This window comes from Moritella yayanosii (assembly GCF_900465055.1).
Taxonomy (GTDB): domain Bacteria; phylum Pseudomonadota; class Gammaproteobacteria; order Enterobacterales; family Moritellaceae; genus Moritella; species Moritella yayanosii.
This window is the reverse complement of the sequence record NZ_LS483250.1, coordinates 2,710,561-2,768,231: the sequence shown is the minus strand read 5'-3', so window position 1 is coordinate 2,768,231 and position 57,671 is coordinate 2,710,561. Positions and strand designations below refer to the sequence as shown.

The 57,671-nt window shown below is 42.0% G+C and carries 38 protein-coding genes and 7 rRNA genes (2 of these 45 only partly in view); 27 read left to right on the top strand and 18 right to left on the bottom strand.

Annotated features, from left to right (window positions below; translation table 11 throughout):
• The 4 genes from MORIYA_RS12820 to gorA all read right to left on the bottom strand — a co-directional run.
• Positions 1-1,330: the 5' portion of an aminopeptidase P family protein gene (locus MORIYA_RS12820; RefSeq protein ID WP_112715744.1), read on the bottom strand. Its footprint begins 461 nt before the window's first position; the window shows 1,330 of its 1,791 coding nt (coding positions 1-1,330); its start codon is at positions 1,328-1,330; the stop codon falls past the left edge of the window.
• A gap of 259 nt (positions 1,331-1,589) precedes the next feature.
• Positions 1,590-2,495 (bottom strand): DMT family transporter, encoded by a 906-nt coding sequence (locus tag MORIYA_RS12815; protein WP_112715742.1) that lies wholly within the window; start codon positions 2,493-2,495, stop codon positions 1,590-1,592.
• Between the two features lie 177 nt (positions 2,496-2,672).
• Positions 2,673-4,697 (bottom strand): methyl-accepting chemotaxis protein, encoded by a 2,025-nt coding sequence (locus MORIYA_RS12810; RefSeq protein ID WP_112715740.1) that lies wholly within the window; start codon positions 4,695-4,697, stop codon positions 2,673-2,675.
• A 242-nt stretch (positions 4,698-4,939) separates the two neighbouring features.
• Entirely contained in the window at positions 4,940-6,295 is a 1,356-nt protein-coding gene (gene gorA, locus MORIYA_RS12805; RefSeq protein ID WP_112715738.1) for a glutathione-disulfide reductase, read from the bottom strand.
• A gap of 259 nt (positions 6,296-6,554) precedes the next feature.
• Between gorA and prlC the strand changes: the two genes are divergently transcribed.
• From prlC to rrf (MORIYA_RS12770), 7 genes are all read left to right on the top strand, one after another.
• Positions 6,555-8,594, top strand: a complete 2,040-nt coding sequence (prlC, locus tag MORIYA_RS12800; protein WP_112715736.1) for an oligopeptidase A — start codon at positions 6,555-6,557, stop codon at positions 8,592-8,594.
• A gap of 214 nt (positions 8,595-8,808) precedes the next feature.
• Positions 8,809-11,793 carry a sensor domain-containing protein gene (locus MORIYA_RS12795; RefSeq protein WP_112715734.1) on the top strand — a complete coding sequence of 995 codons (2,985 nt, stop codon included), beginning with the start codon at positions 8,809-8,811 and terminating at the stop codon, positions 11,791-11,793.
• A 112-nt stretch (positions 11,794-11,905) separates the two neighbouring features.
• Positions 11,906-12,670, top strand: a complete 765-nt coding sequence (locus tag MORIYA_RS12790; RefSeq protein WP_112715732.1) for a class I SAM-dependent methyltransferase — start codon at positions 11,906-11,908, stop codon at positions 12,668-12,670.
• Between the two features lie 143 nt (positions 12,671-12,813).
• On the top strand, positions 12,814-13,524 hold the full coding sequence (locus MORIYA_RS12785; RefSeq protein ID WP_112715730.1) for a helix-turn-helix transcriptional regulator: 711 nt from the start codon (positions 12,814-12,816) through the stop codon (positions 13,522-13,524).
• A gap of 566 nt (positions 13,525-14,090) precedes the next feature.
• Positions 14,091-15,635, top strand: a 16S ribosomal RNA gene (locus MORIYA_RS12780).
• A 291-nt stretch (positions 15,636-15,926) separates the two neighbouring features.
• Positions 15,927-18,820 (top strand): 23S ribosomal RNA (locus MORIYA_RS12775).
• A gap of 135 nt (positions 18,821-18,955) precedes the next feature.
• A 5S ribosomal RNA gene (gene rrf, locus MORIYA_RS12770) occupies positions 18,956-19,071 on the top strand.
• The 16S, 23S and 5S rRNA genes sit together here, the layout of an rRNA operon.
• 233 nt (positions 19,072-19,304) lie before the next feature.
• Here rrf (MORIYA_RS12770) and pgi read toward each other — a convergent pair.
• On the bottom strand, positions 19,305-20,942 hold the full coding sequence (gene pgi / locus MORIYA_RS12765) for a glucose-6-phosphate isomerase (RefSeq protein ID WP_112715728.1): 1,638 nt from the start codon (positions 20,940-20,942) through the stop codon (positions 19,305-19,307).
• Between the two features lie 297 nt (positions 20,943-21,239).
• Here pgi and MORIYA_RS12760 point away from each other — a divergent pair, with 297 nt between their 5' ends.
• The 5 genes from MORIYA_RS12760 (at position 21,240) to leuA (ending at position 27,924) form a co-directional block, all read left to right on the top strand.
• On the top strand, positions 21,240-23,648 hold the full coding sequence (locus tag MORIYA_RS12760) for a heavy metal translocating P-type ATPase (RefSeq protein WP_112715726.1): 2,409 nt from the start codon (positions 21,240-21,242) through the stop codon (positions 23,646-23,648).
• A gap of 64 nt (positions 23,649-23,712) precedes the next feature.
• Positions 23,713-24,108 (top strand): Cu(I)-responsive transcriptional regulator, encoded by a 396-nt coding sequence (gene cueR / locus MORIYA_RS12755; protein ID WP_232011624.1) that lies wholly within the window; start codon positions 23,713-23,715, stop codon positions 24,106-24,108.
• Positions 24,109-24,184: 76 nt separating this feature from the next.
• On the top strand, positions 24,185-24,829 hold the full coding sequence (locus MORIYA_RS12750) for a UPF0149 family protein (protein ID WP_112715722.1): 645 nt from the start codon (positions 24,185-24,187) through the stop codon (positions 24,827-24,829).
• A 46-nt stretch (positions 24,830-24,875) separates the two neighbouring features.
• On the top strand, positions 24,876-25,910 hold the full coding sequence (locus MORIYA_RS12745) for a CobW family GTP-binding protein (RefSeq protein ID WP_112715720.1): 1,035 nt from the start codon (positions 24,876-24,878) through the stop codon (positions 25,908-25,910).
• A gap of 343 nt (positions 25,911-26,253) precedes the next feature.
• On the top strand, positions 26,254-27,924 hold the full coding sequence (leuA, locus tag MORIYA_RS12740) for a 2-isopropylmalate synthase (RefSeq protein WP_112715718.1): 1,671 nt from the start codon (positions 26,254-26,256) through the stop codon (positions 27,922-27,924).
• Positions 27,925-27,964: 40 nt separating this feature from the next.
• Here the strand turns inward: leuA and MORIYA_RS12735 are convergent, their stop codons facing one another.
• The 6 genes from MORIYA_RS12735 to MORIYA_RS12710 all read right to left on the bottom strand — a co-directional run bounded on the left by MORIYA_RS12735 (position 27,965) and on the right by MORIYA_RS12710 (position 35,186).
• On the bottom strand, positions 27,965-28,342 hold the full coding sequence (locus tag MORIYA_RS12735; protein WP_112715716.1) for a hypothetical protein: 378 nt from the start codon (positions 28,340-28,342) through the stop codon (positions 27,965-27,967).
• A gap of 85 nt (positions 28,343-28,427) precedes the next feature.
• Positions 28,428-31,577, bottom strand: coding sequence for an efflux RND transporter permease subunit (locus MORIYA_RS12730; protein WP_112715714.1), 3,150 nt, complete (start codon positions 31,575-31,577; stop codon positions 28,428-28,430).
• 3 nt (positions 31,578-31,580) lie between these two features.
• A complete protein-coding gene (locus MORIYA_RS12725; RefSeq protein ID WP_112715712.1) occupies positions 31,581-32,792 on the bottom strand; it encodes an efflux RND transporter periplasmic adaptor subunit in 1,212 nt (403 codons plus the stop codon).
• Entirely contained in the window at positions 32,779-34,179 is a 1,401-nt protein-coding gene (locus MORIYA_RS12720) for a TolC family protein (protein ID WP_112715710.1), read from the bottom strand. Before MORIYA_RS12720 ends, MORIYA_RS12725 begins: the two co-directional genes overlap by 14 nt.
• 58 nt (positions 34,180-34,237) lie before the next feature.
• Positions 34,238-34,726 (bottom strand): hypothetical protein, encoded by a 489-nt coding sequence (locus MORIYA_RS12715; RefSeq protein ID WP_112715708.1) that lies wholly within the window; start codon positions 34,724-34,726, stop codon positions 34,238-34,240.
• 61 nt (positions 34,727-34,787) lie between these two features.
• Positions 34,788-35,186 carry a hypothetical protein gene (locus tag MORIYA_RS12710; RefSeq protein WP_112715706.1) on the bottom strand — a complete coding sequence of 133 codons (399 nt, stop codon included), beginning with the start codon at positions 35,184-35,186 and terminating at the stop codon, positions 34,788-34,790.
• 560 nt (positions 35,187-35,746) lie between these two features.
• Here MORIYA_RS12710 and MORIYA_RS12705 point away from each other — a divergent pair.
• From MORIYA_RS12705 to MORIYA_RS12685, 5 genes are all read left to right on the top strand, one after another.
• A 16S ribosomal RNA gene (locus MORIYA_RS12705) occupies positions 35,747-37,291 on the top strand.
• A gap of 291 nt (positions 37,292-37,582) precedes the next feature.
• Positions 37,583-40,476: ribosomal RNA gene (locus MORIYA_RS12700) — 23S ribosomal RNA — on the top strand.
• A gap of 151 nt (positions 40,477-40,627) precedes the next feature.
• A 5S ribosomal RNA gene (gene rrf / locus MORIYA_RS12695) occupies positions 40,628-40,743 on the top strand.
• A gap of 65 nt (positions 40,744-40,808) precedes the next feature.
• A 5S ribosomal RNA gene (gene rrf / locus MORIYA_RS12690) occupies positions 40,809-40,924 on the top strand.
• A gap of 179 nt (positions 40,925-41,103) precedes the next feature.
• Entirely contained in the window at positions 41,104-41,670 is a 567-nt protein-coding gene (locus tag MORIYA_RS12685; protein ID WP_112715704.1) for a DUF1415 domain-containing protein, read from the top strand.
• Positions 41,671-41,721: 51 nt separating this feature from the next.
• Here MORIYA_RS12685 and pyrI read toward each other — a convergent pair whose 3' ends face one another.
• Both pyrI and pyrB read right to left on the bottom strand, forming a co-directional pair.
• Positions 41,722-42,183 (bottom strand): aspartate carbamoyltransferase regulatory subunit, encoded by a 462-nt coding sequence (gene pyrI, locus MORIYA_RS12680; RefSeq protein ID WP_112715702.1) that lies wholly within the window; start codon positions 42,181-42,183, stop codon positions 41,722-41,724.
• 4 nt (positions 42,184-42,187) lie between these two features.
• Positions 42,188-43,120, bottom strand: coding sequence for an aspartate carbamoyltransferase (gene pyrB, locus MORIYA_RS12675; RefSeq protein WP_112715700.1), 933 nt, complete (start codon positions 43,118-43,120; stop codon positions 42,188-42,190).
• 333 nt (positions 43,121-43,453) lie between these two features.
• Between pyrB and MORIYA_RS12670 the strand changes: the two genes are divergently transcribed.
• The 8 genes from MORIYA_RS12670 to tuf all read left to right on the top strand — a co-directional run bounded on the left by MORIYA_RS12670 (position 43,454) and on the right by tuf (position 49,505).
• The gene (locus MORIYA_RS12670; RefSeq protein WP_112715698.1) at positions 43,454-43,837 is read left to right on the top strand and encodes a RidA family protein; all 384 of its coding nucleotides are present in this window, start codon (positions 43,454-43,456) and stop codon (positions 43,835-43,837) included.
• A 12-nt stretch (positions 43,838-43,849) separates the two neighbouring features.
• A complete protein-coding gene (gene tusD, locus MORIYA_RS12665; protein ID WP_112715696.1) occupies positions 43,850-44,248 on the top strand; it encodes a sulfurtransferase complex subunit TusD in 399 nt (132 codons plus the stop codon).
• Positions 44,249-44,270: 22 nt separating this feature from the next.
• On the top strand, positions 44,271-44,627 hold the full coding sequence (gene tusC, locus MORIYA_RS12660) for a sulfurtransferase complex subunit TusC (protein ID WP_112715694.1): 357 nt from the start codon (positions 44,271-44,273) through the stop codon (positions 44,625-44,627).
• Positions 44,628-44,641: 14 nt separating this feature from the next.
• Complete coding sequence (gene tusB / locus MORIYA_RS12655) at positions 44,642-44,932, top strand: sulfurtransferase complex subunit TusB (protein WP_112715692.1); 291 nt, start codon at positions 44,642-44,644, stop codon at positions 44,930-44,932.
• 229 nt (positions 44,933-45,161) lie between these two features.
• The gene (gene rpsL / locus MORIYA_RS12650) at positions 45,162-45,536 is read left to right on the top strand and encodes a 30S ribosomal protein S12 (protein ID WP_112715690.1); all 375 of its coding nucleotides are present in this window, start codon (positions 45,162-45,164) and stop codon (positions 45,534-45,536) included.
• 84 nt (positions 45,537-45,620) lie between these two features.
• Positions 45,621-46,094, top strand: coding sequence for a 30S ribosomal protein S7 (rpsG, locus tag MORIYA_RS12645; RefSeq protein WP_006033661.1), 474 nt, complete (start codon positions 45,621-45,623; stop codon positions 46,092-46,094).
• Between the two features lie 68 nt (positions 46,095-46,162).
• Positions 46,163-48,256, top strand: coding sequence for an elongation factor G (gene fusA / locus MORIYA_RS12640; RefSeq protein ID WP_112715688.1), 2,094 nt, complete (start codon positions 46,163-46,165; stop codon positions 48,254-48,256).
• Positions 48,257-48,320: 64 nt separating this feature from the next.
• On the top strand, positions 48,321-49,505 hold the full coding sequence (gene tuf, locus MORIYA_RS12635; RefSeq protein ID WP_112715686.1) for an elongation factor Tu: 1,185 nt from the start codon (positions 48,321-48,323) through the stop codon (positions 49,503-49,505).
• A gap of 132 nt (positions 49,506-49,637) precedes the next feature.
• Here the strand turns inward: tuf and MORIYA_RS12630 are convergent, their stop codons facing one another.
• The 5 genes from MORIYA_RS12630 to hslR all read right to left on the bottom strand — a co-directional run bounded on the left by MORIYA_RS12630 (position 49,638) and on the right by hslR (position 55,782).
• Entirely contained in the window at positions 49,638-51,980 is a 2,343-nt protein-coding gene (locus tag MORIYA_RS12630; RefSeq protein ID WP_112715684.1) for a Tex family protein, read from the bottom strand.
• Between the two features lie 47 nt (positions 51,981-52,027).
• Complete coding sequence (greB, locus tag MORIYA_RS12625; RefSeq protein ID WP_112715682.1) at positions 52,028-52,513, bottom strand: transcription elongation factor GreB; 486 nt, start codon at positions 52,511-52,513, stop codon at positions 52,028-52,030.
• 161 nt (positions 52,514-52,674) lie between these two features.
• The gene (gene pckA, locus MORIYA_RS12620) at positions 52,675-54,306 is read right to left on the bottom strand and encodes a phosphoenolpyruvate carboxykinase (ATP) (protein ID WP_112715680.1); all 1,632 of its coding nucleotides are present in this window, start codon (positions 54,304-54,306) and stop codon (positions 52,675-52,677) included.
• Positions 54,307-54,482: 176 nt separating this feature from the next.
• Positions 54,483-55,364: an Hsp33 family molecular chaperone HslO gene (hslO, locus tag MORIYA_RS12615; protein ID WP_112715678.1), complete on the bottom strand. Its 882-nt coding sequence runs from the start codon at positions 55,362-55,364 to the stop codon at positions 54,483-54,485.
• A gap of 19 nt (positions 55,365-55,383) precedes the next feature.
• A complete protein-coding gene (gene hslR / locus MORIYA_RS12610) occupies positions 55,384-55,782 on the bottom strand; it encodes a ribosome-associated heat shock protein Hsp15 (RefSeq protein WP_456299075.1) in 399 nt (132 codons plus the stop codon).
• Positions 55,783-56,167: 385 nt separating this feature from the next.
• Here hslR and gspC point away from each other — a divergent pair, with 385 nt between their 5' ends.
• A complete protein-coding gene (gene gspC / locus MORIYA_RS12605; protein WP_112715674.1) occupies positions 56,168-57,037 on the top strand; it encodes a type II secretion system protein GspC in 870 nt (289 codons plus the stop codon).
• A gap of 40 nt (positions 57,038-57,077) precedes the next feature.
• Positions 57,078-57,671, top strand: partial view of a type II secretion system secretin GspD gene (gspD, locus tag MORIYA_RS12600; RefSeq protein WP_112715672.1) — the 5' portion only. 1,500 nt of this gene lie beyond the right edge of the window; only the first 594 of its 2,094 coding nucleotides appear in the window; it begins with the start codon at positions 57,078-57,080; its stop codon lies beyond the right edge, outside the window.

Here is a 57,671-nt window from a genome sequence, read left to right as displayed (position 1 = left end):
GAAATTTCATGTTAGCCAGGGCGATATGACCTTTTAATACCAGGGTGAACATTTTTTTGTGTTCAGCACTTGGTGACCCAATCGCAACAGTACGGGTGATATCGGTGGTGCCATCAAGATATTGGGCACCAGAGTCAACTAAGTAAATGCTGTCCATTGATAATTGCGCTGGTACACCATTGTTATGATTGTAGTGACACATTGCGGCGTTAGCACCGGCAGCCGAAATAGTGTCAAAACTTAATTCAACGAAGTTCTCGTTCGATGCTCGGAAGCCTGTGAGTTTGTCAGACAGATAGGCTTCATCATGCAAACGGCCTGCGGCTACTTCTGTTTCTAGCCAATGAAGGAAGCGTACTTCTGAAGCGCCGTCACGAATATGTGAAGCACGCATACCCGCAAGTTCAACGGCATTTTTACAGGCCTTTGGTAATGCCACCGGATCATTGCCAGCAATTAAGGTGGCGCCAGCTTGTTGTGTGGTTAACTGGCTAAACGCATTTGATGCTTCTGGATCGGCCAATACCTGCAGTTGTTGTTCACCTAGGGCTTGGTAAGTGGCCGTTGCTTGTGCTTCTTCAATAATCACAACACCTGCGCCTACGTGTTCATGGAATCCTGCTGGGATCTTCGCTGGATTGGTGAAGAATGTCATGGAACCATCTTTACGTAATACCGCACTGCCTAGGATCACACAGAAGCAATGAATGTCTTTACCACGGATATTCAATAACCAAGCAATAGAATCTAACGCACTGATAATAACTGCATCAGCGCCCTGTTTGGCGATATCAACGCCGATCTGTTGGCGTTTTTCTAAACTGGATTGACCTGTGTATTGCTCGTCGAGTAACAGGCCTACATTTTCTGTTGGTGTCGGTCTATCTGACCAGCTTAAATCAATTGGGTTGGCATTGACTGCCACTAAGTTGATTTGTTTATCTGCTAAGGTTTTTTTACTGGCGTTATGCCAATTTAAATTATGTACTTTGGCGTCATAACCGACATTAGCATTCGCGGACAGTTGTTCACTTAACCAAGCAACATGTGGTGTGTCGATAAGATGATAAAACTCAAAACACTCGCCATTAACTTGCTGCTTAACCTGAATGGTATAGCGACCATCGGTAAAAATGGCGGCGCGATCTTTTAAAATTATTACCGTGCCTGCAGATCCGGTAAAGTCACTGCACCATAATAGGCGTTCGTTATGTGCAGGCACATATTCGCCAAGGTATTCATCTGCGCGGGGAACGATAAATGCATCTAAGTTTGCGGCATCCATATGTGCACGTATTGTTGCTAATTTCTGTTCTATTGCTTGAGGCATCTTGCTGTCCGGTTTGTCATGTTACCTGACGCGATATTCTGCGTTTATAGGGGCATGTTCTGGTTATAAAAAGAGATAATACTGAAACATTAACCTGTTAGGCTTTAGATATGCAAGAGGAGCTAATGGGGATTGTGATATTTTCAGTAATTAAATTGCGATTAAGTCACTATTGACAGCTTCATTTAACGTTGCTGGTGGCTGACTTTAGTTTAGGTCTGTTATCAGCCACCGATTTAGAAGGTTAAGCGCGTCGCTATTATTTCGCTGTTACGCTGCGACGTTTTCTGCGCCAGTTAATTTGTTGGATCACGAGCCCGACGATAATAGTTACTAAGCCGATAAAGGTTGATGGGTGGATCTCTTCACCCACAAATTTACTGAGTAAGAAGAGTGATATAAACGGCGATATAAAAATAAGATTACTGACTTGCGCGGTATTGGTCGCTAACTTAATGGCCATTAACCACAATATAAATGAAATACCCATTTCAAATAAACCGATATAAATCGCACCAAGGATCCCCTCTACGGAGTCAAAATTAAAATCAGCGAGTAATGCGGTGGCGACGAAGGTAAACGGGAGACTTAATAAAAATCCAAGTAATAAACTAACGATAGGATCATTGTTATTCCTCGCATTAATGATCCAATAACTGGCCCAAATCAAGGTGCTTAATAATGCCAGTGCCACCCCAAGTGGACTTTCAAAATTCAGCCCTAACAGATCACCTTTAGTGGCAATGATTAGTGCTCCGGTATAGCTAAATAAGATAGCCACCCAGTCTTTTTTCCGGATCTTCTGCCCTAAGAAAGGCACTGACAATAATGTGAGGGTGATTGCCCAAGTGTAATTTAATGCTTGCGCTTGTGATGCGGGCAATAAGTCATAAGCCTTAAACAACACTAAATAATAGAGAAATGGATTAATCACCCCAAGCGTTAAATAGAACAACGGTTGTTTGATAAAGTATTGCTTGAGTAGGTGCAGCTTTTTTTGTTGGTAGGCAATTCCCAGTAATAAAACGATACTGGTCAATGAAGCAATTAAAACCATTTGAATTGGCGCAAAATGGCTAAGGGTAATTTTAAATGCAGAGGCCACCGTGGACCAGAGTAATACTGTTATCAAGCCGAACAGCATGGCCTTTTTTTGATTTTTCATGAGTACCAATTTCGAGGGGGAGGAAAATGCGTGTTAGCAGTGTAATCGGCAAGTTTATTCAGATCTAGTGTTTCATGCTGGAAAATTATATTCAAATAAATAAGTGGTGGCTTAAAGCAATAAAAACATGCTCAAGCCACCACTTTACTTAAATCCAAACGTGCTAATACGGTGATTTTAAAAAACGTACTCCTCGGCTACTTCCGATAATTTATCTGCCACGGTTAACAAGTTGTGTGCGGACTGGGTCGCTCCTGTCGCGACCGCGCGAGCAGAGTCTGCTCCCGCTGATACATTACTCACATTACGCTCTATTTCTGCTGCGGCGAGACTTTGTTCTTCAATCGCACTGGCTATTTGATTATTGAGTGACACAATCTTATCGACGGATAAGGTAATGGCTTCAAAAGTATTTGAGGCTTCTTTGGCTTGCATGACGCCCATGTTGGCTTGCTCTCTACCTATGGCCATCACTTTTACAGATTCTTTAGCGGCTATTTGTACACGCTCAATCATCACTTGGATCTCATTCGTTGATTGTTGTGTACGGCTTGCTAGCGTTCTCACTTCATCGGCTACCACGGCAAAACCTCGACCTTGCTCTCCGGCTCTGGCGGCTTCAATCGCAGCATTGAGTGCTAACAAATTAGTCTGGTCGGCAATACTCCTGATCACTTCAACCACACCACCAATATCGGTGCAATGCTTTTCCAGTTTCTGAATGGTATCACTTGATGTTTGTACTTCTGAAGCAATGGCATTAATCGCGATGATCGTTTGGTCAACAACTTGTTTACCTTCTAAAACCGCCCGCTCTGCATCACGCGTGGCACAGGTTGCATCATTGGCATTAATGGCCATCTCCGTTGATGTGGCAGCCATCAGTTTTATTGCCGCCGCTATTTGATGGGTTTCCGTTTGTTGTGCCGTGATGGTGGTTTCTGCTGAGTTGGTTTTATCTTTAATGTCTTGCACTGAACGATGCACATCGACTGCGCTGCTATTGAGCTGTTTTACCAACGTGCGCATGCCATCAATGGTGCTGTTGAAGTGTTGGGCAATAATGGCCAGTTCGTCATTGCTGACAATCTTCACATTTTGCGACAGGTCGCCATTGGATACATTTTGTGCGACTTGACTGATACTGCGAATCGTCTCTGTTAGTGAGATATAAATACTTAATAAGATCACCACACAAACCACGAATAAGGCGATTAGTATGGTGTAAAAAATATTTAGTTCGCTGTTTTGTTCACTGAGTCTAACGGTTATTTCATTACCGAGCGTGTGAAAGGCAACTTGATACAAATTATTGATTTTGATCCGTAACGCTTCACCCAAACGATAAAGGGTATTTGGATCAATTTTGATCTCGGCGGATACGGTATTGATTAACTGGCGATCGAGTAGGTCTTCGAGCGTTGCCATGGTGGTTTTTATTTGGTCGAGAGGGGTGATTAAGGTATTGCGATAATCAGGATTAATGGCCACTAATGCTTGCACATCATTGTCGGCTGCAGAAAAGATAATCTTAAGTTGATCAATCCGGCGACTTAAATCATCGAAGCTGTTGGCCGTAAATTCGGCGAAAGCGGCTGTTTCTGCGGCTTTGTCTGTCACTTGATAAGCGAAATCGGTTAATTTTGGCAACTGACTTTGGGTTAAATTAATCAGGTAGTAACTACTGAGGTGTGAATCAAACAATAATTTACTTTCGCTGTTGATCTCACGGGTACCGATACGTAGATTTTCTAACATCAAATCGATAGCGTAGAAAATTTCTTCGGGTAATAAAAAATCACTGTTTGCTTTGAGTTGTTGCCAATCGGTCGTGATCTTATCAAACGCCGATAATTGCAATCCAGTTGCCGCTGTATAGCTGCGGTAATATTGATTAAAGGTGTTTTCTGCGAGCACTTGTGCTTGTTGTATTTTGTCATCACCGGGTTCGAGCTCTGCGACTTCTAAGCTGAGTAAATGGCGATAATCAATCAGCTTGTTGGCAACCTCAGGTAAGGCTTGCAGTAGTTGGTAGCCTTGCAGTTCTGATTTTGCAAAGGCAATATCTTGTTGGGTTTGCGAGATAATTGTAGAGGAAAAAAATACAATCGGTGTTGCAAGTAGCAAGATAACTAATCCAAACTTTTTCTGAAATGATAATCGACTAATCAGGTAGGTGATTGGCTGTAATAATGTGCCCATAAAAATATCCTTATCAATATGGTGAGAGAATAATTAGCCTGCGAAGTATGGTTCAATGACTAATGCTAACGCATGAGTAATATATCTAGTTGTTGAAGGAATGTTAAGTATTTTGTGTGTGAATTTAACAATGACGCGTTGTTTCGTGATCTTGATAGCGAGAGTGGGGGATATAGTTGGATATTAAAGCGGGGGAATTGGTGTGCATAGCAATTATATGCACACCAGAATGCGAGTTAGATCTAGCGCATGGTGACGAATTCTTCTGAGCCAGTCGGGTGGATGGCAACTACGCTATCGAAATCTGCTTTGGTTGCGCCCATCTTCATCGCTACACCAAAACCTTGGATCATTTCGTCAGCAGCAAAGCCAATACCGTGTAGGCCCACAACAGTTTCTTCTTCACCCGCACACACCAATTTCATTTTACAAGGCTGGCGGTTTGAAGTAATTGCGGTATACATAGCAGTAAAACCAGATTGGTATACTTTTACGTTGTCTTCGCCGTACTGGGCAATTGCTTCTGCTTCTGTTAAACCAATAGTACCAATTGGAGGGTGACTAAATACCACGGTAGGGATCAGGTTGTAATCCATTTTCGCGGTAGTTTTACCGTTGAACAGGCGTTCAGATAATTGACGTCCTGCTTTTACCGCTACTGGTGTTAGCTCAACACCACCGGCCATGATGTCACCCACACAGTAGATACCATCAACATTGGTGTTTTGGTATTCATCTACTTTGATGTAACCACGGTCATCGGTTTCAACGCCCGTTACAGCAAGGTTGATCTTGTCTGTTGATGGATGGCGACCGATAGCCCAGATTAGAGTATCAACATTTTGTGACTCACCATTTTCAAGATGTAAGGTGATTGAACCATCGGCTTCTTTCACGACTTTTTTTGGTACTGAATTGGTATGTAATTTTAGACCTGAGGTGTTCATTACCTCAACCAACGTATCAATCAAAATGGGATCGAAACTACGCAATGGCGATTCTTTACGCACAAATAAATGTGTTTCGCTGCCGAGTCCGTGTAATACACCGGCGAGTTCAACCGCAATATAACCGGCACCGATAACCGCAACGCGTTTTGGTTGCTGGGTTAATTCAAAGAAACCATTAGAATCAATACCGTGCTCAGCGCCTGGTACATTAGGGATAGTGGGAGCGCCACCAGTTGCGATCAAGATATGGTCAGCGGTATAAAATTCGCCATTCACGCTTACTGTGTTTTTGTTTACGAAGGTCGCAAAACCTTTGATCACCGTGACTTTGTTATTGCCCAGTACGTTGTCATAAGAGGTGTGAATACGGCCAATATAAGCTTCACGAGCCGCAACTAATTTACCCCAATCAAGGCCTTTATTTTCAACATCAAAGCCATAATCTTTTGCATATAGGTGCATCGCTTCTGCGATTTGTGCGCCATGCCACATCACTTTTTTCGGTACGCAACCAACATTAACACAAGTTCCACCCAGTGCCTTGGCTTCGATGATGGCAACTTTTTTACCGTGCATTGCAGCTCTGTTTGCAGATGCAATACCGCCGCTACCACCACCAATGGCAATATAATCAAAATGCTGTGACATATTCTTATAGTCCTTAATTGAGAAGATGAACTTATTATATGACTAAGTTCATCACCTTGTTTTGTAATAAAGTTAATTACACAGTTTAAACTGAATTGACAGATATTATTAGTAGGTAAAGCCATTCACGGCCATTACTTTTACCTATCAATGCAAAATGTTACGCGTAAAGCGTTTCTCGATATTTACTCGCTATACTTGAAATTATCATTTTATAGCCGCATTAACTAATTAATATCATTATAAATAGGATGACTCTATGACTAACCCACTTTTGACTATGACAGGTTTACCCCCATTCGCGAGTATTAAACCCGAGCATATTGTGCCTGCAGTAACGCAGGCAATTGCCGATTGTGACGCGGTTATTGCTGACGTATTGGCCAATGACGATGCTGTCACTTGGGCGAGTTTGGTTGCGCCGTTAGAAGAAAGTGATGATCGGTTAGGACGTGTTTGGTCGCCTATTGGCCACTTGAATGCAGTGGTGAGCAGTGACGAGTTACGTGCAGCGCATGATGCTTGCTTACCATTACTGTCTGAATACCAAACTAAAGTCGGGCAGAACCAGCAATTATTCTTAGCGTATCAGTGTTTACATGACAGCAGTGAATTTGCCACGTTATCAACAGCGCAGCAAAAAGTGATCACCAATGCACTGCGTGATTTTAGATTATCTGGGATTGATTTAGTTGATAATGACAAACAGCGTTATGGTGAAATTACTAAACGTTTATCGCAGTTAACATCAACATTTAGTAATAATGTCATGGATGCAACGTTAGGTTGGCAGAAAGAGATCACTGATGAAGCTCTGCTTATCGGTTTACCTGAGTCTGCAAAAGCAGCCGCGAAAGCAACGGCAGAAAGTAAGTCATTAACAGGTTACTTATTTACCTTAGATTTCCCAAGCTACTTACCAGTAATGATGTATTCTGAAAATCGAGAATTGCGCCGTGAAGTATATGAAGCATTCTGTACTCGAGCCTCGGATGTTGGTCCAAATGCAGGTGAATGGGATAACTCGGCGATAATGGACGAGATTATTGCCCTGCGTCATGAACTTGCCGCGTTACTTGGCTTTGCTCATTTTGCCGAAAAATCATTAGCCACTAAAATGGCCGAAACACCAGCACAAGTGATTGAATTTTTATCTGACCTTGCCGATAAATCGTTTTCTCAAGCAGAAGTTGAATTAGCCGAAATTCAAGATTTTGCCAAAGATAACTTTATGGCGAAAACATTAGAAGCATGGGATCTGACATTTTATGCTGAAAAGTTAAAACAAGCTAAATATACAATATCAGATGAAGAACTACGTCCGTATTTTCCTGAAGATCGCGTTGTCAAAGGCATGTTCGAAGTGGTTAAGCGTTTATTTGGCCTAAATATTATTGAAGAACTTGGCGTAGAGTCTTGGCATAAAGATGTGCGTTTCTTCGAGATCTTTGATGACGAGGGCGAGTTACGTGGTCGTTTTTATCTGGATCTGTACGCGCGTGAACATAAGCGTGGCGGTGCCTGGATGAATGATTGCCTAACCCATCGTATTAAAGCCGATGGCGAGTTACAAAAACCGGTGGCTTATTTAACCTGTAACTTTAATAAACCGGTTGGCGATAAACCTGCGCTATTTACCCATAATGAAGTGACTACGTTATTCCATGAATTTGGTCATGGTTTGCATCACATGTTAACTAAAGTGATCCCAGCTGCGGTATCGGGTATTAACGGTGTGCCTTGGGATGCGGTTGAACTACCAAGTCAGTTTATGGAAAACTGGTGCTGGCAAGAAGAGGCGCTGGCGTTTATTTCTGGTCATTACGAAACCGATGAACCACTACCACAAGCGATGTTAGACAAACTATTAGCGGCAAAGAACTTTAACTCGGCAATGGGCATGTTACGTCAAATTGAATTGGGTTTATTTGATTTCCGTATGCACATGGAATATAACCCCGCGCAAGGTGCAAATATTCAATCGGTATTAAATTCGGTAAGAGACAAGGTATCGGTATTATCGGCACCAGGATTTAATCGTTTCCAAAATAGTTTTTCACATATTTTTGCTGGTGGTTATGCCGCCGGTTATTACAGCTATAAATGGGCTGAAGTGTTATCTGCGGACGCATTCTCTCGTTTTGAAGAAGAAGGTATTTTTAATGCCGAGACCGGTCGTGATTTTATGCGTTGCGTACTTGAACGTGGCGGCAGCGATACGCCAATGTCATTATTTGTGAAATTCCGCGGACGTAAACCAAGCACGTATGCGTTATTAAATCATTCTGGCATTCGCTAACGCAATGGATAACTTGCTATAACGGATAGGTTGTAGTGGTTATCGTTCGGTTTTGATTTTAAAATAGTGGTAAATTGTGTATTATCTTGGCGTGATATTTACCACTTTCTTTGTAGTGTCAAAGTATGACCATAGTTTTAGATGAGCTACGGTCATACTTGAACGGATATCAATCTATTGCAGCTAAACTAATCGAATTCTTGGACAAGGATGTATGGTTGAAATTCTTACACTTAGTGATATAAACATTGATACGACGCAATTATTGGAAGCTAATTATCTTGATTTGTTTCTGACTAATTTAGCATCATTACTGCGTATTGATACTATTTATGTCGCGACTGTTTGTCCTCAAACTTTTGACTTATCTATTTTGTCTTGTCTACAACAAGGTGTCTTTGATGCTGATGTTGTTATCGACTTTAAATCCATGCCTTGTTTTGCCGCTTATAATCATGGCTATGCTGAATATGAGCAAGATTTAGTATCTCGATTTCCAGAACAAACGCAATTACAAGAATGGCATGCCGAAGCTTATTTAGGCATCCGCCTTAATGATTCATGCGGAAGACCTATCGGTATTTTATCTGCATTTTTCCCTCGTAAATTGTCTAAACATAAACTCGAATTAAATTTAATCCGATTAGTTTCTGGTTTTTTAGAAAGAGAACTCCAACCTAAACAAATTAACATGTTACCTATAACGGCTATTACTCCCGATATGCCAGCGGAGTGGAGTGCGTATACCTTGTGGTTGGAAGACAATATAGCCAAAGGTCGATTAAGCAGTTGGAGCTATTTCCTAGAGCAAGATAGATTAGAATGCTCGGACTCTGTGGCGAATATCATTGAAACTGATAACGTCAAAGAGATTAATCAATTTGATGCGTTATTAGCCTTGGTTGATAAGTTTGATCAACCTGGTGTATTACGTGATTTTCAATCGGCGATGATATCCAACTCAACAACCTCGATACGCAGTATTTTTAATATCACCACATTAAAGGGAAATTCCAAGCGTATCCAAAGTGATATCTATCCAATTACCGATGAAAGGGGGAAAGTGTATCGCCTTGATTGCATCAGTAAGGATATTACAGCTGAAGAATTAACCAAGAAAAAAGCATCAGCGCAAGAGCGTATTCTTGAAACTGTTTTAGCCACAACACCTGTCGGGTTAATTAAACTTAATGCTAATCGTGAAATTAAATGGGTAAATAAACAAGCATGTAAAATGTTTGGTTACGAATTAGAAGATTTTTATCGTTTACGTGAGCAAGGTATCTTAAATACCAGTAGCTTACACTTATATTTTGATGAAGATAAAGAGCAGTTTGAAGAGTACTATCAAGAAATATATGCCAATAAGCGTAATAATTTTACCCTTAAGACACGCTATCGTCATCGTGATGGCAGTATATTATGGACGAAGTTAACGGTGACAGCGATAAGGGATGATGCTAATAACATTCAGTATTTTATGAATACAATTCAAGATCTCACTGAAGAACAAGATAATCGGCAACGTCTGTCTATTATTGAAAGTGTATACAGACACAGTGCTGAAGGCATTATGTTGTGTGATGCCAATGAAAAAATTATTGATGTTAATCCGGCGTTTGAAACTATTACAGGTTATAGCGCCGAAGATGCGATAGGGCGTACGCATAATTTATTACGATCAGGTGTCCATGATGAACAGTTCTATCATGATATAGCCGAAGCATTGCTAGAGCACAATGAATGGAAAGGTGTTATTTGGAGTCGCAACCGTGCTGGTGAAATATTTGCGCAACAAGTGACGCTGTCGAGTATTAAAGAAGGCGATAAACTTAAATATTTCTTTGCCGTTTTTAGTGATGTGACCGAAGATAAGAAAACAGAACAACAGATTATTACCCAGTCTAACTTTGATCCACTGACCGGTTTACCTAATCGCCAATATTTTAGTTCTGAGCTGCGACATATTATCGATAAGTCAGCTAAACATGAGCAAAAATTTGCCATCATTTACATTGATCTTGATGACTTCAAATCAATAAATAATTCAGAAGATTTCATGGCCGGTGATCGCTTATTGAAAGAGACGACGGAACGACTAAAATACCGCAGTAGAGATAGTGATTTTCTTGCCCGTATTGATGGTGATCAATTCGCCTTCATCATCCCCGATGTGGTTAATAAGCGCCAAGCAGAAGTTTATGCAAAACAGTTACAGGGTGTATTTTCGCAAGCTTATCAACTCTCAAATCAACAGCGTTATGTGACAGCATCGGTCGGTATTACTATGTATCCAGAAGATGGGGTATCGGTAGAAGCATTAATGCAAAGTGCAGAACAAGCAATATTTGAAGCCAAGCGTAAAGGTCGTAATCAATGTGTCACTTTCACACAGGCGTTAAGTGATGCTGCGATCCTTAAACATCAAACCGTTGTCGAATTAGCTGACGCAATAAAACGCGGTAGTCTTGACGTTTACTATCAACCTATTGTTGATAACGTTACGGGTAAAATAGATAAACTAGAAGCTTTAGTACGTTGGCAGCATCAGGATAGAGGTTTTATTTCACCTGTTGAGTTTATTCCGCTTGCTGAAGAGGGCGGACTTATCCAGAGCTTGGGTGAATATGTACTCGATCAAGCATGCTGCGATCTGAAAATATTGCATGAAGCAGGTTTTCCGTATATGGAAATGAGTATTAATCGTTCAAGCCTGGAATTTAAGACGATTGATATGCAAGCGTCAGAATGGTTGAAGGTGATATCGTCACATAATCTGCCTTATAGTTCGGTAACCATGGAGATCACCGAAAGTTTATTGATGGACATGGACGGTCAGTATATGCAGCGTATTAATGCGTTAAAACAAGCGGGTGTAAAAATCGCGATCGATGATTTTGGTACCGGTTATTCATCATTAAATTATCTCCGTAGTTTGCCTGCAGATATTGTTAAAATTGATCGTAGTTTTATAATGAACATTCCGGAGAACCAACAAGATAACGTATTGTTAGATGGCATCATTACTATGGTGCATAATCTCGGGATGAAAGTCGTCACAGAGGGCGTTGAAACACAAGCGCAATTAAGTTATTTACGAGAAAAAAAAAGTGACTATTCACAAGGCTTTCTATTGTGTCGTCCTATTCCACTGCATGAGTTACTCGAGTTTATCACTCAAAATAAAAGCGTTTTTTGAATAACCTTCACTATCTTCATTTTATCATCAACTGAATTTAGGTTGTATTCGAATTTCTTGCTAATATAGGCATTCTAACCCGCATAATTAAATCTAATCTTATCAGGTCACCATGAACAGCATACAAATAATCACAACAGTTCCACTCTTTTCTGACCACATTGCAGGACTTGCTAAACAGTGGGGTTTTTCTCTTGAACCTGTGGCAGATGCTCAATTCCAACTGGTATATTCGGATAAGGGTCTTGAGTTATTTAAACTTGATGAGCCAAAGTTAGGCGCTGTGTATGTTGATTTTGCTGGTGGCGCCGTGAATCATCGTCGTAAATACGGTGGTGGTAAGGGACAAGCAATTGCAAAAGCGGTGGGTTTAAAATTAGGCGTTACACCGTCAGTACTTGATGGCACCGCCGGTTTAGGACGTGATGCATTTGTACTAGCATCTTTAGGCTGTAATGTGACGATGTTGGAACGTTCACCTATCGTTGCGGCATTACTTGAAGATGGCTTGAAGCGAGCAGAGCAAGATAAAGAGATCGGTAGTTGGATTGCCACACGATTAAAACTGGTGTTTGCATCCAGTTTATCTGAGCTAGAAGGCTTGGGCTTTTCTCCGGATGTGGTTTACCTTGATCCTATGTACCCACATAAGAAGAAATCAGCGTTGGTGAAAAAAGAAATGCGCGTATTTCAATCATTAGTTGGCGCAGATTTAGATGCAGATGGTTTGTTTGAACCGGCAATGCGTGTTGCAACGAAGCGTGTTGTTGTTAAACGCCCCGATTATGCTGAATATATCGCAAATGCAAAACCTAGCATGGCGATTGAAACAAAGAAAAATCGCTTTGATGTTTATATAAAGCAAGCAATGAAATAACTCATTTTGTTTGCTAGGTAGTTGTTAATATCGGGTGAATATTTTATTTTAATATAATATATGGAATCGGGCTCAAGGTTTTTAATGTTTAGCTATGCTAACTTGGCGACCCAAATGGGCCTAACTATAGACGAGGGATAGTTGTGCTACTTGAACTAGATAGTATTGAGAATGAATTGACAAATTCATATACGTTTACAGATGAAGATCATCGTCTTTTAAGATCATATGATGGTGTTATCGAAGGTATTGCTGCTTTATTTGGTAAGCAATGTGAAGTGATCCTACACTCATTAGAAAGTGTAGATCGTTCTGTTATTAAGATTGAAAATGGTTTTAATACAGGTCGTGTTGAAGGTTCACCTATTACTAACTTAGCACTTAAGATGCTACAAGATATATCTGCACAAAATAAGCAATGTTCTAAGGCATACTTTACGCAGACGAAAGATGGCCACATGATGCGTTCTATGACGATCGCAATCAAAAACCGTTCAGAAAGAACAATTGGCTTAATTTGTATTAACATTAATATTGGTGCATCGTTTATTGATTTTGTTCAGGAACTGTTACCTACGCCTGAAGCAAGAGAAACTGAACTATCTTCTGAGAACTTTGCGACAACAGTCGAAGAGTTGGTTGACCGCTCTGTAGAAGAAACAATTACTGATATTAACAATCGTACTGATATCGCGAATAATGCTAAAAATAAGCACATCGTTATATCACTACATCAGCAAGGTATTTTTGATATTAAAGATGCGATCAATATGGTTGCTGATAAACTTAATATTTCAAAACATACTGTGTACTTATATATACGCCAAATAAAGTCTGATGAAGCCGAGCTGTAAATAAGCCATACATTTAGATTATCTATATAAGAAGATGTATATACGAGTTGTAGAAGGTGATTATTGTATGAATAATCACCTTTTTTTTACGTTGGTTTTGTTATCCGACACTTAATGCACTCTGTGTGCGTGATTATCATACACTCCAACCATTATGAGTTAATACGACATATAAAACTTGCCAACCAAGTCAAAATCTCTATAATGCGACCTCACTGACACGGCAACAGCCGCTAAGTAAAGGTGTTTAAGGGGACCGGATGTTTCGCTTTAAACTTCTTGAAAGAAAGTTGAAATATATACTTGACTTCAAAATTGGCTGCCGTATAATACGCAGCCTGACTGAGACGCGAAGCGTTGATGTCAATGCTCTTTAACAATTTATTCAAGCAATCTGTGTGAGCACTTGCAGAGATATAATGACCAAATATTATATCAATGTAATTGTGAACATAAACTTAAATCGAAAGATGGTAGTTTTATAAACAATAGAATTTCGGTTTTATTGTTGAAGTACAGAATTCATTGAGCCGACTTAATTGCTTAGGCAATTAGTCAAAAACTTTTAATTGAAGAGTTTGATCATGGCTCAGATTGAACGCTGGCGGTAGGCTTAACACATGCAAGTCGAGCGGAAACGAAGAATAGCTTGCTATTCTGGCGTCGAGCGGCGGACGGGTGAGTAATGCTTGGGAATCTGCCTAGTCGAGGGGGACAACAGTTGGAAACGACTGCTAATACCGCATACGACCTACGGGTGAAAGGGGGCCTCTTCTTGAAAGCTCTCGCGACTAGATGAGCCCAAGTGGGATTAGCTTGTTGGTGAGGTAAGAGCTCACCAAGGCGACGATCCCTAGCTGGTCTGAGAGGATGATCAGCCACACTGGAACTGAGACACGGTCCAGACTCCTACGGGAGGCAGCAGTGGGGAATATTGCACAATGGAGGAAACTCTGATGCAGCCATACCGCGTGTATGAAGAAGGCCTTAGGGTTGTAAAGTACTTTCAGCGAGGAGGAAAGGTGGTGACTTAATACGTTATCACTGTGACGTTACTCGCAGAAGAAGCACCGGCTAACTCCGTGCCAGCAGCCGCGGTAATACGGAGGGTGCGAGCGTTAATCGGAATTACTGGGCGTAAAGCGCATGCAGGCGGTTTGTTAAGCGAGATGTGAAAGCCCCGGGCTCAACCTGGGAACTGCATTTCGAACTGGCAAACTAGAGTTCTTGAGAGGGTGGTAGAATTTCAGGTGTAGCGGTGAAATGCGTAGAGATCTGAAGGAATACCAGTGGCGAAGGCGGCCACCTGGCAAGTAACTGACGCTCAGATGCGAAAGCGTGGGTAGCAAACGGGATTAGATACCCCGGTAGTCCACGCCGTAAACGATGTCTACTCGGAGTTTGGTTCCTTGAGAACTGGGCTCTTAAGCTAACGCATTAAGTAGACCGCCTGGGGAGTACGGCCGCAAGGTTAAAACTCAAATGAATTGACGGGGGCCCGCACAAGCGGTGGAGCATGTGGTTTAATTCGATGCAACGCGAAGAACCTTACCTACTCTTGACATCCATAGAACTTTCCAGAGATGGATTGGTGCCTTCGGGAACTATGAGACAGGTGCTGCATGGCTGTCGTCAGCTCGTGTTGTGAAATGTTGGGTTAAGTCCCGCAACGAGCGCAACCCTTATCCTTATTTGCCAGCACGTAATGGTGGGAACTCTAAGGAGACTGCCGGTGATAAACCGGAGGAAGGTGGGGACGACGTCAAGTCATCATGGCCCTTACGAGTAGGGCTACACACGTGCTACAATGGCGCATACAAAGGGCTGCAAACCAGCAATGGTAAGCGAATCCCACAAAGTGCGTCGTAGTCCGGATTGGGGTCTGCAACTCGACCCCATGAAGTCGGAATCGCTAGTAATCGTGAATCAGAATGTCACGGTGAATACGTTCCCGGGCCTTGTACACACCGCCCGTCACACCATGGGAGTGGGCTGCACCAGAAGTCATTAGCTTAACCTTCGGGAGGGCGATGACCACGGTGTGGTTCATGACTGGGGTGAAGTCGTAACAAGGTAGCCCTAGGGGAACCTGGGGCTGGATCACCTCCTTACGTAAAGTTGTTAATTTTTGTAAGTGCCCACACAAATTGCTTGAATAGAAAGTTGAAAAGTATGTCTTACTCATCGTAAGACGCGAGAAAGCAAAGATAAACAATACAATGTTTATCTTTGCTTTTTAGCAAATTGCTCTTTAAAAATTTGGAAAGCTGAATAAATAAAGAAGTTCTTAAAACACGTTATTGCTTTGGCAATAACAATAGAGTGTTCTTGAGTATTCTTGAGGCGAAAAAAACTAGATAATACCTAGTTATTTCAATTGTACGGTCGACTTTAGATTGTATGGTTAAGTGACTAAGCGTATACGGTGGATGCCTAGGCAGTCAGAGGCGATGAAGGACGTGTTAATCTGCGTTAAGCTGTGGGGAGTTGATAAAAAGCATTGATCCACAGATGTCCGAATGGGGGAACCCACCTTACTTTGTAAGGTATCGTAACGTGAATACATAGCGTTACGAAGCGAACCGGGAGAACTGAAACATCTAAGTACCCCGAGGAAAAGAAATCAATAGAGATACCCTTAGTAGCGGCGAGCGAACGGGGTCTAGCCCTTAAGCAGTTTGGAAGTTAATGGAAGGCTCTGGAAAGTGCCACGATACAGGGTGATAGTCCCGTACATGAAAACGACCTTATTGTGAAATCGAGTAGGACGGCACACGTGATATGCTGTTTGAATATGGGAGGACCATCTTCCAAGGCTAAATACTACTGACTGACCGATAGTGAACCAGTACCGTGAGGGAAAGGCGAAAAGAACCCCTGTGAGGGGAGTGAAATAGAACCTGAAACCGTATACGTACAAGCAGTGGGAGCCTACTTTGTTGGGTGACTGCGTACCTTTTGTATAATGGGTCAACGACTTAATTTCAGTAGCAAGGTTAAGCGAATAGCGGAGCCGTAGGGAAACCGAGTGTTAACTGCGCGAATAGTTGCTGGGATTAGACCCGAAACCCGGTGATCTAGCCATGGGCAGGTTGAAGGTTGAGTAACATCAACTGGAGGACCGAACCGACTAATGTTGAAAAATTAGCGGATGACTTGTGGCTGGGGGTGAAAGGCCAATCAAACCGGGAGATAGCTGGTTCTCCTCGAAAGCTATTTAGGTAGCGCCTCGCGTCTAACTATTGGGGGTAGAGCACTGTTAAGGCTAGGGGGTCATCCCGACTTACCAACCCTTTGCAAACTCCGAATACCAATAAGTTCAATCGCGGGAGACACACGGCGGGTGCTAACGTCCGTCGTGGAAAGGGAAACAACCCAGACCGTCAGCTAAGGTCCCAAAGTGTATGTTAAGTGGGAAACGATGTGGAAAGGCTCAGACAGCCAGGAAGTTGGCTTAGAAGCAGCCATCTTTTAAAGAAAGCGTAATAGCTCACTGGTCGAGTCGGTCTGCGCGGAAGATTTAACGGGGCTAAACATACCACCGAAGCTACGGATGCAAAGACGTGTTCTTTGCATGGTAGAGGAGCGTTCTGTAAGCCGTCGAAGGTGAGTTGAGAAGCTTGCTGGAGGTATCAGAAGTGCGAATGTTGACATGAGTAACGATAATGGGGGTGAAAAACCTCCACGCCGAAAGACCAAGGGTTCCTGTCCAACGTTAATCGGGGCAGGGTGAGTCGACTCCTAAGGCGAGGCCGAAAGGCGTAGTCGATGGAAAACAGGTTAATATTCCTGTACTCGCTTATATTGCGATGGGGTGACGGAGAAGGTTAGACTAGCATGGCGATGGTTGTCCATGTTTAAGGTTGTAGGCTGTGTGCTTAGGTAAATCCGGGCGCACTTAAGGCTGAGGACTGATGACGAGTCTCTACGGAGATGAAGTAGTTGATACCCGGCTTCCAGGAAAAACCTCTAAGCTTCAGATATAAGAGAATCGTACCCCAAACCGACACAGGTGGTTAGGTAGAGAATACTAAGGCGCTTGAGAGAACTCGGGTGAAGGAACTAGGCAAAATGGTACCGTAACTTCGGGAGAAGGTACGCCAATGATGGTGAAGGACTTGCTCCGTAAGCTATTGTTGGTCGCAGAGAAATGGTGGCTGCAACTGTTTATTAAAAACACAGCACTGTGCAAAATCGCAAGATGACGTATACGGTGTGACGCCTGCCCGGTGCCGGAAGGTTAATTGATTGGGTTAGACTTAGGTCGAAGCTCATGATCGAAGCCCCGGTAAACGGCGGCCGTAACTATAACGGTCCTAAGGTAGCGAAATTCCTTGTCGGGTAAGTTCCGACCTGCACGAATGGCGTAATGATGGCCACGCTGTCTCCACCCGAGACTCAGTGAAATTGAAATCGCTGTTAAGATGCAGTGTACCCGCGGCTAGACGGAAAGACCCCGTGAACCTTTACTATAGCTTGGCACTGAACATTGAACCTACATGTGTAGGATAGGTGGGAGACTATGAAGCATTGTCGCTAGATGATGTGGAGTCGACCTTGAAATACCACCCTTGTACGTTTGATGTTCTAACGTAGGCCCCTTATCGGGGTTGCGGACAGTGTCTGGTGGGTAGTTTGACTGGGGCGGTCTCCTCCCAAAGAGTAACGGAGGAGCACGAAGGTTGGCTAAACATGGTTGGACATCATGTGGTTAGTGCAAAGGCATAAGCCAGCTTAACTGCGAGACAGACACGTCGAGCAGGTACGAAAGTAGGTCTTAGTGATCCGGTGGTTCTGAATGGAAGGGCCATCGCTCAACGGATAAAAGGTACTCCGGGGATAACAGGCTGATACCGCCCAAGAGTTCATATCGACGGCGGTGTTTGGCACCTCGATGTCGGCTCATCACATCCTGGGGCTGAAGTTGGTCCCAAGGGTATGGCTGTTCGCCATTTAAAGTGGTACGCGAGCTGGGTTTAGAACGTCGTGAGACAGTTCGGTCCCTATCTGCCGTGGGCGTTTGAGAATTGAGAGGAGCTGCTCCTAGTACGAGAGGACCGGAGTGGACGAACCACTGGTGTTCGGGTTGTCATGCCAATGGCATTGCCCGGTAGCTAAGTTCGGAACTGATAACCGCTGAAAGCATCTAAGCGGGAAGCAGGCCTCGAGATGAGTTCTCACTGGAGCTTTAAGCTCCCTGAAGGGCCGTTGGAGACTACAACGTTGATAGGCAAGGTGTGTAAGTGCTGTGAGGCATTGAGCTAACTTGTACTAATTACCCGTGAGGCTTAACCATACAAATTAAAGTATGATTAATTGAAATATGACTTAAGAATAGATTGAACACTTTATGTTTTAAAGACTTCTTTATTTATAGCTTTTCAGATTAACAATAGAAATTAATTTTCTTATAGAAAGCAAACCAGATTTGCTTGGTGACCATAGTGTTGCGGCCCCACCTGATCCCATCCCGAACTCAGAAGTGAAACGTAATAACGCCGATGGTAGTGTGGGGTCTCCCCATGTGAGAGTAGGGCATTGCCAAGCGCCAAATTAGAGAAAGTCGACATCATTACTGATGTCGGCTTTTTTGTGTCTGTAATTTAGTGCTGAGGCATGATCACGGTGAGTTTACATTAAAGATAACGAATTTAAGCTGCGGAGCGCGTCGCGATCACGTGCAGCAGAGAACAAAAAACCAGCCGTTGGCTGGTTTTTTGTGTATTTGGTATTCGGCTAACTCGATAGTATTATCGGATCATATCGTTGTCGCTAATGGGTTAACGCCATGCCTTGAAGGTATTAATTAAACCATTGGTAGAACTGTCATGATTATTAATAGATTCATTGTTATTTAATTCAGGTAGAATTTGATTGGCTAATTGCTTACCTAATTCAACACCCCATTGATCAAAGCTGAAAATATTCCAGATAATACCTTGTGTGAAGATCTTATGTTCATACATGGCTAACAACGAACCCAGTGTTTTCGGCGTCAGTTGTTTGAATAAAATCGAGTTGGTTGGGTTATTGCCTGTAAAAGTTTTAAACTCAGCTAAGCTGGCAATGTCTGCTTCTGACATACCAGAATCTGCTAATTCATCAATCACAGTTTGTTTTGATTTACCGAACGCTAACGCTTCGGTTTGTGCAAAGAAGTTAGACATTAGTTTTACATGATGATCTGAGATCTTATTATGTGATTGTGCTGGCGCAATGAAATCACATGGGATAAGTTTTGTACCTTGATGGATTAATTGGTAGAAAGCATGCTGACCGTTCGTCCCTGGTTCACCCCAGATGATTGGACCTGTTTGGTAATCAACGGCTTTGCCATCACGATCAACACTCTTACCATTTGATTCCATATTACCTTGTTGGAAATAAGCGGCAAAACGGTGCATATACTGATCGTAAGGTAATATAGCTTCGCTTTCAGCGCCGAAAAAGTTGTTATACCAAACACCAATTAATGCCAAAATAACAGGAATATTATCTTCTAGTGGCGTGTCGACAAAGTGCTTATCCATCTCATGTGCACCGCTAAGTAACTCTTCAAAATTGTCGAAGCCAATACTTAATGCGATAGATAAACCAATTGCTGACCAAAGTGAGTAGCGACCACCAACCCAGTCCCAAAATTCAAACATGTTCTTAGTATCAATACCGAATGCTTGCACTGCTGTGGCGTTTGTTGATAACGCAGCAAAGTGAGATGCCACATGTTCTTCACTTTCAGCACTCGCTAAAAACCATGATCTTGCACTGTGTGCGTTGGTCATTGTTTCTTGTGTCGTAAATGTTTTTGATGCAATTAAAAATAACGTTGTTTCTGGATTTAAGCTCTTTAATGTTTCTGCGATATGGGTGCCGTCAACATTAGAAACAAAATGCATATTTAAATGATTTTTGTAAGGTCGCAATGCTTCGGTAACCATGTAAGGACCTAAATCAGAACCGCCAATACCAATGTTTACAATATCGGTAATTGCGTTACCTGTATAGCCCTTCCAATCACCACTAATGATGTCATGACAGAATGCTTTCATTTGCGCTAGCACTGCGTTAACCGCAGGCATTACATCTTTACCATCAACCATTACCGGTGTATTACTGCGATTTCTAAGCGCTGTGTGTAATACCGCTCTTTTTTCAGTTTGATTGATTTTCTTACCTGATACCATCGCTGTAATGGCTGTTGGTAAATCAACTTCATGAGCAAGCGCTGTCAGTTTTTTAAGTGTGCATTGCGTAATGATATTTTTAGAAAAGTCACATAAAATATCATTATTAAATTGTTTAGAAAACTGTTCAAACCTATTTGCATCATTAGCAAATAATGTGCTGATATTGGTTTTTTTCATGTCTGAATAATGTGCTTTTAAAGCATGCCAAGCATTCGTTTCTGTTGGATTCATGATTTTGTGTTTCACTTTTAACTGATGGATTATGGTAATTAATCTACATATTGTGCTAATAAAGCGGTTTAAAGGTGACTAATTCAGATGTAGCTTAACTATATAAGTAATTTTATTACATTATGGTTATTATTCATAAAAAAATTATCGTTAATGTTAGGCTTATCTCATATTTACTACATGTTACACCTTGTTACAAAGTAGCTATTAAATAAATCGCATAATATCCATCTTGACCTTACACTAAGGGTAAAGGTTATACTTTGCTCATAATATCATTAATAAGGTCTTTTCGTTATGTCTAAAACACTTTCAATTGGTATCGGTGGTATGTCATGTGCTGGCTGTGCATCAAAATTAGAATCTGCGTTAAATGCTGAACGTGGTATCCAAGCAAGCGTTAATTTTGCACTTAGTACCGCTCAGATAAATATAGCTGATAATGCGACAAGTAATACCGTGAAATCTATTCTAGATGACAAGAATTATACCTATCATAGTGAAACATTATCACTTTCTGTGAGCGGCTGGTCTTGCGCTAACTGCGTTGCAAAAACTGTATCGAAGCTGTTAGTAAATAAAGATATATTAACAGTGGATGCTAACTTTGCGAGTGAGAAAATAACCGTAACATATTTTTCTGGTGCTATCCTCCCCGCGGACATTATTAACTTGATCATTCGTCTAGGTTACAAAGCGACTGTTAATCGCGGTAGTGTGGTGTCACAAACCGAAAGTTTATTGATCCGAGAAGTCGAATTCAAAAGAAAAAATAAACAGCAGCTGCTATTGGTGATTATTTCCGCTTTATTAACGTTGCCTTTAGTCGCGGGCATGTTAACTATGTTTGTCAGTGATATTAACTTCATCGTTCCTGTATGGCAGCAATTAGTATTAGCCACACCAATCCAGTTTATTATTGGCCGTCGTTATTATTTAGGTGCGTATAATTCATTAAAAAATCGAGCCGCAAATATGGATGTACTTGTTGCGACAGGTACCAGTGCTGCTTATTTCTATAGTTTGTATTTATTTTTAAGCATCGGTGAAAAAGCACAAGGTGCGCTGTATTTTGAAGCCAGTGCGGTTGTGATCACTTTAATTAGTTTAGGTAAATACCTAGAAGAAAATGCGAAACAAAATACCTCGTCAGCTATCTATGAATTGATGATGTTAAGGCCGGAAGTTGCGAACGTAAAACGTGGAGATGAATGGTTAACATTGCCTATTGAAGACGTCGTCACTGGGGATGAAGTTCGGGTGCTCGCGGGTGAAAAAGTACCGGTAGACGGCGTCATTATTGATGGTAAAAGTGAATTAGATGAATCTATGATCACAGGGGAAAGTTTACCTGTAGTAAAACAGCCCGGACAAACGCTTATTGGTGGTTCTATTAATGGTACTGGCGTTTTGCTATTAAAGGTCAATGCAGTTGGTAAAGATTCCAGTTTAAATAAAATTATCTCTCTTGTTGAAACAGCCCAAATGGGCAAAGCTCCCTTTCAGCAATTAGTTGATAAAATAAGTAATATTTTTGTGCCTGTCGTGTTAGCTATTGCTACGGCGACCTTTTTAATCTGGTATTTAGGCTTTGATGACTTTGAACGTGGTTTAATTTCCGCTGTAGCGGTATTAGTGATTGCCTGCCCTTGTGCTTTAGGGCTTGCAACACCCGCAGCATTAGTTACTGGAACGGGTGCTGCAGCACGACAAGGTATTTTAATTAAAGATATAGATACCTTGCAAAAAGCACATAAAATTACCGATGTAATGTTCGATAAAACGGGTACATTAACGGAAGGCAAACCTAAGGTTACCGCTGTTCATAGTTTTGACTGTGATGAAGAAGTTTTAATTTGCAGGGCTGCAGCAGTGCAACAGTTTAGTGAACACCCGTTAGCAAAATCGATTATCAATTATGCGCAAGACAAGCAGCTTAAATTATTACCTGCCTCTCAAGTTGAAACTATCATCGGCTATGGTATTAAAGGGGATGTTGAAGGTGAGAAGATTCTGATTGGTAATCGCGAGTTGATGCTCGCAGAGAACGTTGATACTCAACCTGGCGAGTCGTTACTTGCTGAGTCAAGTGAACATACCGGTTCAGAAATGTGGGTAGCAATAGATGGTCATCTTGTCGGTTTACTTATTATTGCGGATACCTTGCGTGTAGAAAGTCGAGCTGCGATTGCATTGTTACAACAAGCTCGAATTAATACGACAATGCTTAGTGGTGATAATGCGATGGCGGTAGAAAAAATTGCTCAAGCATTAAAAATAGATCACTATTATGCGCAGATAAAACCTGAAAATAAATCGAGTTATATCCAAGAGAGACAGCGACTTGGAAAAATAGTGGCAATGGTAGGGGATGGGATTAATGATGCGCCCGCATTAGCGCAAGCTGATATTAGTATTGCGATGGGGGCCGGTTCCGATGTCGCGATGGAGACTGCTAACATTACCTTATTAAGAAATGATCCTCGCTTGGTATCTGCTGCAATGGATATCTCTAGAATAACGTGGCGTAAGATCCAACAAAATTTATTTTGGGCATTTATTTTTAACCTTATTGGTATCCCGTTAGCCGCCGCTGGCTATTTAAGTCCAGAGCTCGCAGGTGCGGCAATGGCGTTTAGTAGCATAGCAGTATTGTCGAATTCACTACTGATTAAGCGTTGGAAGCCCAAGTTTGTTCGCCAGTAATTGTATTGAAGTATGATGAATTACACAGGCTTGATTGCCTTGAAACCGTAAAGTAGCAGGTGATATGATGAAAAATATTAGTGCAGTAGCAAAAGAAGTTGGTTTATCAACAAAAACGATCCGTTATTACGAAAGTATTGCTTTAACCTCTGAGCCAATACGAGGTGATAATGGCTATCGTTATTATAATCAACGTATTATAACCGAATTAAACTTTGTAAAACGTGCTCGGGATGCAGGGTTTAATCTTGAAGAATGTAAAGAATTGGTACATCTCTATAAAAATGAGAAGCGTACAGCGGCTCAGGTAAAGGCATTAACGTTAGAAAAAATTATCGATATTGAAGCGCGCATTGCAATATTACAAGGCATGCACAGTACGCTATTATCATTAGCATCTTCTTGTAAGGGCGATAACTCTTCAGAGTGCGCTATTTTAGATCAGCTTTCTATTGAATAAATATCACTGTTGCCGACTTTCCAGTAAACTAGGCGCTAAATAACACGACAAAATATTTGTGAAATAAAAGGTTTATATGACTGATTCAGCATTATCACGTGAAGATGAAACATTGTTATCAGATTGGTTATCTGGCGACGAAACACCGAAAGAAACGCTATCTCTCATTGCGATGAAAGGTTTTTTCTTTGGTTTAGTTGCCGCGCCTGAGCCAGTAGAAACTGAAGATTGGATGGATATGATCTTTGGTGGTGCTGCGCCAAGTAATATATCCGACGATAAGCTATTTGCAATTATTTCTGTTTATAACGAAATCAGTGAGCAAGTATATGACACCGGTGCCAAATTACCTGCTGAATGCATCGAGTGTGTAAACTTTGCAGATAATTTTAACTCGGGTGAAGTATTAAATGATTGGTCGATTGGTTTTGCGATTGGTGCTGCTTTTTATTATGAAAGTCTCGTTAATGCATTAGCCGATGAGAGTGAAATGAGCCAAGCATTACAGATGGCATATCTGTGCTTGAGTTATTTTTCGAGTGCTGGTACTGCGCAACAGATTGCCGAGTTGCAACAAACTGAGTGGGAAGCATTTACACATACTGTATTAGAGATGATGCCTGATTTTATTGTTGCTTATGCACAAGTGATTGAACAAGCTGCGTTGGCAAGTGGTAACTACGATGATGACGATTGGAATGATGACGAACTGATTGATTAATCGTTGGGTTATTGTGTAATAACCGTGATCACGCATAGGAAATATCATGTCGAAACAAGCAGATAAAATACCGACCAATATTATTACCGGTTTTCTTGGCGTTGGTAAAACCACCGCAATCCAACAGCTACTTAAGCAAAAACCAGCGGATGAAACTTGGGGTATTTTAGTCAATGAATTTGGTCAAGTTGGTATTGATGGCTCTTTATTGTCCGCGTTTAGTGACTCGTTAACCGATCAAACAGAGCGTATTATTGTTAAAGAAATACCCGGTGGTTGTCTTTGTTGTGTGGCCGGATTACCCATGAAAATGGGATTGAATATGTTAATCAGTAAGGCAAAGCCTGATCGTATCTTGATTGAGCCAACAGGGCTTGGGCATTTACAGCAAGTGATTAAAGATCTATCGGGTGAGTTTTACTGTGATGTTTTAGCGCTTAACGCCACGATCTGCTTAGTTGATCCCGCGCACCTCAATGACGCGAAATACGTAGATAATAACCATTTTCAAGATCAAATAAGCTTGGCCGATGTGCTTGTCGCGAATAAAACGGAACAATTAGAGAGTGAAGATAAGCACCGTTTCATGGACTTTGCGGCACAACTATCACCCGCTAAACAATCAGTACTGTGGACGCATCACGGTGAAATTTCAATTGATACCCTCGCGTTGCCACTTGATCATCAACGCCGATCACAGCATTTATCTGCTCATCTAAAACACAGTCACGCACATAACCAGCATGAAAAAAAGCCGTTAGCACTCGATAGTGATCCGCGTTTTGAACGCAATCATGGTGACGGACAGGGTTTATTTAGTTATGGCTGGGTTTTCAATCAGCAACAGGTATTTAATTTAATGGCACTGGCGACATTGTTAGAACCTTTAGAGGTGGTGCGTTTGAAAGCGGTAATTAAAACGGAACAAGGCTGTTTTGCGATTAATAGTGTGAATGGTGAATGTGATTTCATGCCGATCAGTGAGTTGGACGCGAGTAAAATCGAGATCATTAGTATGATTGAGTTACCTTGGCAGAAGCTGGAGGAGGCTTTATGCGATAGTCTCATTTTCGAGCTGTAAACAATAGAATATCAATGTTAAATTGCACCATTAAAACTAAAATTAGTGATATATAGCTTAAATTTATTATATGTTAGTAATATGTTGCCATGTATCACGTTATTCATCTCAATAAAACAATCATTATCTGCATGTTTTTACGTATACTTTAATGATGAATTTTGGGTAAATAAATGTTTGGTGTTGATGATGGTTGATAAGCAAATTAAATCTTTATTACGTATGCGACTTGGAAACAGTAACTAAGCCTTGAGAGTGGTGCTTAGTTGCTGGTTTGACCACGCGCGATGATCGCTAATTCATCATTGATGATGTGACTGTAACTACGTAAAAGGATCTGATTATGACGACATTTAACCACCGTAAATACCAAGCTTTTCCTGTTCTAAACATGCCTAATCGACAATGGCCAAACAACCGTATTACCCAGGCGCCGCAATGGTGCAGTGTTGATTTACGCGATGGTAACCAAGCCCTTGTTGACCCGATGACGGTTGCGCAAAAGCGCCGCTATTATCAACTATTATTAGCGATGGGTTTTAAACAAATCGAAGTTGGTTTTCCTGCTGCATCGAAAATGGATTTTGACTTTGTCCGCTGGTTAATTGAAGAAAATATGATCCCCGATGATGTGACTATTCAAGTATTAACCCAAGCGCGAGAAAGCCTTATCGAAAAAACTTTCGCGGCGTTAAAAGGCGTTAAACAGGCGATTATTCATGTTTATAATTCAACGTCGACGGTACAGCGTGAGCTTGTTTTTCAAAAAGATCGGCAAGGTATTATTGATATTGCAGTTCAGGGTGCCACGTGGGTGAAACTGCATGCCGATGCGAATCCAGGTCCCCGCTGGCAGTTTGAATATTCTCCTGAAAGCTTCTCGGGTACAGAACTGGATTTTGCCGTTGATATTTGTGATGCGGTCAATGCGGTTTGGCAGCCAACGCAGAACAATCCGGTCATCATTAATTTACCCGCGACAGTCGAAATGTCGACGCCGAATGTGTTTGCAGACCAGGTCGAATGGTTTTGTGAACATGTGCAAAATAGAAACGCTATTACCGTCAGTGTGCATACTCATAACGATCGCGGTTGTGCTGTTGCGGCGGCTGAACTGGCCGTGATGGCGGGAGCTGACCGTGTCGAAGGTACTTTACTTGGCAATGGAGAGCGTACCGGTAATATGGATATTATTACCATGGCGATGAATCTTTACAGTCAAGGTATAGACCCAGAACTGCGCCTGGGTGACATTGATAATATTATTGGCACTATTACGGAATGTACCCAATTACCTGTTCACCCTCGTCATCCTTATGTGGGTGAATTAGTGTATACCGCTTTTTCTGGTAGTCATCAGGATGCCATTAAGAAATGCTTAGATCGTCGGGTCCCTGATAGTACTTGGAACGTGGCTTACCTCCCTATCGATCCTACCGATTTAAACCGAACATTAAAACATGTTATTCGGGTTAATAGTCAGTCGGGTAAAGGCGGTATTGCTTTTCTGCTTGAACAAGAATATGGCGTGCAGTTACCCCGTTGGTTACAAGTTGAATTTGCAGACGTGGTTCAGCAGCAATCAGAAGCGACGGCCAGTGAATTAATGGTTCCACAAATATGGCAGCTATTTAAGTCGACCTATGCGCGCACTGAACAATTATATCAATTAGCGGATTACAGCGTTAATCATGGTGATATTGATAAAATACAGGCGCAACTGGTGGATGGTGATAGCAGTGTTCGGGTTATGGGTGAAGGACAGGGTGCATTAACCGCCTTTATCACCGCATTAAAACAGCACTTTAATATTGAGTTTGAAGTGATTAACTTTAGTGAGCATGCATTAAGTAAAGGCTCAGATGCAGATGCCATTGCTTACGTACAAATTCAAACCGTGACGGAAGCTGTTATCGGCGTCGCGATCCACAATGATATTTTAACCGCGTCACTGACGGCATTATTAAATGCTGTGAATCAACTACAGGCAATTAAACGCCTTGCTGTTGCATAATCATCATGGGTGTTGCATCTAACGACACCCATAATTCATGCTAACTTGGTTCACAAATATCAACAGCCCAAGGGCCTAAGGTTTTACCGCCTTGGCCTTTATAAATAAATTTTACGCCGATGTTATCCTCATGCGCTAATCGATAAATTGTATTATTTTTATCTTTACATAAAGCGCGATTAGTTTGTTCCTCGATATGTTTTTGTTGCCAGACCAAGTTTGTTGCCGGTAGTTGATACGTTACCGTTAAGATCGAATTGTAGCGATCAAATTTAAGGTGTGGATAGTTATAGGCCATTTTTTGATAACGTACGATAGTAATATTATCTAATTTAGTGGGTTGGTAGTTGTAGTTTTGTGTGGACTGACATCCGTATAACCCAGTACTTAGCATGATAAATGCAAATAATTTATTCATAGAACACCACTTCCTTGTGTTATTTATATTGTCGTCAATAGAATTAATGTTAACACTTGGTGCTATTTTTTTCAGTCTTTAGTTTTTACACTTTGCTGCTTGTGTCATTAGGACGTCGGCGGTAAAGGTGCTTTAACCATGTGATCAAACGCCCGAAATCTTCTAATAATAAATAATTAATGGGCACGATAAATAAGGTTATCACGGTCGCAAATATAATGCCGAATCCTAATGATATTGCCATTGGAATAAGAAATTGAGCTTGAATACTCGTTTCAAGCAACAGTGGCATCAAGCCAACAAACGTGGTGATCGAGGTTAACATTACGGCTCTAAAACGTGCGACACCAGCGTTGTTTACCGCCTCAGTCAGTGGCACGCCGTCAGCGCGTTGTTTATTAATATAGTCCACTAATACCAAGGAATCATTCACTACCACACCGGTCAATGCCAGCATGCCAAGTACACTCATTAAGGTGAGAGGATTGCCCATGATGATGTGACCTAAGATAGCGCCAATAGCGCCGAATGGTATCACTGACATGACGATTAATGGTTGAGTATAAGAGCGAAATGGGATCGCAAGTAAAGCGTAAATCGCAAATAACACAAAAACCAACCCGAGTTTTAAACTAGAGAAAGATTCATCTTGTTCTTTAGCCTCTCCCTCGAGCGAGTAACTGACGTCTGGATACAGCTGCATGAGTTGATCTAAATAATCGGTTAAGTCTTGTTTTAATATGCCGAGGTTACCGGTTTCTTTATTTAAGTCAGCGGTGATATTAAGTGTGCGTTGTCGATCAATACGAATAATGACTGATGGACTGGTACTGACGGTTATGTCTGCTACCTCAAGAAAGGGGATCTCGTCACCCGCAGGGGTTCTGATCATCATGTTATTTAAGTTATAAATAGACTGCCGTTCATTTTTTGGATAACGAATAAATACTTTTACGTCATCTTTACCGCGTTGTATCCGTTGTACTTGTTCACCATAAAAAGCTTGCCTTACTTGTTGGGCTAGATCCGATAAACTTAATCCCAATGCTTCCGCTTCTGGCTTTATGGCCAGCTGTAATTCTGTTTTACCTTTGGAAATACTGTCCTCAATATCAAAGACCGATGGGTATTCAGTCAGTTTATTTTTGATCTTATCCGCCACGGTGCGTAACGAGTCATAACGGTGAGCGGTGAGTTGGATGTTTAAAGGTGAACCGCTGTGACCTGTTTCAGCTTTAAATGTCAGACTTTGGGCGCCGGGGACATGGCCGATTAATGCGCGCCATTCTTTGACTAGCGCGGCAACACTAATATCAATAACCCGTTCTTCTTCGGATTGAACCTGGAATATAACGCGACCAAGGTGCGATTGACCTGCACTACTACCACCGCTTGATCCGACGGTGGCAAAGATATCTTTGATCACGCTTTCATTGGTGCTGGTGTCGGTATATTTTTTCTGTAGTAATAATGCCGAGTCCAACATTTTTTGCACGTATTTATCGGTGACCGCAATATCCGTTCCGGTCGGCATGACGATAACTCCGCGGGCTATTTCACTGGGGATCCGTGGAAAAAAGATAAAACGTACCCAACCCGATGTGACCAAGGTTAAGACAATGAGCATGACCGAAAAAGCCACGGTTAATGATAAATAACGACGTGCTAATACGGCTGATAATGCCGGTCGATAATAGCGAATAATGGCTTGTTCAAAGTTATTTGCAAAACGTTCTTGCCAGCGTAAGAAACGGTTTTGATTACTGCCCTGCATACGGATATGTTTTAAATGCGCAGGTAAAATGAGTTTTGATTCGATTAACGAGAACAATAATACCGGTATCACAATGGCGGGTATTTGCGCAAAAATATCGCCCCGCGCACCTTCAATTAAAGTCAGTGGGATAAAAGCAACTATGGTGGTTAAAATACCGAAGGTAACGGGGGTTGAGACTTCTTGTATACCTATGATTGCCGCTCTTTCTGGCGGTTCGCCGCGCTTTAGATGCGTATAGACATTTTCACCACTGACAATGGCATCATCCACTAAAATACCCAGCACCATAATAAAAGCGAATAATGAAATGATGTTGATGGAGATGTCCAGTTCTGGCATGAATATAGCGCCGCCCATAAAGCTGACTGGAATACCGACGGTTACCCAAAATGCGATGGCGGGGCGCAAAAATAACGTGAGCATGATGGCAACTAAGATACCACCTTGGATCGCACTGGTACTTAGGGTATTAATACGTGATTTTATGATTTTGGAATCATCACGCCAGTAATCCAGTTTCACCCCGTCGGGCATTAATGCTTGTTGTTCAACAATAAACGCTTTGACTGTATCGGCGATGGTGATGGCACTTTGTGCGCCCACGCGATAAACTTCAATGATCACTGCGGGTTTACCATTAAAGCGCGTAATGATTGGGGTTTCTTCAAAGCCATCTTTTATGGTGGCTATATCCTTTAGTATAAGCCGTGTACCATCAGTATGACTGCGGATCATGATGTTGGCGTATTCACTGCCAACGTAAGCTTGGCCTTTACTGCGTAATAAGATCTCACCTGAAGGGGTTTTAATACTACCGCCACTTAAGTCAACTGAATTGGCATTAATTGCTGCGGCTATTTCATCCATGGTGAGGTTGTATTGACGTAAGGTTTGTTCAGACACTTCGATGGATATTTCATAAGGGCGAACCGATTCAAGAGTGACTTGGGTGATGTTGGTTTCATTTAGCAGTCGCTCTCGGGTTTGTTCACCAAGTAAACGTAATTCTTTTTCTGTTAACTCGCCAGAAATTATCACGCTGATCACTTCTCGGCTTGATGTTGGTTGGCTAATAATGGGTTTTTCTGCGTTCGCAGGTAAAGTGTTTAGGGCATCAATCCGATTTTTAATTTCATCTTTTAGTCGATATGGATCATATTTTGCACCCACTTCAACACTGATCGTTGAACTGCCTTCCGTTGAGCGTGAGGTTATTTTATCAATGCCTTCAATATCGAGAATGGCTTCTTCAATTGGAATGGCTAAACTTTCTTCTGCCTCTTCAGGGCTTGCACCGGGCAGGGCGATGCTAATATTAATCACATCTATGGTGACATCAGGAAATACTTCTACATTAACGCGGTATTTAAGGGTGAAAAATCCGGCGCCAAGAATTAATATCATGAGTAAATTAGCGGCCACGTGATTACGGGTGAACCAAGCAATTAAATTATGCATCGATTAATTACCTTTATCTGCGTTATTTCGCGTGGTAATTAGCTGTGCTTTACTACCGGAGACCACTGCGCTTAAAGGTGTTGTCACTAATAATTCCCCGGCATGAATTCCTACGTCGACAATCGTGTTGCGGCTATCACGCCAGATGACGTTAATATTTTTACGATGGAGTAAACCGTCCTTAAATATAATCACTTGATCGCCTTCATAGACACTGGCTGTTGGCAGCACAAATATATTGTTGAGGACCTTACCTGCTATTTCTGCGCTAACAAATTGGCCAATTTTTAATGCGGGTTTATTACTGTTATCACGACCGTAAGGATTTTCGATGGTTGCTACGGCATAAAGTTGATGACTTTTCGCATCTAAAGCACCTTCTGTTCGGGTGAGCTTACCTGACCAGCTATAACGTTGATTGCCGAATTGAGCGATGATATTAACTGGCGGGTAATACGTACGACTGTGCGGTTTAAATGGTTCTGGCAGCTGGACATAATGTTGTTGTTGGCTATTGAGTGGTAAACGAATTTCAACCTGATCTGTGGCGTAAATATCTGCTAGTGCAGACCCTATGGTGACAAACTGACCAATACCAACATTTTTGGTTAGTACTCGGCCCGCATAAGGCGCAAGGATCTGAGTTCTTTGTAGATTGAGTTGTGCTTGTTCTAGTTGCGCTTGTGCAGAGGCGAAAGACGCATGTGCGGATGCTAATTGGGGTTTTCTTAATACCAGCGCGTTAGCTTTGCCTTCACGGCCAAGGCGTTGCCAATCTCGCTGTGCTTGTTTACTTTTTGCTTGCTCTTCTGTCAGTGTTAATTTAACTTCAATTAATGCCGCGGATGCAATTTTAACCGCAATAATATAATCACGATTATCAACAGTGAGTAGCGTATCACCGGCATTGAAAAATCCTCCAGAGGTAAATGCGGGTGAAACCTGGGTAATGGTGCCTGATACCTGGCTGGCAATACTGGCTTGACTACGTGGCTGAATGATCCCATTAGTCTTGATTATCACCGGAAAGTCGCGTTGTTCTAAGATGAGAACTTCGACGGTTAATGGCTCATCCGCCGCTTGCTGTCTTTTTTCGGTGGTTGGGCTCGTTGACATGATCACTCGGATGATGAATACCGTTATTAATAACACCAGCAGTGGCAGCACATAGCGAAGTAGTGTTTCAAATTTGGTTAATGGCTTATTCGTTGACACGTGATAGGTCCTTGTCTGTGTTAACCGTCAGTGAGGTGGGAATATCTCCGCCCAGCGCGAGTAATAACTTGATGCGATTTTGAATACGGGTAGTTTTAATTGCAAGCAAGGAGGTTTGCGCATCAAAGGCGCTACGCTGCGATTCCAACACGGTGATATAATCCGTTAACCCGGCAATATATTGTTCAAATGCGAGTTGCTCGGCGATATTAAAATAGTATTCAGCATTCTGTTGCTGTAATTCTCTATTTGCGAGCGTGACTTCTGCCGCAAGTGCGGTTTCAACTTCACTAAAGGCTTGCAAAGTAACCCGTGTTACAGATATTGCGGCTTGTTGAGTCTTCGCGGTTTGCTGTGCTTGTTTTGCGGTTAATGCACCTGCATCAAAGAGCGATGCCGATGCATTGGCAAAAAGTGACCATACCAAGCTATTAGATTGTAGTAAGTTGCTAAGCTCAGGGCTGCTTGTGCCACCTGATAAGGAAAGTGATAAGCTGGGAAACCTGTTTTTATAAGCATGGGCTACACGGAAGTTTTCAGCATTAAGTGCCAACATGACTTGTTGAATATCGAATCGTCGCTGAATTAACTCTGACGGTAAACCAGATGGCACCGGTATTGCGGCAAAGGTTAAATCACCATTCGCGTGAATACTTGCGGCGGGGTAACGTCCTAATGATAACTCTAATTGCCGTTGGGTATTTTTGAGTGCTTCTAAATTTTCTTGTTTAGCTGCTTGTGCTCGAGCGAGATCGGCGCGGGCAAGATAGACATCGAGGGATTGCTTTAGGCCTTGGTCGTAGCCATTTTCAATAATGGCTAAATTTTGCTGTAAGTTTTGCAGGCGTTTGTTAATCAATTTGAGCTGTTGCTGGTAGAAGATAAGATCAAACCATTGTTGGCTGATAAGGGCGATGGTATTTGATTGCTGTTGCTTATAGTTAAGGATAGCTTGTTTAGCATCCAGTGTAGCCGCCTTGGCGAGATCGTTTAGTTTGCCAAGATAATCAATTTCCCACCCCGTATCGATATTAACTGAACCGCTATTGGTTATATTTTGGTTATTACGTTGACGTCCACTGCCAAGGTAAGCATCAATTTGAGGGTATTGTCCGGCTGCGGTTTGTTTTACTAAGGCGACGGCAATATCGATATTATAGCGTTCAGAGGTCAACTGGGGATTATAGGCAAGGGCTTCTTGGATGTATTCGGTTAATTGAGGATAAGCAGCGATACCTTGCCATGTTGTTTTAATATCAGTATGAAGATGGACCGTACTCCATTGCGCTGGTGTCATTATCCGATCAGTCACGATCGCTGCTGGCGGGGTAAAGATACTACACCCTGATAGGTTAACAGCCAAAATGAAGTAGATTATCCTTCGCATGAAAAATTGTTCCTAATTTTAACGTCGTGATGTCACTTTTATTGGTATCGCTTAACCATCATTTTTTCAGCTTGAGAATAAAGTTAATCGCTCGACCAAGCTGTAGATAACGTTGTAAATCTGCTTTGTCATATTTAGTTGATAAATAAGTAATGTTGTTTCTGTTTTTTAAATAGCGAGAAATTTGTAAGCGATTAAAGTTACCAACTTTGTATAACATATCGAGTAATGTGCTGGCACTTTCATCATCCAAGCCCAATTTTACTGGATAGTCAGCTTCTTTATAGTCGACTTGCTGTAATGACACTTTCTTTATTAATTGTTTTTCTTCTAAATATTCTAACCACTGCTCTATGAATAGCGGTTTACAACCTGCGAGCAGGTTGAAAAAACCACCACTGTCACTTTTGCATTGGTTGAGTAGTAAGCAAGCAAAGCTATCATCATTGGCCTTAAAGGTAACTTCGCCTGATTCTGTCCATAGTAACGACGCAACTTGAATTGTTGCTTGTTCTTGATTTAAACCTTCGCATTTAAAAATAAACATAATTGCTTTAAATAATGGAAAAATTAATTATACGCAATTTTACCCATAAAAGAATATCAGCTTAATGATGCTCTGTTAATTTATGCACTTGATCTAAGCATACTTGCAATAAATGTTGAGCCGAAGTGGTGGTTTTATCGGTAGTCATTAGTTCATCAATTAATACAGGTAGTAATGACGGCGTCGTGAATTGGCATAATGTTGTAGGTAATGACGCGGTAACGCGAGCAGAAAACGCGAGGATGTCAATTTGACTTGCGGTGATTGATTCAATGGCATATAGGCAGTCATGTGGTAACCAGATTGATTGTGATTGGTTTAGCGTGAACAGGGTTTTACCTAACCGAATGTTGAGCTCTCCCTGACGTATAATCAGCCATTGTGCTTTGTATTGTCGTTGACGTTTAGTTTTAGCTAATGCGAGCAGGTTCAAACGTGTATATTCGATAGGTAAAGACATGATAATTTCACTATGAGCTAAAAATGTAACCTCTAAAATAATAGATATAGTGGGGGATGGCTATTGTACGCTTAGTTTGAATGTTATTTATTGAGCAAACAGGTCGTTGATGCAGGCTTTTGATTGTTCTATGAGCAGTTGTCGAGGCTGTTTTACTTTCCATCAATAAACGCTTGCCATGTCGAAGTAGATCTCTATAATGCGACCTCACTGACACGGCAAATGTCGTTCAGTAAGGTGTTGAAAAGCAACTTCGGTTACTTTTTAAACGTCCTGAATAAAGCATGAATATGTGCTTGACTTCAAATCTGGTTTGCGTAGAATACGCAGCCTGACTACGACGCAAGGCGTCAAGGTCAATGCTCTTTAACAATTTATTCAAGCAATCTGTGTGAGCACTTGCAGAGATATAATGACCAAATATTATATCAATGTAATTGTGAACATAAACTTAAATCGAAAGATTTATAGTTTTATAAACAATAGAACTTCGGTTTTATTGTTGAAGTACAGAATTCATTGAGCCGACTTAATTGCTTAGGCAATTAGTCAAAAACTTTTAATTGAAGAGTTTGATCATGGCTCAGATTGAACGCTGGCGGTAGGCTTAACACATGCAAGTCGAGCGGAAACGAAGAATAGCTTGCTATTCTGGCGTCGAGCGGCGGACGGGTGAGTAATGCTTGGGAATCTGCCTAGTCGAGGGGGACAACAGTTGGAAACGACTGCTAATACCGCATACGACCTACGGGTGAAAGGGGGCCTCTTCTTGAAAGCTCTCGCGACTAGATGAGCCCAAGTGGGATTAGCTTGTTGGTGAGGTAAGAGCTCACCAAGGCGACGATCCCTAGCTGGTCTGAGAGGATGATCAGCCACACTGGAACTGAGACACGGTCCAGACTCCTACGGGAGGCAGCAGTGGGGAATATTGCACAATGGAGGAAACTCTGATGCAGCCATACCGCGTGTATGAAGAAGGCCTTAGGGTTGTAAAGTACTTTCAGCGAGGAGGAAAGGTGGTGACTTAATACGTTATCACTGTGACGTTACTCGCAGAAGAAGCACCGGCTAACTCCGTGCCAGCAGCCGCGGTAATACGGAGGGTGCGAGCGTTAATCGGAATTACTGGGCGTAAAGCGCATGCAGGCGGTTTGTTAAGCGAGATGTGAAAGCCCCGGGCTCAACCTGGGAACTGCATTTCGAACTGGCAAACTAGAGTTCTTGAGAGGGTGGTAGAATTTCAGGTGTAGCGGTGAAATGCGTAGAGATCTGAAGGAATACCAGTGGCGAAGGCGGCCACCTGGCAAGTAACTGACGCTCAGATGCGAAAGCGTGGGTAGCAAACGGGATTAGATACCCCGGTAGTCCACGCCGTAAACGATGTCTACTCGGAGTTTGGTTCCTTGAGAACTGGGCTCTTAAGCTAACGCATTAAGTAGACCGCCTGGGGAGTACGGCCGCAAGGTTAAAACTCAAATGAATTGACGGGGGCCCGCACAAGCGGTGGAGCATGTGGTTTAATTCGATGCAACGCGAAGAACCTTACCTACTCTTGACATCCATAGAACTTTCCAGAGATGGATTGGTGCCTTCGGGAACTATGAGACAGGTGCTGCATGGCTGTCGTCAGCTCGTGTTGTGAAATGTTGGGTTAAGTCCCGCAACGAGCGCAACCCTTATCCTTATTTGCCAGCACGTAATGGTGGGAACTCTAAGGAGACTGCCGGTGATAAACCGGAGGAAGGTGGGGACGACGTCAAGTCATCATGGCCCTTACGAGTAGGGCTACACACGTGCTACAATGGCGCATACAAAGGGCTGCAAACCAGCAATGGTAAGCGAATCCCACAAAGTGCGTCGTAGTCCGGATTGGGGTCTGCAACTCGACCCCATGAAGTCGGAATCGCTAGTAATCGTGAATCAGAATGTCACGGTGAATACGTTCCCGGGCCTTGTACACACCGCCCGTCACACCATGGGAGTGGGCTGCACCAGAAGTCATTAGCTTAACCTTCGGGAGGGCGATGACCACGGTGTGGTTCATGACTGGGGTGAAGTCGTAACAAGGTAGCCCTAGGGGAACCTGGGGCTGGATCACCTCCTTACGTAAAGTTGTTAATTTTTGTAAGTGCCCACACAAATTGCTTGAATAGAAAGTTGAAAAGTATGTCTTACTCATCGTAAGACGCGAGAAAGCAAAGATAAACAATACAATGTTTATCTTTGCTTTTTAGCAAATTGCTCTTTAAAAATTTGGAAAGCTGAATAAATAAAGAAGTTCTTAAAACACGTTATTGCTTTGGCAATAACAATAGAGTGTTCTTGAGTATTCTTGAGGCGAAAAAAACTAGATAATACCTAGTTATTTCAATTGTACGGTCGACTTTAGATTGTATGGTTAAGTGACTAAGCGTATACGGTGGATGCCTAGGCAGTCAGAGGCGATGAAGGACGTGTTAATCTGCGTTAAGCTGTGGGGAGTTGATAAAAAGCATTGATCCACAGATGTCCGAATGGGGGAACCCACCTTACTTTGTAAGGTATCGTAACGTGAATACATAGCGTTACGAAGCGAACCGGGAGAACTGAAACATCTAAGTACCCCGAGGAAAAGAAATCAATAGAGATACCCTTAGTAGCGGCGAGCGAACGGGGTCTAGCCCTTAAGCAGTTTGGAAGTTAATGGAAGGCTCTGGAAAGTGCCACGATACAGGGTGATAGTCCCGTACATGAAAACGACCTTATTGTGAAATCGAGTAGGACGGCACACGTGATATGCTGTTTGAATATGGGAGGACCATCTTCCAAGGCTAAATACTACTGACTGACCGATAGTGAACCAGTACCGTGAGGGAAAGGCGAAAAGAACCCCTGTGAGGGGAGTGAAATAGAACCTGAAACCGTATACGTACAAGCAGTGGGAGCCTACTTTGTTGGGTGACTGCGTACCTTTTGTATAATGGGTCAACGACTTAATTTCAGTAGCAAGGTTAAGCGAATAGCGGAGCCGTAGGGAAACCGAGTGTTAACTGCGCGAATAGTTGCTGGGATTAGACCCGAAACCCGGTGATCTAGCCATGGGCAGGTTGAAGGTTGAGTAACATCAACTGGAGGACCGAACCGACTAATGTTGAAAAATTAGCGGATGACTTGTGGCTGGGGGTGAAAGGCCAATCAAACCGGGAGATAGCTGGTTCTCCTCGAAAGCTATTTAGGTAGCGCCTCGCGTCTAACTATTGGGGGTAGAGCACTGTTAAGGCTAGGGGGTCATCCCGACTTACCAACCCTTTGCAAACTCCGAATACCAATAAGTTCAATCGCGGGAGACACACGGCGGGTGCTAACGTCCGTCGTGGAAAGGGAAACAACCCAGACCGTCAGCTAAGGTCCCAAAGTGTATGTTAAGTGGGAAACGATGTGGAAAGGCTCAGACAGCCAGGAAGTTGGCTTAGAAGCAGCCATCTTTTAAAGAAAGCGTAATAGCTCACTGGTCGAGTCGGTCTGCGCGGAAGATTTAACGGGGCTAAACATACCACCGAAGCTACGGATGCAAAGACGTGTTCTTTGCATGGTAGAGGAGCGTTCTGTAAGCCGTCGAAGGTGAGTTGAGAAGCTTGCTGGAGGTATCAGAAGTGCGAATGTTGACATGAGTAACGATAATGGGGGTGAAAAACCTCCACGCCGAAAGACCAAGGGTTCCTGTCCAACGTTAATCGGGGCAGGGTGAGTCGACTCCTAAGGCGAGGCCGAAAGGCGTAGTCGATGGAAAACAGGTTAATATTCCTGTACTCACTTATATTGCGATGGGGTGACGGAGAAGGTTAGGCTAGCATGGCGATGGTTGTCCATGTTTAAGGTTGTAGGCTGTGTGCTTAGGTAAATCCGGGCGCACTTAAGGCTGAGGACTGATGACGAGTCTCTACGGAGATGAAGTAGTTGATACCCGGCTTCCAGGAAAAACCTCTAAGCTTCAGATATAAGAGAATCGTACCCCAAACCGACACAGGTGGTTAGGTAGAGAATACTAAGGCGCTTGAGAGAACTCGGGTGAAGGAACTAGGCAAAATGGTACCGTAACTTCGGGAGAAGGTACGCCAATGATGGTGAAGGACTTGCTCCGTAAGCTATTGTTGGTCGCAGAGAAATGGTGGCTGCAACTGTTTATTAAAAACACAGCACTGTGCAAAATCGCAAGATGACGTATACGGTGTGACGCCTGCCCGGTGCCGGAAGGTTAATTGATTGGGTTAGACTTAGGTCGAAGCTCATGATCGAAGCCCCGGTAAACGGCGGCCGTAACTATAACGGTCCTAAGGTAGCGAAATTCCTTGTCGGGTAAGTTCCGACCTGCACGAATGGCGTAATGATGGCCACGCTGTCTCCACCCGAGACTCAGTGAAATTGAAATCGCTGTTAAGATGCAGTGTACCCGCGGCTAGACGGAAAGACCCCGTGAACCTTTACTATAGCTTGGCACTGAACATTGAACCTACATGTGTAGGATAGGTGGGAGACTTTGAAGCATTGTCGCTAGATGATGTGGAGTCAACCTTGAAATACCACCCTTGTACGTTTGATGTTCTAACGTAGGCCCCTTATCGGGGTTGCGGACAGTGTCTGGTGGGTAGTTTGACTGGGGCGGTCTCCTCCCAAAGAGTAACGGAGGAGCACGAAGGTTGGCTAAACATGGTTGGACATCATGTGGTTAGTGCAAAGGCATAAGCCAGCTTAACTGCGAGACAGACACGTCGAGCAGGTACGAAAGTAGGTCTTAGTGATCCGGTGGTTCTGAATGGAAGGGCCATCGCTCAACGGATAAAAGGTACTCCGGGGATAACAGGCTGATACCGCCCAAGAGTTCATATCGACGGCGGTGTTTGGCACCTCGATGTCGGCTCATCACATCCTGGGGCTGAAGTTGGTCCCAAGGGTATGGCTGTTCGCCATTTAAAGTGGTACGCGAGCTGGGTTTAGAACGTCGTGAGACAGTTCGGTCCCTATCTGCCGTGGGCGTTTGAGAATTGAGAGGAGCTGCTCCTAGTACGAGAGGACCGGAGTGGACGAACCACTGGTGTTCGGGTTGTCATGCCAATGGCATTGCCCGGTAGCTAAGTTCGGAACTGATAACCGCTGAAAGCATCTAAGCGGGAAGCAGGCCTCGAGATGAGTTCTCACTGGAGCTTTAAGCTCCCTGAAGGGCCGTTGGAGACTACAACGTTGATAGGCAAGGTGTGTAAGTGCTGTGAGGCATTGAGCTAACTTGTACTAATTACCCGTGAGGCTTAACCATACAAATTAAAGTATGATTAATTGAAATATGACTTAAGAATACGATTGAACACGACTATTTATCGCAAGATAGGGTTTAAAGACTTCTTTATTTATAGCTTTTCAGATTAACAATAGAAATTAATTTTCTTATAGAAAGCAAACCAGATTTGCTTGGTGACCATAGTGTTGCGGCCCCACCTGATCCCATCCCGAACTCAGAAGTGAAACGTAATAACGCCGATGGTAGTGTGGGGTCTCCCCATGTGAGAGTAGGGCATTGCCAAGCGCCAAATTAAATTCGAGACTCAGTCTTGAATAAGAGCAGATGATTCGTAAGACTCGAAGAATTTGTTTGGTGACCATAGTGTTACGGACCCACCTGATCCCATCCCGAACTCAGAAGTGAAACGTAATAACGCCGATGGTAGTGTGGGGTCTCCCCATGTGAGAGTAGGACATCGCCAAACGTCACATTAGATTTAAGACTAAGTCTTGAACAAAAAAAGCCGATATCATTGATATCGGCTTTTTGGCATCTGAAAATTATTAATAATTAAGCTAAAATTTATCTAATATCTTTTCACTATTGAATCTAATCACTGTATTCTGTGGTTAACTCGTTAATTTGTATGTTTAGGAACCGAGTATGACTGATAACCACGAGATAATTAAATTACAGACTTTAAAGTGGGTGAAAGAGATCATTGTTAAGTATAATATTTGTCCTTTTGCGAAAAAAGAATTAGAACGAAAAAAAATTCATTGTACAGTACTTGATGGGACTGATTTAACTGAGTTATTAGAACACGTGAATGCTGAACTTATTCGTTTGGATACAAATAAAGATATTGCGACCACACTAGTTGTTGTGCCAAAACTCAGTGGCAACTTTGATGCTTTTCTCGATTTAATCGATTATTCGAACGATTTATTGGAAATGCAGGACTACGAAGGTGTTTATCAATTAGCTCATATGCATCCTAAATATCGTTTTGATGATACGACAATGCAAGATGCTGCTAACTTTACTAACCGCTCCCCTTATCCTATTCTTCATATTATTCGCGAAGATGAGATGGCACGTGTATTAAGAGTATTCCCAAATCCAGAAGAGATCCCTGAGCGTAATATTGAATTATTAAGAAAAAAAGGCTTTGCAGAAATTAACGCGGAATTAGAAGCGTGTTTTAACGTAGAAAAAATAAGGCTCTGAGATAGCATGGCAGAGCTGCATGAATGATAAGCAGCTCTGAGTTCAGTGGAACTAAACTTGTGCAGTTACAATTTCTTTTGAGAATGTTTTTTCACAATACTTACATTTTAGACCGATATTACCTTTGATCATTTTAATGGTAAAAGATGAAGTAACGGGTTCTCCATGCGTAATACAATTTGAATTTGGGCATGGAAATACATTTTCAACTTCTTTTGGCAATGCTAACGAATGCTTATCGGTCACCTTAAAATTTTCAATTATATTAATTGTTGCATTTGGTGCTAGCAGTGCTAGTTGGTTCGCTTGTGACTTGGTTATTTCAGTGTTTTCAACTTTAATTAAGTCTTTGGTTGTACCATTATGACTGGGCAGGTTGAAACCAACCGTAACACGCTGCTTAGTGTCCGTAAGACTGAATAGTCTTAGGATCTTAACACCTTGTCCTGATGGAATGTGATCGATAACATAGCCATTACAGATGGCCTCTACTTGCATATGATTGCTTTTCATTATCTTATCCTTCGATTGTTTCATTTAATACCAGTGCGAGTAATGCTTCACGTGCATAAACGCCATTTTCAGCTTGCTGAAAGTAATAAGCGTATGGCGTTTTATCCACATCGATAGCGATCTCATCAACGCGTGGTAATGGATGAAGTACTTTTAAATTATCTTTCGCATGTTTTAATGAACTGGCAGATAAAATAAACCCAGCTTTCATGTGTTGATATTCGGTTTCATCAAAACGTTCTTTTTGTACGCGAGTCATGTACAATATGTCGATTTCAGGCACGACTTCTTCAATCGAATTATAACAGGCATAGCTGACATTGTGTTCATCAAGCTCATCACAGATATAGTCAGGCATTGCTAACGCATCTGGTGCAATGAAATAGAATTTACAGCCACTGAACTTAGCAAGGGCTTGTGCTAAAGAGTGCACTGTTCGGCCGTATTTAAGATCACCCACCAATGCGATATTTAAGTTATCTAAGCGGCCTTGTGTTTCATAAATTGAAAACAGATCAAGTAATGTTTGCGTTGGGTGTTGATTAGAACCATCACCACCGTTAATAACGGGCACATTAGAGAATTCTGATGCTAGCCTTGCTGCCCCTTCTTGAGGGTGGCGCATGACAAATGCATCAACGTAGCTTGAAATTACACTGATAGAATCTGCAAGTGTTTCGCCTTTTTTAGCCAGTGAGGTGTTACTCGCATTATCGAAGCCAATAACTGTCCCCCCTAATCGTTGGATAGCCGTTTCGAATGATAATCGTGTGCGTGTTGATGCTTCAAAGAAACAGCTCGCAATTACTTTGTTTTTTAACAGTTCGGGCTGCGGCTGATTTTTTAGTTTTGCCGCAGTTTTAACAATAAGTTCTAGCTCATTACGTGAGATATCATTGATAGATACTATATGTTTTCTAAATAACGGATTTGCCATTTTTGTGCCCTGATTATCAGAATGTCTAAAAAAAGTCTCATATTAATTGTGATGAGGTCTTACTAGTTTGAATGATGAGAGTGAGGGAGGAACTGTTCTTTGCATTGAGCATGTCTTAACTTTCTCATTCACTAAACACAATGGGCGATTTTAACTTAAAATAAATTACACAGAAAGCACTAATCAAATTAATTTATGTAAATAATTCTATAAAGTTTAAACTATTTATTGCTCTACGTTTGCTTATTACGCGTATTATTAAATATAATGGCTGTAGTTATTGCAATATACTCGCTCTGATTATGAGAGCATTAATAATTTATGGGAATTACAATGAGTAAAAAAATCATTTCGACAACGAATGCACCTGCTGCTATTGGTCCGTACTCACAAGCTAATCAACTTGGTAATATGGTTTTTACTTCAGGACAGATCCCATTAGTACCAGAAACGATGGAAATCATTGAAGGCGGCGTTAAAGAACAAGCCGAACTTGTAATGGAAAATCTAATGGCGGTATTAAAAGCGGCAAATGCCAGTGCAGATACAGTAATTAAAACCACATGTTTCTTAAGTGATATGAATGATTTTGTTGCTTTTAATGAAGTATATGCACGTTATTTCCCTGAAAATGCGCCGGCACGTTCATGTGTTGAGGTTGCTCGTTTACCGAAAAACGTATTAGTTGAAGTTGAAGCTATCGCATACACTCTTTAATTAGGTCTACCTATGTCTAAATCTGTCACTATTGCAGTACTTGTTACTGGGCCTGCATATGGTAGTCAAGACGCTTTAAGCGCCTATCATTACGTTAAATCTGCGATTGAACTCGGTCATACTATTCAGCGTGTATTTTTTTATAATGATGGTGTGCTTAATGGTTCGACACTGACTTCTCCGGCCGTTGATGAGTTCGATCTTTATCAGGCCTGGTTAGTGTTAGCACGTGAACACAAAATTGATTTAGATATATGTTCAGGTGCAGCGTTAAGGCGTGGTGTGATTGATCAACGCGAAGCCGATAAAGCCGGCAAGCGTAGCTTTAATCTTGAATTACCATTTCAATTAACAGGACTTGGTCAATTAGCAGAATCAATTGTGACTGCTGATCGGGTGATCCAGTTTTAACTATTCTTATTTGGTCAAATATATGTTGAGAGCCGCATTTGTTACTCGTCAAGTTCCGCATGGCAGCAGCATCGCGAGAGAAACTCAAGATGCCATTCTAGCTACTTCGGCGCTTACTGAAGATTTAAGCGTCTTTTTTATTGGTGATGGTGTTTATCAATTAGTGAGTAAACAAAAGCCTCAGGGTATCGCTTGTCGTGATTTTGCGCCTACATTTGCTATGTTTGAGCTATATGATATTGAAAATATTTATGTGTGCGCAGACTCGCTATTAGAGCGTGGTATTAGCGATATAAATTTGATTATAGACGTCGAACGTTTAGCGCAGCCTGAAATTAATCAGCGTATTCGTCAGCATGCTATTATTTTGAATTTTTGATTGGAGATAACACTATGCTTCATATTATTAAATCGTCACCGTTCTCACGAAACACATTTATTGACAGTCTCGCCTATCTCAACGATGGCGATGCGCTGCTCTTTATTCAAGATGCTGTCGTCATTACGGCATCACAGCATAAATATGCTAAAATACTTCAAGATCTCCAACCAAAGATAAGTGTTTACACTTTGACTGAAGATCTGGACGCAAGAGGGCTAAAATGTATTTTAGGTCAGCAGGTTAGCTACCTAGAGTTTGTTAACCTTACTGTGTCGTATTTACAAATTCAGACTTGGAATTAAATAAGCCTGATCTGTACGAATTTTCATTGTGACCCTATAAACTACGAGTAAGTTTTTATCTAGTAGCGTTGTAAAAGCGGTTTATTGATGATTTATTGGCAAATAAACTAATTTATTTTCAATAATACTGTTCTTATGCTTGACAGCTAAAGGCGCAATGACTAAAATTCTGCGTCCCTATATTAGGGATGATTTTTCACACGTAAAAAACTCAACGGAGCTATTTTAAATGGCAACTACTAACCAATTAGTACGCAAGCCTCGCGTAAGAAACGTTACAAAAACTAACGTTCCTGCTCTTGAAGCTTGTCCACAACGTCGTGGTGTTTGTACTCGCGTATACACTACTACTCCTAAAAAACCTAACTCGGCTCTACGTAAAGTAGCTCGTGTTCGTCTAACTAACGGTTATGAAGTTACTTCATACATCGGTGGTGAAGGCCATAACCTTCAAGAGCACAGCGTGATCCTAATCCGTGGTGGTCGTGTTAAAGATTTACCGGGTGTTCGTTACCATACAGTTCGTGGTGCGTTAGATACAGCTGGTGTTAGTGATCGTCGTCAGGGACGTTCTAAATACGGTACTAAACGTCCTAAGAATTAATAATTCTTCGTTTAGTAAGGCCAAGCAAACTGTTAACTATTTATTAGTTTTGGGTAATACCTGAAGCACAACGAGGAATAAGAGATGCCAAGACGTCGCGTCGTAGCTAAAAGAGAAATTTTAGCAGATCCAAAATTCGGATCAGAAATCCTAGCAAAATTCATCAACATCGTAATGGTAGACGGTAAAAAATCTACTTCAGAAGCGATTGTATATGGTGCGCTAGAAACTATCTCTACTAAAAGTGAAGATAAAACACACCTAGAGCTTTTCGAAATGGCTCTAGATAACGTTCGTCCATCGGTTGAGGTTAAATCTCGCCGTGTTGGTGGTTCAACTTACCAAGTGCCTGTAGAAGTTCGTCCTTCTCGTCGTAATGCACTAGCTATGCGTTGGTTAGTTGAAGCAGCACGTAAACGTGGTGAAAAATCAATGGCTGCTCGTCTAGCTGGAGAGCTATTCGACGCTGCTGAAAACAAAGGTTCTGCGGTTAAGAAACGTGAAGACGTTCACCGTATGGCTGACGCGAATAAAGCATTTGCTCACTATCGCTGGTAATTTTTGGACGCAGATTTTAAATCTGCGTCAATTACTTTCTGTCTAGGTTTCCTAGTAAGGGATTTATTGTGGCACGTACAACTCCGATCGAGCTCTACCGAAACATTGGTATTTGTGCTCACGTTGATGCGGGTAAAACTACAACTACAGAACGAATTCTGTTCTATACTGGTCTTTCACATAAGATGGGTGAAGTTCATGATGGCGCAGCCACTATGGATTGGATGGAACAGGAGCAGGAGCGTGGTATTACCATTACTTCTGCTGCGACAACAGCAATGTGGAACGGTATGGATGCGCAATTTAAGCAGCACCGTATCAACATCATTGATACGCCAGGACACGTTGACTTCACGATTGAAGTAGAACGTTCTTTGCGAGTCCTTGATGGCGCAATTGTTGTGTTTTGTGGAGCATCAGGTGTTGAACCACAATCTGAAACGGTTTGGCGTCAAGCTGATAAATATCAAGTACCACGTATTGTATTCGTTAATAAGATGGATCGTACCGGTGCTGATTTTGAAGCTGTCATTGACCAAATTCGTAATCGTCTGGGCGCGACTTGTGTTCCTATCCAGTTAAACATTGGTGCGGAAGAAGAGTTTGAAGGCGTAATTGATTTAATTAAAATGAAATCAATTAGCTGGAATGAAGCAGATCAAGGTATGTCATTTAGTTATGGCGATATTCCTGCTGATCTGCTTGAGCGTGCAGAAGAATTACATGAAGAATTGGTTGAGGCTGCCGCCGAAGCTAACGATGAGCTGATGGATAAATACCTTGAAGAAGGTGAATTATCTGAAGGAGAAATTAAAGCTGGTTTACGTCAACGTACGCTGAACAACGAGATCGTAGTGGCGACTTGTGGTTCTGCCTTTAAAAATAAAGGCGTACAAGCGGTACTTGACGCAGTGGTTGAATTTCTTCCTAGCCCAACGGAAGTGAAAGATATCATTGGTATTGATGATAATGGTAACGAAATTACTTGTTTATCAAGTGATGACGCACCCTTTGCTGCACTAGCCTTTAAGATCGCGACCGATCCATTTGTAGGTACGCTTACGTTCCTACGGGTGTATTCGGGAGTGGTCAATGCGGGCGATGGCGTTTATAATTCTGTGAAGCAGAAGCGTGAACGTTTAGGTCGTATTGTGCAAATGCATGCTAATGATCGTCAAGAATTGAAAGAAATACGTGCCGGCGATATCGCTGCGGCAATTGGTCTTAAGGATGTCACTACGGGTGATACGCTTTGTGATATTAATCATAAAGTAATTCTTGAGCGTATGGATTTTCCGGAACCGGTTATCCAAATTGCTGTAGAGCCTAAAACAGTAGCCGACCAAGATAAGATGGCTATCGCGCTAAGTAAATTAGCGGCAGAAGATCCATCATTCCATGTTGAAACTGACAAAGAGTCAGCGCAAACACTGATATCTGGTATGGGTGAACTTCACCTGGACATTATTGTTGAGCGTATGCGTCGTGAGTTTAACGTTGAATGCAACGTTGGTAAGCCTCAGGTTGCATATCGCGAATCAATTCGTGATTCAGTTGAAGCAGAAGGTAAATTCATTCGCGAGTTAGGTGGTCGTGGTCAATATGGTCATGTTTTACTGAGACTGGAACCGCTTGAAGCGGGCGCTGGTTTTGAATTTGTGAATGAAATCGTTGATGGTGAGGTTCCTAGCGAATTCATCCCAGCGGTAGAAAAAGGTTGTAAAGAACAGATGGATCAGGGCGTGTTAGCTGGATATCCTATCATGGATGTTCGTGTTACACTCTACGGTGGTTCATTTCACGATGTTGATTCCAATGAAATGGCATTCAAGGTCGCGGGTTCTTTTGGTTGCAGACAGGGCGCATTGGATGCAAATCCAGCCTTGCTTGAGCCAATGATGAAAGTCGAAATTACCACTCCTGAGGGGTGGATGGGTGATGTTGTTGGTGACGTAAGCCGTCGTCGCGGCATGATCGAAGGTATGGATGATGGCCACTCAGGTCTTAAAATCATTCATGCTAAGGTTCCGTTGTCTGAAATGTTCGGTTATGCAACTGCACTACGTTCAGCTACACAGGGCCGCGCTTCGTATTCAATGGAATTCCTTGAATACAATGAAGCACCTAAACACATCGCTGACAAAATTATTGAAGCGAAATAAAGTTTAACTTTGGTAGTCTTTATCATAAGATAGAGGCTTAACTGATAATTAGAAGGTACACGTCGTGTCTAAAGAAAAATTTGTACGTAATAAAACCCACGTAAACGTAGGTACAATTGGTCACGTTGATCATGGTAAAACAACTCTAACAGCTGCAATCACAAGTGTACTTGCAAAAGTATACGGTGGTGAAGCTCAAGATTTCGCATCAATCGACAATGCTCCTGAAGAAAGAGAACGTGGTATCACGATCAATACTTCACACGTAGAGTATGATACAGAAAAACGTCATTATGCACACGTGGATTGCCCAGGCCATGCGGATTATATTAAAAATATGATCACGGGCGCTGCTCAAATGGACGGCGCTATCTTAGTTGTTGCTGCAACTGATGGTCCTATGCCACAAACACGTGAGCACATCCTACTTTCTCGTCAGGTTGGCGTTCCTTACATCATCGTATTCATGAACAAATGTGATATGGTTGATGATGAAGAACTACTTGAACTAGTAGAAATGGAAGTTCGTGAACTTCTTTCTGAATATGACTTCCCTGGTGATGACCTACCAGTTATCCAAGGTTCAGCTCTTAAAGCGCTTGAAGGCGAAGCTGAATATGAAGCTAAGATTCTTGAACTAGCTGAAGCGCTAGATTCATACATCCCTGATCCAGAACGTGCTATCGATAAGCCTTTCATTATGCCTATCGAAGACGTTTTCTCAATATCTGGTCGTGGTACTGTTGTAACTGGTCGTGTTGAGCAAGGTATCGTTAACATTGGTGATTCAGTAGAAATTATTGGTATCCGTGATACTCAAACGACTACTTGTACTGGTGTTGAAATGTTCCGTAAACTACTTGACGAAGGTCGTGCTGGTGAGAACATTGGTGCACTTCTACGTGGTACTAAACGTGAAGACGTTGAACGTGGTCAAGTACTAGCTAAGCCTGGTTCAATCACTCCACATACTAAGTTTGAATCTGAAGTATACGTACTTTCTAAAGAAGAGGGTGGTCGTCACACTCCTTTCTTTAAAGGTTACCGTCCACAGTTCTACTTCCGTACAACTGACATCACTGGTTCTGTAGAGCTTCCAGAAGGTGTTGAAATGGTTATGCCTGGTGACAACCTTAAGTTTGTTGTTGAGCTAATCAACCCAATCGCAATGGAAGAAGGTCTACGCTTCGCTATCCGTGAAGGTGGCCGTACTGTTGGTGCTGGTGTTGTTTCTAAAGTAATCGCTTAATTTCGATTAGTTTGAACAATATATAGAAAGGTTGCTTAGGCGGCCTTTTTTTTCATCTACAATTTATGAAGTGAGTGAAAAGGTGACGAACTTAGTCCGCCATATTATTGAATTAATAGAAATACTTCGCTATTAGCGTTTCTTAGCATTCGCAAAGGCGTCAGCAAACGCACTATTACTTAATCCTGAATTCCTGTCTGCTGTGTTATGTTGTGCTTTAGTGGGGGATTGCTTAGCCGATTTATTGCTGGTTTTGAGCCTAACCTTATTATTGGCCACAGTATGATGACTTGCTATGGGCACTTCATCCTCTAACCGCATTGTCAGGGCAATACGCTTTCTGGCAATATCAATCTCTGTGACTTTAACTTTAACAATCTGTCCTGCTTTAACAATTTCGTGAGGATCTTTAACAAAGCGATTGGTTAACGCCGAAATGTGCACTAAGCCGTCTTGGTGGACACCGATATCAACAAAGGCGCCAAAGTTAGTCACATTACTAATGATCCCTTCAAGCAGCATACCTGGCTTTAAATCAGTTATTTTTTCAATACCGTCTTTGAACGTTGCCGTTTTGAATTCAGGTCTTGGATCGCGTCCTGGTTTGTCTAATTCTTGCAGAATATCCAGCACAGTCGGCAGACCAAATTTAGCATTGGTGTAATCTTGCGGATTGAGCGATTTAAGCAGTTCACTGTTACCGATTATCTCGGTGATATTTTTGCCTGTTTGTTGGGTAATATCTTTAATGACAGGGTATGATTCAGGATGTACTCCAGAATTGTCTAACGGATCTTTACCATTTAAGATGCGTAAGAAACCCGCGCATTGTTCAAATGCTTTCGGCCCTAAGCGTGGCACTTTCTTTAACTCATTACGTTTGCTGAATGGGCCATTGTCATTACGGTAATTCACAATATTTTCGGCAATAGTTTTATTCAGTCCAGCGACACGAGAGAGTAGTGCTGCAGATGCCAAATTAACATCAACACCGACTTTATTGACGCAATCTTCAATGACGATATCTAATTTTTTAGATAATAAGCTTTGGTTTACGTCGTGTTGATATTGACCAACACCAATGGCTTTCGGATCGATTTTAACTAATTCGGCAAGTGGATCTTGCAAACGTCGGGCAATCGATACCGCGCCACGAATAGAGACGTCAAGTTGGGGGAATTCGTTTGCCGCTAATTCTGATGCCGAATACACGGATGCACCCGCTTCGCTGACCATGATCTTTTGTAATTTTAGCGCTGGTTTAGCCTTGATTAATTCAGCCACGAGTTTATCGGTTTCTCGGGATGCAGTGCCGTTACCAATACTGATTAGCTCCACACTATAACGCTGACATAGTGTGGTTAGTGTTGATAATGATTGTTGCCATTGTTGTTGGGGTACATGTGGATAGATAGTGGTGTGATCGAGTAATTTACCCGTGGCATCAACAACGGCAATTTTAGAACCTGTGCGTAATCCTGGATCCAGTCCCAAGGTGACTTTTGGTCCAGCTGGGGATGCCATTAACAATGCCGTAAGGTTGGCGGCAAATACCTTGATGGCTTCGACTTCGGCTGACTCTTTCATTTTACCGATTAGTTCTGTTTCTAGCTGAATCAGTAATTTTTGTTTCCAGCTGCTGTGAACTACTGATTTTAGCCATTCATCGGCGGGTTTGTTTTGATACTGGATCCCAAGATGTTTGGCGATAATAACTTCACAATAACTGGTGGCATTTTTTTCAGTAAATTCGGGGTCGGCGTTTAAGCCAATCTGTAATTCACCTTCATTTTTACCACGTAGCATGGCGAGCATACGGTGTGATGGTACTTTACTTATCCCTTCACTGTGACTGAAATAATCTTTAAATTTACTGTCTGCAGTGGCTGATTTTTTATTTTCTTTTGATTCCAGTGTCGCATAGGCAAGTAATTGGTTACGTACTTTGGCAATAAGTTCAGCATCGACACTGGCTTTTTCCATCAGGATAAATTTTGCGCCTTCTAATGCTTGTTCTGGTGCGGCGAAACTAGCGTCTGATGTGACAAATTGTTTGGCGAGTTGCAGGGGGTGTTGTTGTGGGTTAGCAATCAGAGATTCTGCTAATGGTGTTAGCCCTGCTTCGATGGCTATTTGTCCTTTAGTACGGCGTTTAGTTTTAAAGGGTAAGTAGAGATCCTCTAAACGTGTTTTTGTTTCTGCGGCATTGATAGCGGCTGTTAACTGTGGGGTTAACTTATCTTGTTCGGCGATATTTTTTAAAATTGTTTCACGGCGTGTTTCTAAATCACGTAAGTAGGTCAGGCGCTGTTCTAACGTTCTTAATTGACCATCATCTAAGCCTTCGGTGGCTTCTTTACGATAGCGGGCGATAAAAGGGACTGTCGACCCACCATCAAGTAGGGTAATGGCAGCGTTAACTTGGCGGACATGCGCATTAATTTCTTGCGCGATAAGAGTTGCTAATTTAGACACTTTGGATCCTTAAATGAATAGATTGGTGATGACATGAATACGGATGATCATGCCGTAAATGGGAGGTATTGGATCTTGTTGATGTACCAAGTCTTACTACCCGCAGGTGTGTGCACTATCGCTTCATCATCCACTTGTTTACCGATAAGGGCTTTTGCCATTGGGGAATCAACGGTAACGAAATTACGCTTTGAGTCTAATTCGTCACGGCCGACAATACGGCATTGGATCACCGTGCCATCATCATCTTCTAATTCGGCATAGGCGCCAAAATAGACGGTGCCATCTTGCTGTGGATTATAATCGACTATTTCTAGCACTTCGAGACGTTTAACTAAAAAACGGATCTCACGATCAATAGTTCGCAGTAAATGTTTATTCTCTTTGTAATCGGCATTATCACTGCGGTCGCCCAGAGACGCCGCCCAAGACACAATTTTTGTGACTCTTGGCCGTTCTTGTTTCCAGAGGAACTTAAGGCGCTTATCTAAGGTTTCCCTGCCGACTCGGGTGATTAAGTTTGATATAGCCAATGCGATGACCTTGTTAAAGTATGATGATGGGAAATTATAGCAATAGCGCAGCCCAATAGCTCATTATCGTTGTTGCAGGTATAAAAAATGCCAGGTCGATTGCTCGATACTGGCATTTATGTGCATTATTTAAAGCGGTATAACGTTAACTTAAATAAAATTTAAAGTTGCGGTCCTGCAGCAAGCAGTGCTTTGCCTTCTTCATTATCGGTAAACTTCTCGAAGTTGCTCACGAAACGTTTTGCAAGCGCTATTGCTTTCTCTTCCCAGACATTTGCATCTTCGTATGTATCACGTGGGTCAAGGATCTTAGTATCACAACCTGGTAGTGTTGTTGGTACTTCTAAATTGAAGTAAGGGATAGTTTTACTTTCCACTTTTTCAATTGAACCATCAAGAATTGCATCGATGATGGCGCGTGTATCTTTAATTGAAATACGTTTACCTGTGCCGTTCCAACCCGTATTAACCAGGTAAGCTTGCGCGCCTGATGCTTCCATACGTTTAACAAGTTCTTGGCCGTATTTGGTTGGGTGCAGCGATAAGAATGCCGCGCCGAAACAGGCAGAAAATGTTGGTGTTGGTTCTGTAATACCACGCTCAGTGCCGGCTAATTTAGCCGTGAAACCAGATAGGAAGTGATATTTCGTTTGTTCTGGCGTCAGTTTTGATACGGGTGGTAACACCCCAAATGCATCTGCACTTAAGAAAATAACTTTATTCGCGTGGCCGCCTTTAGAGATCGGCTTAACGATATTTTCAATGTGTTCGATAGGGTAAGAAACACGGGTGTTTTCTGTTTTCGAACCATCGTCATAATCAACTACGCCACCGTCAAGTACGGTTACGTTTTCAAGCAGTGCATTCCGACGAATTGCGCCAAATATTTCGGGTTCTGCTTCTGCACTTAGTTTAATTGTTTTTGCGTAACAGCCGCCTTCAAAGTTGAATATGCCATCATCATCCCAACCGTGCTCATCATCACCAATTAATTGGCGTTTTGGATCGGTTGATAATGTGGTCTTACCGGTACCAGATAAACCAAAGAAGATTGCTGTTTCACCGTCAGAACTGATGTTTGCTGAACAATGCATTGATGCAATACCTTGCAGTGGCAATAGGTAGTTCATATAAGAGAACATCCCTTTTTTCATTTCGCCGCCGTACCAAGTACCACCGATAAGTTGAATTTTCTCTGTTAAATTGAAAGCAATAAAATTTTCAGAATTTAGGCCGTGCTTTTCCCAATCTGGATTGGTGCACTTAGCACCATTCATTACTACGAAATCTGGTTGGTAAGTTGCTAATTCTGCTGTGGTAGGACGGATGAACATGTTCTTAACGAAATGCGCTTGCCATGCAACTTCCGTGATGAAGCGAACTTTAATACGGGTATTTGCGTTAGCACCACAGTAAGTATCAACAACGAATAAACGTTTTGTTGAAAGTTGCTGTGTGACCAGTGTTTTCAGATCATTCCATACGTCCTGAGAGATGGCTTTGTTATCATTTTTACCTTGATCTGACCACCATATCGTATCGCGCGTGGTATCATCACGAACAATATATTTATCTTTTGGTGAACGACCAGTGAAGATCCCCGTATCTACAGCAACAGCACCTGATTCAGTCACGGTACCTTTTTCATAACCTTCTAGGTCCGCTTTGGTTTCTTCTGAAAAAAGTAGTTCATAAGAAGGGTTGTATACGATTTCTTCAACATCCTTGATGCCATATACCGATAGATCGATAGTGGCGCCAATAACGGTATTTTTATTTTTTATTTTTGTCATTGGTATCTCCTGGGGGTACAGAGTTTAATTTATTGTTTCAGATTAAATTAAATTAAGTTTGGTTTAAATTACATTATTAATAGTAATGGGCGCACTAACGGCACCCTTATTACTACATATCGTAGTGTTAAACTATGTGTTGCGGTGTATTTTCTACACTCTTATTCACATCTTGTTTAATGTACAGGGTTGCCAATCTGCGGTGCGTGTATATCTTCTACATCATCGGTATGAAAGGCATAAAGCGAACCGCAATAATCACAGTGCATCTCTATTTGGCCTTTTTCAGCAATAATATCAAGTAACTCTTCTTTGGCTACGCTAAGTAATGCTCTTGCACTACGTTCGTGTGAACAACCACATTTGAATGACACGGTTTGTGGGTCGAATAAGCGTACTTTTTCTTGGTGATAAAGTCGTACCAATACATCTTCTGCATCCAGATTAAATAATTCATCATCTTTAATCGTTTCTGTTAATGCGACTAAGTGTTCAAAATCTTCGGGTGAACTTTTCTTGTCGTCTGATGCCGGTAATTTTTGTAACATCATGCCGGCAGCTTGTTTTCTATAGCCAACTTTACCTGTGCGGAACCACAAACGTGTCGTTAATTGTTCTGACTGTTCGAAATACTGTTCTAAACATTCCTGTAAAGTATCACCACCAAGATCAACGATACCTTGATAACGTTCGCCTTTGTCTGGTGAAATAGTAATAACCATCACCCCTTTACCAATCAGTTCTTTTATATTGTTGGTGTCTGGTACTGAACCATTCCAGCGAGCAATGCCACGTAATTCAAGATCTTCGTTACCATTAATAACCGCAAGTGTCACCGGACCGTCACCTTGTAACTGGACCGTGATAGCGCCTTTAAATTTTAATGTCGCGGTTAATAGACTTGTTGCAACTTGTAACTCACCGAGCAGGCGCTGAACGGGTCTTGGATAATTTAGGTTTTCTAAAATATCAATAAAGCTTTGTTCAAGCTGTACAATCTCACCACGTACTTGGTGATCTTCAAACAGGTAGCGGTGTAATAAATCTTTCTGGCTCATAATATTCTCGATGTTAAAGTTAATGATTTTTTATCCGCAATAGTTCTCGACGTTGTTTCTTGTCGGGACGTTTATCGGGGCAGGGGTTATACAATGTATTTAGTTTACGCGCGACATCATTTTGTGCACGCTTTTCAACACTATTTGGTGTTTCTTCATACAGAGTAGCCGCTTCTGGTGCCCCTCTCCTTTGCGCGGAAAGCTGCTTTACGATCACTTCCTTTTCATCAAAGCCTTGTCTTATTGTTATTGTTGCGCCCAACTCAACGGTTTTACTGGGTTTAGTGCGTTGATCATTGTAGCGGATCTTGCCACTTTGGATCATTCCTCTGGCAATGGCGCGGGTTTTATAAAACCGCGCAGCCCATAACCATTTATCGACACGCACATCACTATCTGGTTTGGTGTTTTTTGACATAATAAGTGCAACCATATTCCAAATAAACGTTTTTATCGACTTGATTATAACAGATAAACAAAGCAGTAAGAGAGTCTTTTATTGATGCGAAATACACATTCCGTTAACTTAAATGATGGGTTTGTTTCACATTTATTTCATCTAAGTTTCATTTGTAAGTATGGGCATGTAGAATGGCGAAAAATGGAAATTAACATATTCTTAATAGATTCGTTTATTAGATGTAAAAAGTATGTAGGGAGTATAAGTTTAATCTTAATTAGTAGACTGATTTTTATACTTTTGTGGTGATAGTGCTTGTACGGACAAAACCATAAGGCTAGTATTGTTCAGTTAATGAACATAGCTTATTTTTTAAATGATGTTGTATTAGGATAATGCCAGAATGGACAATCTAGATGCGTTTAAGCAGCTTATAATCAAACTACCACAAAAACAAATCGCGACCTTTTGTTGTTATTTATTGCTGACGGTATTTTGTTATCAATCGGCATTATTGACTTGGCAACTATGGCCGACAACATCAGGTTCTGCAACATTATGGCAACCTACATCGAGTCGTGCTAGCCATCAAGTCAATAATTATGAATTAAATACCCTCCGTAACTTACACCTATTTGGCAAACAAGCAACTGAAAAACAAACCGTTGTTGTACAAAATATAGATGCCCCGAAAACGCGTTTACGCTTAACCTTAACTGGACTTGTCGCTAGCAGTGAGCCGAGTCTTGCGTTAGCTATTATTGAATATAAAGGTAAGCAAGAAACGTATGAGATTGATGATGAGATAGGTTCGACCAGCGCCAGCCTAAAGCAGGTGCATTCTGATCGTGTGATCATTGAATATCAAGGGAATTTAGAAACATTGATGCTAGATGGTGAAGACTTTAGCCGTGAAAGCAGTCAACGACAATCTCATAAAACAAGTTCTGGGAAGGCTCCTCGAAACCTTTCTAATCTACGCCAAACCTTATTAAAAAACCCCGCCAGCATTACCGATTATGTCCGTATTTCACCTGTGCGTAAAAACGGTAAGTTGTCTGGCTATCGTGTCAATCCAGGCAAAAATCGTCAATTATTTAAAGAAGTTGGTTTAAAACCCAATGATCTCGCCGTATCGTTAAATGGATATGATTTAACGGATACCCGCCAAGCAATGGAAGTCGCAAAGCAACTGAAAGATTTGACCGAAATGTCATTAACGGTTGAGCGTGACGGACAATTACACAGCATTTATTTAAGCATGCCTGACTAGCCATGTGAGTAGTACAAATTTTAGGTCGCTAAGGATAAAGATGAACCTTAATAACGTTGGAAAAAAATTAACAAGCTTATCCGCAGGTATACTGCTGGGCTTGAGTGGTATGGCCATGGCTGTCGAATATTCTGCGAGTTTTAAAGGCACTGATATTAATGAATTTATTAATGTCGTGGGTAAAAACTTAAATAAAACCGTGATTATTGATCCCAGTGTACGTGGCAAGATCAATGTACGCAGTTATGACCTGTTAAATGAAGAACAGTATTATCAGTTTTTTCTTAATGTATTAGATGTGTATGGCTATGCTGTTGTGAAGATGGACAATGGTGTACTTAAAGTCATCAAAAGCAAAGCCGCGAAGACCTCAAGCATCCCGGTGGTTGACGATCACAATCCTGGCAAGGGTGATGAAATGGTGACGCGTGTGGTCCCGGTACATAATGTATCGGTGCGTGAACTGTCGCCGTTATTGCGCCAATTAAACGATAATGCCGGTGGCGGGAATGTGGTGCATTATGAACCGTCGAATGTATTAATGTTGACTGGCCGTGCTGCGGTGGTTAATCGTTTAGTTGAAATTGTCCGTCTGGTGGATAAAGCCGGTGATCAAGAAGTCGATATTATTCAT

Coding starts and splice junctions, on each gene's coding strand:
- tusD (WP_112715696.1), top strand. CDS start 43,850: ATGTCTAAATCTGTCACTATTGCAGTACTTGTTACTGGGCCTGCATAT.
- MORIYA_RS12760 (WP_112715726.1), top strand. CDS start 21,240: ATGTCTAAAACACTTTCAATTGGTATCGGTGGTATGTCATGTGCTGGC.
- MORIYA_RS12810 (WP_112715740.1), bottom strand. CDS start 4,697: ATGGGCACATTATTACAGCCAATCACCTACCTGATTAGTCGATTATCA.
- gorA (WP_112715738.1), bottom strand. CDS start 6,295: ATGTCACAGCATTTTGATTATATTGCCATTGGTGGTGGTAGCGGCGGT.
- MORIYA_RS12685 (WP_112715704.1), top strand. CDS start 41,104: ATGACTGATAACCACGAGATAATTAAATTACAGACTTTAAAGTGGGTG.
- gspC (WP_112715674.1), top strand. CDS start 56,168: ATGGACAATCTAGATGCGTTTAAGCAGCTTATAATCAAACTACCACAA.
- tusB (WP_112715692.1), top strand. CDS start 44,642: ATGCTTCATATTATTAAATCGTCACCGTTCTCACGAAACACATTTATT.
- pgi (WP_112715728.1), bottom strand. CDS start 20,942: ATGAATCCAACAGAAACGAATGCTTGGCATGCTTTAAAAGCACATTAT.
- MORIYA_RS12730 (WP_112715714.1), bottom strand. CDS start 31,577: ATGCATAATTTAATTGCTTGGTTCACCCGTAATCACGTGGCCGCTAAT.
- prlC (WP_112715736.1), top strand. CDS start 6,555: ATGACTAACCCACTTTTGACTATGACAGGTTTACCCCCATTCGCGAGT.
- MORIYA_RS12720 (WP_112715710.1), bottom strand. CDS start 34,179: ATGCGAAGGATAATCTACTTCATTTTGGCTGTTAACCTATCAGGGTGT.
- pyrI (WP_112715702.1), bottom strand. CDS start 42,183: ATGAAAAGCAATCATATGCAAGTAGAGGCCATCTGTAATGGCTATGTT.
- MORIYA_RS12815 (WP_112715742.1), bottom strand. CDS start 2,495: ATGAAAAATCAAAAAAAGGCCATGCTGTTCGGCTTGATAACAGTATTA.
- hslR (WP_456299075.1), bottom strand. CDS start 55,782: ATGTCAAAAAACACCAAACCAGATAGTGATGTGCGTGTCGATAAATGG.
- pyrB (WP_112715700.1), bottom strand. CDS start 43,120: ATGGCAAATCCGTTATTTAGAAAACATATAGTATCTATCAATGATATC.
- cueR (WP_232011624.1), top strand. CDS start 23,713: ATGATGAAAAATATTAGTGCAGTAGCAAAAGAAGTTGGTTTATCAACA.
- leuA (WP_112715718.1), top strand. CDS start 26,254: ATGACGACATTTAACCACCGTAAATACCAAGCTTTTCCTGTTCTAAAC.
- rpsG (WP_006033661.1), top strand. CDS start 45,621: ATGCCAAGACGTCGCGTCGTAGCTAAAAGAGAAATTTTAGCAGATCCA.
- MORIYA_RS12790 (WP_112715732.1), top strand. CDS start 11,906: ATGAACAGCATACAAATAATCACAACAGTTCCACTCTTTTCTGACCAC.
- MORIYA_RS12715 (WP_112715708.1), bottom strand. CDS start 34,726: ATGTTTATTTTTAAATGCGAAGGTTTAAATCAAGAACAAGCAACAATT.
- MORIYA_RS12670 (WP_112715698.1), top strand. CDS start 43,454: ATGAGTAAAAAAATCATTTCGACAACGAATGCACCTGCTGCTATTGGT.
- MORIYA_RS12795 (WP_112715734.1), top strand. CDS start 8,809: ATGGTTGAAATTCTTACACTTAGTGATATAAACATTGATACGACGCAA.
- tusC (WP_112715694.1), top strand. CDS start 44,271: ATGTTGAGAGCCGCATTTGTTACTCGTCAAGTTCCGCATGGCAGCAGC.
- MORIYA_RS12710 (WP_112715706.1), bottom strand. CDS start 35,186: ATGTCTTTACCTATCGAATATACACGTTTGAACCTGCTCGCATTAGCT.
- rpsL (WP_112715690.1), top strand. CDS start 45,162: ATGGCAACTACTAACCAATTAGTACGCAAGCCTCGCGTAAGAAACGTT.
- MORIYA_RS12750 (WP_112715722.1), top strand. CDS start 24,185: ATGACTGATTCAGCATTATCACGTGAAGATGAAACATTGTTATCAGAT.
- MORIYA_RS12745 (WP_112715720.1), top strand. CDS start 24,876: ATGTCGAAACAAGCAGATAAAATACCGACCAATATTATTACCGGTTTT.
- pckA (WP_112715680.1), bottom strand. CDS start 54,306: ATGACAAAAATAAAAAATAAAAATACCGTTATTGGCGCCACTATCGAT.
- MORIYA_RS12735 (WP_112715716.1), bottom strand. CDS start 28,342: ATGAATAAATTATTTGCATTTATCATGCTAAGTACTGGGTTATACGGA.
- hslO (WP_112715678.1), bottom strand. CDS start 55,364: ATGAGCCAGAAAGATTTATTACACCGCTACCTGTTTGAAGATCACCAA.